Origin of the sequence: Streptacidiphilus sp. MAP12-33 (assembly GCF_041261265.1) — a bacterium.
In the GTDB taxonomy this organism is placed as follows: Bacteria; Actinomycetota; Actinomycetes; order Streptomycetales; family Streptomycetaceae; genus Streptacidiphilus.
Map to the genome: position 1 here is coordinate 1 of NZ_JBGCCA010000051.1, position 55470 is coordinate 55470.

Genomic DNA, 55470 nt, shown 5'->3' on the forward strand with positions numbered 1-55470 from the left:
CGCTCGGCAGCCAGCCGAGGCGAGGGACGAGACAGCGTGCGGCCTGGCAGGCGCGGCCCGGGCCTGAGCCGGGACACCCGCCCGCGTGGGCGGGCATACGGGCACGCGGGGCCTTCGGCCCGGCGGGGCACGTCGGCGCAGCCGCGCGTGAGGCGGCTGCGAGGCGGCCCTGCGCGCTGCCGCGCCTCACGCCCCGCCGCGCCAGCGGAGGACTGCCAGGGCCGCGGCCACCTCCGGGACGCCCTCGCCCAGCGGGCGTGGGAGCAGGGCCTCGGCACGGGAGAGGCGGCGCAGGAGCGTGTTGCGGTGGATCCAGAGGCGGTCAGCGGCGTGCGAGGCGTTGCACTGGCAGGCGATGAACATCCGTACCGCGTCGACGAGTTCGGTCTCGGCCAGGGCGAGTCCGCCGAGGACCCTGCGGACGAAGCGGTCCGCCGCCTCGGGGTCGGCCGTCAGCAGGGCGACCAGTTCGACCTCGTCGTGGGTGGCCACCTGGTGGGGTGAGTCGAGGCGGGCGAGCATCCGCTGCACGGTCAGCGCGTCCAGATGGCTGCGGCGGAAGCCGTCGACGCCCGCGCCCGTCGAGCCGACGGCGACGCGGACGCCGGGGTACGCGTCGGCGCCCGCGCGCAGCGGTTCCGGGTCGGGGCGGCCGTGCGCCCAGACCCAGCGGGTGGCGACCCCGGCCTGGACGGTGAGCGGGCGCGGGTCGCCCGTGGCGCCGGCGAGCAGCTCCGCGGCGCGGTCCAGCGCGCCGAGGCCCGTCTCGGGGGTGTCGCTCCACACCACCGCCGCGGTGTGCTCACCGGTGAGGCGGTAGCCGAGACGCTGCTCGGCGCGGGCGCGGGTGATGGGCGCGCCGTCCAGCAGCAGGGTGGCGGTCTCCAGCCGTTCCGCGTTGCTGCCGCGGGTGAGCTCCTCACGTTCCCGGGCGATCTGCTCGGCGGTGGCGGCGATGGTGTCCTCGACGAACGCGGAAATGGAACGGCTGGAGATGTCCAGCAGTTCGCGCAGTTCCTCGCGGTCGGCGGTGAGGCCGAGGCAGATGTCGGTCCACAACCGCAGCGCCGCCATCTGACCGGAGCGGTAGGAGTCCAGGACGGAGTGGTCCAGGCCTCGCCGGACCAGGTCGCGGGCGATGAGCACCTGCGGCTCGGACACGTTGGCCGCGACCCGCTCGCCCGGGGCCTGGACGTTGGCGGCGGCCCAGAAGAGCAGGTTCGAGCGGTTGGCCCGGCGGGTGGCGGAGGCGAGCACCGGGTCGTCGGCGATCTCCTTGCGGTGCGAGCCGGAGAGCGTGGCCTCGTCGATCTGCTCCAGCCACTCCTCGGGCGCCCGCACGGAGAACTCCGCACCCTGGCGGATCAGCTCGCGTACGCGCGGCGACGGCGGTTCCCACGACATGCCGCCACCCTATCCAGCTGGTGCACTGTGCTGCTCGGCAGGGCGATCCCGGTGCATCCTGCCTATAGGCCCACGTCCGTCCAGCCGCGACGATGTGATCCACCCTGGAGCCCTCAGCGAGCACGGGAGCCGCCCGATGGCCATGTCCGACACCTCCGACACCACCACCACGTCGTTCGACGTCCTCGTCGTCGGGGCCGGCATCTCCGGTATCGGCGCCGGGTACTACCTGCAGCGCGAACACCCGGGCCGCAGCTTCGCGATCCTGGAGGCCCGGGAGGCCTCCGGCGGCACCTGGGACCTGTTCCGCTACCCCGGCATCCGCTCCGACTCGGACCTGCACACCTTCGGCTACGAGTTCAAGCCGTGGCGGGACGAGGACGCGATCGCGGGCGCCGACAAGATCCTCGCCTACCTGCGCGAGACCGCGGCCGAGCACGGCATCGACCACAGGATCCGCTACCGCACCCGGGTGACCGGCGCGAGCTGGAGCTCCGCCGACGCCCGCTGGAGCGTGACGACCGAGCGCACCGACACCGGCGAGCGCACCACGCTCACCTGCAACTGGCTCTTCGCCGCCGCCGGCTACTACCGGTACGAGGCGGGCTTCACCCCGGACTTCGCCGGACGCGAGAGCTACGACGGGCAGCTCGTCCACCCGCAGCTCTGGCCCGAGGACCTCGACGTGCGCGGCAAGCGGGTCGTGGTGGTCGGCAGCGGGGCGACCGCGGTGACGCTCGTGCCGGCGCTCGCGGGCACCGCCGCGCACGTCACCATGCTCCAGCGCACGCCGACCTACATCCTGCCGCTGCCCGCGCAGGACAAGGTCGCCAACCTGCTGCGCCGGCTGCTCGGCGAGGAACGCGCCTACCGGCTGACGCGCCGCAAGAACATCGCCCAGGCACAGGCGGTGTGGCGGCTGTGCCAGAAGTACCCGAAGGCCGCACGCCGGGTGATCCGCCGGACCAACGCGAGGCTGCTCCCGCCGGACTATCCCGTGGACGAACACTTCAACCCGCCCTACGACCCCTGGGACCAGCGGCTCTGCGTCGTCCCGGACGGCGACCTGTTCCACGCGATCCGGCGCGGCGAGGCCTCCGTGGTGACCGACAGGATCGCCCGGTTCACCGAGCGGGGCCTCGCGCTGGAGTCGGGCCGCGAGCTGGAGGCGGACGTGGTGGTGACCGCGACGGGCCTCGACGTGCAGGCCATGGGCGGCATCACGCTGTCCGTCGACGGGCGGGAGGTGCGGCTGGCCGAGACGGTCTCGTACAAGGGCATGATGCTCTCCGGCGTGCCGAACTTCGCCTACGCGATCGGCTACACCAACTCCTCCTGGACCCTCAAGGTCGGCCTGCTCTGCGAGCACTTCTGCCGCCTGCTGGCCCACATGGACGGGCGCGGATTCGACACCGCGGTGCCCGTGGTCGCCGATCCGGCCATGCCGACGCGGCCGCTGCTCGACTTCGGCGCCGGCTACATCCAGCGCGCGCTGGACCGGCTGCCCCGCCAGGGCGACCGCGCACCGTGGCTGACCTCGATGAACTACGCGGCCGACGTGAAGCTGCTGCGTCACCTGCCGGTGACCGACCCGGAGCTTCGGCTCGGCACAAGCCCGGGCGGGGCAGAATCGACCGACGCCACGACCGGCGCCACGGACGACACCGCCGCTGACGCCACGCCCGCCCCCCTGGAGGCCACCGCCTGATGGACCGCTACGACTTCTCCCGCGGCACCGCCGTCGTCACCGGCGCGGCCGGCGGCATCGGCGAGCAGCTCGCGCTCACGCTGGCCCGTCGCGGCAGCGCGCTGGCGCTCGTGGACCGCGACGCGGCGCGGCTCGACCAGGTGGCGGCACAGGCGGGCAAGCTCTCCGGCCGGCCGGTCGCGACCTACGTGGTGGACCTCTCCGACGACGACGCGACACACGCCCTCGGTGACCGGCTGGCGGCCGAGCACCCCGACGCGACGCTGCTGGTCAACAACGCGGGCGTGGCGCTCGGCGGCACCTTCGAGCAGGTCGGCGAGGCGGAGTTCGACTGGCTGATGGCGGTCAACTACCGGGCGGTGGTGACGCTGACCCGCGCGCTGCTGCCGGTGCTGCGGGCCAATCCGGGCTCGCACCTGGTCAACCTGTCCAGCCTCTTCGGGCTGATCGCACCGCCCGGCCAGGTCGCGTACGCCACCAGCAAGTTCGCGGTCCGCGGCTTCACCGAGGCGCTGCGGGCGGAGCTCGCGGGCAGCGTCGGGGTCACCGTCGTGCACCCCGGTGGCATCCGCACCGACATCGCGACCAACAGCCGGTTCGCGGCCGGAGTCCCGGCCGCCGAGCAGGAGGCGGGACGCAGGGGCTTCAACAAGCTGCTGACCTATCCGCCCGAGCGGGCGGCCGCCGAGATCGTCGCCGCCGTCGAGCGGCGCCGCCCCCGGCTGCTGATCGCGCTGAGCGCCCGCATCCCCGACGTGCTCGCCCGGCTCTTCCCGGCCCACTACTCCTCGCTGCTGGCGCTTGTCTCCAGGCGCGTCGGTCCGCGAAAGTGAACCCTGATCACATCCCCGGAGGGAGCCCCATGCACGAGCCCGACTGGCAGCCCGACATCCTCGGCGACGGCTACGCCCACCACGTCCTCGACCTGGGCACCGACCCGGACGGCGAGGGCTCGGTCCAGGCGGTGCTGGTGCGGCGCGAGCCGCGCGCGGACGAGGAGGTGACCGGCGCGCTCCTGTACGTGCACGGCTTCTCCGACTACTTCTTCCAGACCGAGCTGGCCGACTTCGCCGCCGCCAGGGGCCTCGCCTTCTACGGGCTCGACCTGCGCAAGTGCGGCCGTGCCCGGCGACCGGCACAGACCGCCCACTACGTCTCCGACCTCGCCCTGTACGACGCGGAGCTGGAGCGGGCGCTGGACCTCGTGGCCGCGGCGCACCCGGGCCTGCCCGTCGTCCTGTCGGCGCACTCGACCGGCGGCCTGATCCTGCCGCTCTGGCTGGACCGCCGCCGAGCGGCCGGACGCGTCGCCCCGGTGACCGGCCTGATCCTCAACAGCCCCTGGTTCGACCTCCAGGGCACCTCGGTGCAGCGCGGCCCGCTGACCCAGGCGCTGCGGGTGCTGGCCAAGGTGGCGCCGTTCCGGGCGCTGCCGCTGCCGTCCAGCCCCTACGGCGAGTCACTGCACGTCGGCGCGCGCGGCGAGTGGGAGTTCGACCTGGAGCTCAAGCCGCTGGCCGGCTTCCCGGTCACCCCCGGGTGGCTGAACGCCGTCCGCCGCGGCCACGCGCGCCTGCACCGCGGTCTCGACGTCGGCGTGCCGTCACTGGTGCTGCGCTCGGACCGGACGCACTTCTCCAGCACCTGGTCCGAGCTGTGCGACCGCGCGGACACGGTGCTGGATGTCGCCCAGATCGCCCGCTGGTCCGGCTGCCTCGGCGGCGAGACGACCGTCGTCCCGGTCCCGGGCGCCCGCCACGACGTGTTCCTCTCCACGACCGTGCCGCGCGCGCAGGCCTACGCGACGGTCGACGGCTGGCTCGACCGCCAGGGCTTCCCGCTGAGCTCGACCGCCGTGGGCGAGCCGCAGGCAGAGCACCGGGCGGAGGCCCGGACCGCGCCCGCCGCGCCCTGAGCCGCGCCCGCTCCTGGCCACGGTGCCGGAGGCGACCGCCCCGCCTCCGGCACCGTTCACCGCTGCCTCCGACCGGCGGTGCCAGGCCAGTGCTGAGCGCGCGTCACGCGGCGGAGAAGCCGAACGGCAGCAGGTACGCGGGCATGCCGGGGCGCAGTGCGGGGTCGGCGACCCGGGCGGCCTGGGCCGCGAGGTCCGCGACGGCCCGCTCCGCCTGCGGACCGGGCGCCTGCGCCGCGAGATGACGGGCCACCCGGACAGCCGCCTCGTGCATCGGCACCGGGTCGGCTACCGGCAGCACGCCCTGTGGCTCAGCCCGGCGGAACTGGACGAGCTCATCGGCGAGCTGCGCGCGGCCATCGTGCCCAGGATGGCCCACGGGCCGAGCCCGGAGCGGGCGCAGTACCTGCTCAGCCCGATCCACTTCCCCGTGGAGGCACCGGCACCCGTCGAGGCCCCGGCGCTGGAGTCGCCCGGAGAGAGCCGCGCGGCGGACACCGGACGCGAAACCGTCGCCTGACGGACCCGACTCGGTCACCTTCCACTCAGGAAGCACCCAGGAGCGTCGGCCATGCTGCCGCACGTACAGTGCTCGGGGGACGCAGAAGGAGGCCATCCATCACTGCCACCTCCGCGCGGACGTCCGACGCGGCCCAGGCGGCGCCGTCGCGCGCCCCTCGTCTCCGGCTGCCGGGCGGCACGTCGGTCTTCTGGCCTCTCCTGGTCGGCGCCCTGTACGCGCTCTCGCAGTTGCTGCTCGTCTCGCCCTCCATGGGCCTGGGCTGGGACGAGACGGTCTACGTCAGCCAGGTGTCCGCGCACGTGCCCGCCGAGTTCTTCAGCGCGCCGCGGTCGCGCGGCATCACCCTGCTGGTCGCACCCGTCGCCCTGCTCACCCACTCCACGGTCGCGCTGCGGGTCTACCTGTCGCTCCTGTCCGGCGCCGGCCTCGCGCTGGCACTGCTCGCCTGGCGCCGGGTGCGCGACAACCGGGTGCTCGCGCTGGCCGGGGCGCTCTTCGCGAGCCTGTGGACCACCGAGTACTACGGGCCGCAGGCCATGCCGAACCTGTGGATCGCGCTGTCCGGCCTCGCCGCCGTCGGCTGCCTCCTCGACGCACTGCGGCGCCCCGCCGCCCGGCTCCCGCTGGTGGGCCTGGCGACGGCGCTGGCCGTCGCCGCGTTGATGCGGCCCACCGACGCCGTGTTCCTGGCCGTGCCGCTGGTCGGCGCCGCCCTGTTCCGCCGACGCCCGCGACTGCTCGCGTTCACCTGCGGCGGGCTGCTGGCGGGCGCCGCCGAGTGGATCGCGGAGGCGTACGCCCGCTTCGGCGGCATCGGCGAGCGCCTGCACCTGTCGAGTCTCAACGAGGGCGGCATGGGCCTGCACTGGGCCGTGGGCGACGTGCTGCGCTCGGTCAACGGCCCGATCCTGTGCCGCCCCTGCGACGTCTCCTGGAACCACAAGCCGCTGGAGCTGGCCGCCTGGTGGCTGCTGCTGCCGCTGCTGGCCGCCGCCGGGGTCCTGGTCGAAAGCCGGGCGGGACGCCGCGGCGCGGCCCTGCTGCCGGCGCTGTGCGGTCTGTCCGTGGCGGTGCCGTACCTCTTCCTGATCGACTACTCGGCGCCGCGGTTCCTGCTGCCCGCCTACGCCCTGCTCCTCGTCCCGGCGGCGAGCCTGCTCGCCGGGCTGGTCGCCTCCGGGTCGCGACGGCGGCGTCGGCTGCTGCTGGCGGTGGTGGGCGTCGGCCTGGCCGCGCACCTGGTCGGCCAGTACCGGCAGCTCCACGAGGAGGTGGCCTACACCGTCTCCTCGCGCGCGGACCAGCCCTACGCGGTCCCGCAGTTCGCCCGCCTCGGCTTGACCGGTGACTGCCTCCTCACCGGTGAGGACGCCGAGCCGCTCGGCTACTACACCGGCTGCCGGGCGGTGGAGACCAGCGGCAACGACACCAACATCACCCTCACCGAGCTCCTGCGCGCGTCCACCCGCCAACCCACCGCCCTGCTCCTCTACCCGGGCGACCCCGTCCCCGCCTACGCCCGCGCCTGGCCCGTCCACACCGTCACCGGCCGCGACGGCCGCCCCAACTACCTGGTCCGCCTGGCACCCCGCTGAGCAGCGGCAGCGGCGACGCCCTCACCGCCGGATCCGGCGCAGTGCTGACGCTGCTGACCCGCCTGTTCCTCTCCGTCCTGCGCGACCTCGGTGAGGTCTGAGCCGGCTACCGCAGCACGACCAGGTCCGCACCCCACTGGGCCGTCGTGGCGCCGGTGGCGGCGCAGCGTCCGGACACGGAGGCGATCTGGTACTCCGTGGTGAGGATGTAGGAGGAGAGCTTCAGTACGGGGAGACTGGTCCAGCCGCGGACCATCGTCGGCCGGCTTCCGGTGTTCGTGCCGACCGCGGCGACCATCAGGTCTCCCACCTGGCAGTCCACGGGGTCAGCACCGGTGGAGAAGGCGACACCACCGCTCTCGCCGTGGGCGTGGGCCCGGCCGACGACCTCGCTGACGCCGCGGAACTCGTCCACCGCGATGTGGTACTTGCTCGCGTGCGGGTAGGCCACGTGGATCGCGTCCGCTGTCGTCAGCGGCTTGACCCCGAAGGCCACGAAGACCATGGTGCGGTGGCGGGCGGTGTCCGTGTCGTCGGCGGCCATGATGTAGCCGTCGCCCAGGGTGTCGGTGACCGTGACCGGTCCGGGGCAGACGCTGGTGAGCATCAGCGTGACCACGAGGGCGTCACCGGCGGTCACCTGAGTGGTGACCGGCAGCGCCACGGCCGTCTGAGTGAGGATCTGTGCGTCGGAGGCCGGACGGTCCACCCAGGCGGGCGTCCCGGCGGACGGCTTCGTCACACCCGCGTAGACGACGGCACCCTCCTGACCGGCCATGGGCTGCCGCGCCGCCGCCAGATCCGCGTCCGAGGTCGGGCAAACAGCGGGGCGCCCGGTTCCCGCGCCGAGCGCGGTGGTGATGCCGAAGGCGATCGCCGCGCCGACGACCGCTCCCACCACAACTCCGGCCAGGAACGTCGTCGCCCGCGACCGTCCGCTGAAGCGGCCGACCGGCGGCGGACCGACCCGGCGCGCCGGTTCGAGCAGCTCGACCGGTCCCGCGGGCCGACTCCACCCGGGGAGCGGTCCGGGGAGCGCCCCGGGCGCGGCCGGGGACGGTGCGTCAGACAGCGGTGCGTCAGACAGCGGGTCGTTGTCGCCCTCGAACTCCGGCTCCGGCCGGGCCACCTCCGCCGCGTCCAGCCAACGCCGGCGCCACTCGCCCAGATCGCCGCCGCACGCCTGGACGAAGGCCGCGACCGTCGGCCAGGTGGGCAGCCGCGAGCCGGAGAGCGCGTCGTGGAGGGTGGCGTGGGAGACCCTCCCCGACACCTTCGCCATGGTCCGGAACGCCGGTTGCCCTGCCGCGAGGCGGAGTCGACGCAGGCCGTCGACGAACTCCTCGATGACGGCCCGGCGTGCACGAAGGGCCTGTTCCGGCTCGCTGGCCTGTGTCACCGACTGCCCCCGCTGTCGTCTTTTGTCGTAAAGCTCTGTCAGGACCTACCGGACACCCGGCAGACGTGGATCATAGAGCCCTGACACCGACGCAGGACAGCACGCCCTCCGTCAACCAGCGGGAGGGTTCTTGATCTCCGGTATGGCCGCCATGGGGCCCGACCACGGGCAACTCGTCCCCGTCCGCCTCGTGGGCGGCCCGGCGGACGGCCGGACCGTGCTCCACCCGCATCGGCCGGGCACACCCCTGCCCGACGTCGTCCGCTACGGGCCCGGCCCCGCGACGGGCGTCTACCGGCGTCAGACGTCCCGGACGGCGGACGACCGGGACAGCCGCAGCCCGGACAGCCCGGTTCCCACGTACGTGTGGGAGGACCCGGCGGGCGAGCGCCCGCACTGAACCGAAGAGCTTTTTCGCGGCGAGACCGGCAGGCCTGCCGACGACCGGGGAGCCGGTGGGACCGAACCGGCCCGGTCTCGCGCGACGGCGGCACGCATCTCACCCTGTGCGTGCCGCCGTCGCCCACCTCCGCGCCGCGGAGGGTCAGTCGGTGCCGAGCTCCATCGCGGCACGGTCCAGCAGCGCGTCGTCGCCGACGCTCTCGCCGCGCGAGGCGATCGCCTGGGCGCCGCCCTCGGAGAGGCCGCCGATCAGGCCGGTCGCCGCGGCCTGGGCCGCGCCGATCGCCGGGTTGCCGGCGCCGATCAGGCCGAGGCCCGCGTACTGCTCCAGCTTGGCGCGCGAGTCGGCGATGTCGAGGTTGCGCATGGTCAGCTGGCCGATCCGGTCCACCGGGCCGAAGGCCGAGTCCTCGGTGCGCTCCATGGAGAGCTTGTCCGGGTGGTAGCTGAACGCCGGGCCGCGGGTGTCGAGGATCGAGTAGTCCTCGCCGCGCCGCAGCCGCAGCGTCACCTCGCCGGTGATCGCGGAGCCGACCCAGCGCTGCAACGACTCACGGACCATCAGCGCCTGCGGGTCCAGCCAGCGGCCCTCGTACATCAGACGGCCGAGGCGACGGCCCTCGTTGTGGTACTGGGCGACGGTGTCCTCGTTGTGGATCGCGTTGACCAGCCGCTCGTAGGCGGCGAAGAGCAGCGCCATGCCGGGGGCCTCGTAGATGCCGCGGCTCTTGGCCTCGATGATCCGGTTCTCGATCTGGTCGGACATGCCGAGCCCGTGCCGGCCGCCGATCGCGTTGGCCTCCATGACCAGGTCGACGGCGGTGGGGAAGGCCTTGCCGTTGATGGTGACCGGGCGGCCCTGCTCGAAGCCGATGGTCACGTCCTCGGCGGCGATCTCCACGGCCGGGTCCCAGAACCGGACGCCCATGATCGGCTCGACGGTCTCGACACTGGTGTCCAGGTGCTCCAGGGTCTTCGCCTCGTGGGTGGCACCCCAGATGTTGGCGTCGGTCGAGTACGCCTTCTCGGTGCTGTCGCGGTAGGGCAGGCCGTGGGCGACCAGCCACTCGGACATCTCCTTGCGGCCGCCGAGCTCGGTGACGAAGTCGGCGTCGAGCCACGGCTTGTAGATGCGCAGGTGCGGGTTGGCGAGCAGGCCGTAGCGGTAGAACCGCTCGATGTCGTTGCCCTTGTAGGTCGAGCCGTCGCCCCAGATCTGGACGTCGTCCTCGAGCATGGCGCGGACCAGCAGCGTGCCGGTGACGGCGCGGCCCAGCGGCGTGGTGTTGAAATAGGAGCGGCCACCGGAGCGGATGTGGAACGCGCCGCAGGCGAGCGCGGCCAGCCCCTCCTCGACCAGCGCGGCGCGGCAGTCGACCAGGCGGGCGACCTCGGCACCGTAGCTCTTCGCGCGGCCGGGCACCGAGGCGATGTCGGGCTCGTCGTACTGGCCGATGTCGGCCGTGTAGGTGCAGGGGACGGCGCCCTTGTCACGCATCCAGGCGACCGCGACGGAGGTGTCGAGGCCACCGGAGAAGGCGATGCCGACACGCTCGCCGGCCGGAAGGGAGGTGAGGACCTTGGACATAGGAAGATTATGCAGCACCTCGCATGATCATGCAAAGCCACCCGGGCCTGCGACCTGCACGCGTCCCTGGAGCGGGTCCTTGCGACCGGCGAGCGCGGCTCAACGGGGACATCGACCGGGGCCCGGGGCTGCTCGCCGACTCGCTGAGCCGTCATCGCGCCGCCGACCCGGAGGCGCCGGCCGACGCACTGCTGCTCGACCTGCTGCCCGCAGGCGGCGTCACGGACGACACCGCCCTGGTGGTCGTGGACCTCTGAGGATTCAGCGAATACCGCGGATCTCCACAGAACGGGCACCAGCGTGCCGATGCGTGAAGGTCCCTCACAGAAGCGCACACATGGGCCGCCTTCGGATGGCCGTACCCATATCCGGCACTAGGGTGAGCGGAGCCCCGACATCCACATGCCCGGCACTCTCCTCATCAGGTGCTTGGCATGCGCATGCCCATGCCGCACGAAGGATCAGGCCGTTCGTGAACGACTCAGAGCCTGCACCGGCCGGGCCGCTCAGCGCGGACGAGATCGCGCTGCTCCGCGCCAGCGTCCAGGTGGTCAGCCCGCTCGCCGACGACATGACCGTGTACTTCTACGCGATCCTGTTCCAACGCCACCCGGAGGTCCGTCAGCTCTTCCCCGCGAACCTCGACGTCCAGCGGGACCGGCTGCTGCGCGGCCTGCTGCGGATCGTCGACCTGGTCGACGACCCCGACAACCTGGTGCGCTTCTGCCAGCGCCTCGGCCGCGACCACCGCAAGTTCGGCGCGCTGAACGCCCACTTCCCGGCCGTCGGCGCCGCGTTGCTCGACTCGCTCGCCCGGTTCGCCGACCTGGCCTGGACGCCGCTCCTGGCGGAGGTGTGGACCAAGGCCTACGGCGTGGTGTCCGCCGTGATGATCCAGGCCGCCGAGGAGGACGCGGCGGTGCGCCCGGCCGTCTGGAACGCCCGGATCATCGACCACCGGCTGCGCGGACCCGGCATCGCCGAGATCACGCTCCTGCCCGACGCACCCTTCCCCTTCGTGGCCGGCCAGTACGCGAGCGTCGAGACGCCCTGGCAGCCGCGGATGTGGCGCCACTACTCGCTCTCCCACGCGCCGCGCGACGAGGGCACGCTCACGTTCCACGTGCGGGCCGCCCAGCACGGCCAGGTCAGCGCCGCCCTGGTGCACCAGGCCCGGCCGGGCGACCTGCTCCGGCTGGGGGCGGCACAGGGCGACATGGTGCTGGACCCGCGCATGGAGCGCGACGTGCTGTGCGTCGCGGGCGGCACCGGCCTGGCACCCATCCGGGCCTTGGTCGAACAGGCCGTCCGGGAGAACGCGGGGCGCTTCGTCTCCGTCTTCGTCGGCGCCCGGACCGCCGACGAGCTCTACGGGTTCGAGGAGCTGCTCCGGCTGGCGCAGCGCAACCACTGGCTCTCCGTCCGGGCGGCCATCTCCCACGAGCGCATCCCCGGTCTGAACGGCTCGCTTCCCGAGGTGCTGCGCGAGTTCGGGCCGTTCTACCGCCACGAGGCCTACGTGTCCGGCCCGGTCGAGATGGTCACCAGCGCGGTGCGGACACTGCTGCGCCAGGGCGTCCCGCAGGAGCGGATCCATCACGACCCCTTCGACGTCCCCGTGCTGGAGGCGGCGCTGCTGCCCCGGCAGCTCCGCCGGGAGGCCCGCGCATGACCACCACGGCACGGACCCGGGCGGCACTGCTCTGGGCAGCCGAGTCCTTCGTGCGTCGGTTCGCCCGCGAGGACCCCTCCTGCGGTGATCCGGAGGCGCGGGTCCACGAGATCGCCGCCGCCATCGCCGCGCACGGCACCTACGAGCACACCCCGGAGGAACTCGCCTACGGGGCGCGCGTCGCCTGGCGCAACTCCGCCCGCTGCATCGGGCGGCTGTACTGGCAGAGCCTGACGGTCCGTGACCTGCGGCACGTCACCCAGCCCGACGACATCGCCCGCGAGTGCTTCGAGCACCTGCGCCTGGCCACCAACGGCGGCCGGATCCGTCCGATGATCAGCATCTTCGCCCCCGACCGGCCGGACCGGCCCGCCGCCCGGCTGCTGGGCGAGCAGCTGGTCCGCTACGCGGACGACCCGCGCAGCGCGCAGCGCGTCGCCGTGTTGCGGGAGCTCGGCTGGAAGGGCGGCGAGGAGCGGTTCGAGGTGCTGCCGCTGACGGTGCAGACCAGGCCGCACGGCACGCCCGAGTTCTACGAGATCCCCGAGGACGCCGTGCTGGAGGTACCGCTGACGCACCCGCAGCACGGCGGCTTCGCCGCGCTGGGCCTGCGCTGGTACGCCGTGCCCGCCGTGTCCGACATGACGCTGGAGATCGGCGGCATCAGCTACCCTGCCGCCCCCTTCAACGGCTGGTACATGGGCACCGAGATCGGGTCCCGCAACCTCGCCGACACCGACCGGTACAACCTGCTGCCCGCCGTCGCCGAGCTCTTCGGGCTCGACCGCGGCGACGAGCGTTCACTGTGGCGCGACCGGGCCCTGGTGGAGCTCAACCTCGCCGTGCTGCACTCCTTCACCCTGGCCGGGGTGACGGTCGCGGACCACCACACCGAGTCGCGCCGCTTCCTGGCCCACGTCGAGCGGGAGGAGCGCCACGGCCGGACCGTGCCGGCCGACTGGAGCTGGATCGTGCCGCCCCTCTCCGGCTCCGCGACGGCCGTCTTCCACCGCTACTACACCCCGCCCGACCCGTTCGCCACGCCCGCCTTCCGGCACCGGCCCACGCCGTGGGGCGAGCCGCAGTCGGACGGGTGCCCTTTCCTCACCGGGAGCAGCGTGCACTGAGCCGAGCGGGTGTCATCCGATACGACCAGCGCACAGCGTGGCGCCGCCGTCCGGGTTCCGGTGGGGGCGGTCATGGAGGGGACGCCGACGACCGTCGGCGCCTCGCCGCACGAGGGGAAACCCGTTCGATGACCTCACTGCTCTCCCGTTCCGCCGTCGCCGCCTCGCTCACCGCCGTCGCACTGGTCGGCGGGATGGCCACCGCCGGCGCGGCCGGCGGCGGCTTCGGCCCCGCACCCTCCGGCTCCAAGGCCGTCCAGCCGCTGGCGCACCCGTGCATGACGGGCCTGCCGAAGGACCTGTGCCAGAACATCGGCACCACGGAGGGCTGGTACGAGGGGCATACCATCCGCTTCCTGTACACCCAGAACTACTGGTGCGACCCGTCGGTCCCCGCGTCCTCCAGCAACGGCTGCGAGGTCGGCGCCAAGTACAGGCACGTCCCGCCCGGCCTCGTCTCCGACGCGTTCACCGACGCGCTCTACATCCCGGTGCCGCTCTTCTCGCCCGAGCCCGGGCACCTCCAGTGCCCCACCGGTCCGTGCGTCGACCACCCGATGACCATCGACCTGACCCGCCTCTCGGCCGCCCTCGGCGTCCCTGCGAGCAAGCTGAAGAACGTCCCGCTGCCCGGCCACGACCACCTGATCACCGACCGCAACTCCAACCGGCCGGAGTGGTGGCCCGTCTCCGTCATCGGCGTCTTCAACAAGGCGTCCTTCGAGAAGATCGAGAAGGCGAAGAGCTTCACCGAGGCGCAGAAGCTGGCCAAGGACCCGAAGAACGGGGTGACCACCCCGATCCCGACCAACGTCTTCCTGTGGTTCCAGACCCTCCAGGGCAACCTCGACCACAAGGCACACTGAAGCCGCGGGTGCCCCGGCCGCCCGGAAGGGCAGGCGGCCGGGGCACCCGAGTGCCGGGCTCAGACCAGGTGGGCGGTGGACGCCGACACGGCGCCCGGCCCTCCCGACACCAACTCGTGGTGAAGCACCACGGCGAGACAGACCAGCACCGCCCACGGCAGGGCACGGGCGGCGCGGACGGTCATGCCGTCGCCCTACCCCCTCCGGGTATCCGATCTGACGCCTCCGTCGGTCCCTCCGGGCGCAGGCCCACCAGCGGCCCGGCGACCAGCGCCGCCACCAGGACGCCGCCGAACCCCCACCAGAGCGTCGAGGTGTAGCGGTCCGCGAACGACGCCAGGCCCGGTCCCGCGAACAGGGCGGCACTGAGGCCCGTGCCCGCGCTCAGGGCCGCGCCGACCCCGGCCGACATCGCTCCCGCGTGGTTCGACGAGGCCCCAGAGGTGGCCGCGGCCAGCAGGGGCACCAGTGCCAGGCCCGTGCCGACGCCCACCAGCACCAGTCCGGGCAGGACATGGACCGGGTAACCGCTCCAGGGCGTCGCGCCGACCAGCAGGCCCAGTCCGAGAGCGGCCACCCCCAGGCCGGCGACGATCAGGACGCGGGCGGCCACACGCTCCAGGAGCCGGGCGGCTACGAGCGCCGCGACGGCCAGCGCGGCGACCAGCGGCACGAAGGCGAGCCCGGTCGCGGACGGGGCGAAGCCGCCGGTCGCCTCCAGGAGGAAACTGAGCGCGCTGTAGAGCCCCCCGAGTCCGCCACCGACGAGGACCAGCGCGAACAGGGCACCGAGACGGTTCAGGTCCAGGCCGCCCGGCGACGGCGGCCCGGGTACCTCGATGAGGGACTGTCGCCACAGGAAGGCGGCGAACAGCGGCAGGCCCACCACGAGCGGGAGCAGCGCCGACACGGAGGTCCACCCGTCCTGTTCGGCCCCGAAGCACCCGAACGTGAGGAGGAGCATCGACGCCGTGCCGAGGGCGACGCGCGCCGCGTCGAACCGGACCGGGCCGACCCGAGGCGCTCCGTCACGCAGCAGGGCGAGTGCCCCCGCCACGGCGATCGCCGCCAGCGGCACCACGACGAACTGCGCCATCCGCCAGCTCACCAGTTCCAGGAGCGTGCCGCCCGCGGCGACGCCGAGAGCGACTCCGCCCCCGGCGACCACGGCGTAGATCCCGAGCGCGGTGCGACGCTCCCTGGCGGCGGTGAAGTTGGTCAGCACCAGCCCGAGGGTGGACGCCGTCACCAGCGCGGCCGAGAGCCCGTACAGCACGCGCGCTGCCAGCAGGATGCCGCTGTTCGGGGACATCCCGGCGAGGACGGCGGCCGCCGCGAAGCCCCCCAGCCCCGCGACCAGGACGGGGCGTCGTCCCACCGCGTCCGCGACGTGGCCCGCGAGCACCACCAGGGCGGCGAGGGCCAGTACGTAGCCGTTGACGATCCAGGACGGGCCCAGCAGGCGGGTGTGCAGCGCAGCCATGAGCTCGGGCAGCGAGACGCTGAACGTCCCGGTCTGGAAGCCCACCAGCAGCTGCGCCAGCACGAGCGCCACCAGGCCCGCCCAACGCCGGGGGTTCGGTGGGGCGTTGTCCTGCACGGGAGCGGCCACCGGCGCACCCGCGGCCCACCCGCCCGGCACCATCTGCGGCGGCGGCCCGAAACCGGGCGGCGCCGCGCCCGCCGGGGTGGTCGGGGTGTAGGCCGGATACGGCGGGGGCGTCCCGGGCGGGTAGCCGGGCACGGGCGGCACCGGCGAAGGCGTCGGCGCGGGTGCGGGTGCGGACGCGGGTGCGGACGCCGGTGCGGACGCGGGTGCGGAGCCAGGTGCGGAGGTCGGCGCGTAGTCGAGCAACTCGGCTGCGTGACGCCCAAGTTGTGCCAGCACGGGCGCGGGCAGCCACTCCTCGGCCCGGTCGGTCGCCGTGAACTCCACGATCTGCTGCAACGCGGGCCGTTCCGCCGGGGTCTTGCGCAGGCAGGCGGCGACCAGGCCGAGGAGCGCCTCCGGCACCCCGCTGAGGTCCGGCTCCTCCTCCGCGATCCGGAACAGGTGCGCGTTCAGGCCGGAGCCGCCACCCGCGCCGAAGAGCAGACGCCCGGTGGCCGCGTACACGAGCACCGCGCCCAGGCAGAACACGTCGCTCGCGGGGGTCAGTTCGAGGCCGCGGACCTGCTCGGGCGACATGAAACCGGGTGAGCCGATCAACATCCCGGTACTCGTGAGCAGGCTGTCCCCGCCCAGGCCGTCGACGGCGCGAGCGATGCCGAAGTCGATGACGCGGGGGCCGTCGACGGTCACCAGCACGTTGGACGGCTTGAGGTCACGGTGGATCAGACCGGCGCCGTGGACGGCCTGCAGGGCGAGGGCGAGCCGGTTGGCGAGGACGCGCACCGAGTGCTCCGGCAGCGGACCGAAGTCCTTGCCGACCACGCCCTGAAGGTCCGGCCCGGGAATGTACTGCGTGGCCACCCACGGGACGGCGGCCTCCGGATCGCCGTCCAGCACGGCGGCGGTCCAACTCCCGCCCACCTGCCGGGCCGCGGCGACCTCGCGGGCGAACCGCCGGCGGAACTCGGGGTGTCCGGCGTACTCGGCCTGGACGACCTTCACGGCGACGGTGCGCCCCTGTTCGGAACGGCCCAGGTACACCAGGCCCATGCCGCCCGCGCCCAGCCGGGCGATCAGGCGGTACGGGCCTATGAAGGGCGGGTCTGCGGCGATCAACTGTTCCACGCGAGCACGATAGCGAAGTCGTCGGCCCGCCCAAGGGAAGCAGCTGAGGTGGAGTCAGACCCTCCGCCTGGCGCCGAAGGCAGCGACCCCCGCGGTCACGGTTCCACCAGGCCCGCGTCGTGGGCGAGCAGGCCGGCCTGGGTGCGGTTGACGCAGCCCAACTTGTCCAGCAGCCGCGAGACATAGCCCTTCACCGTCGCCTCGGACAGGTGCAGCCGTTCTCCGATCCTCGCGTTGGACAGCCCCTCGCCGAGGCAGGCGAGCACCTCCCGTTCCCGATCGGTCAGCCCCTCGGTCTGCCGCAGGGCGCGCTCGCGGGCGGCGGAGGCGTCGGAGGAGGCCGCGACGAGGCGGCGGGCCGCGCTCGGGGAGAGCACGGTGTGACCCTCCGCCGCCACCCGGACCAGCCCGATCAGGTCCTGCGGGGGCGTGGACTTGACGAGGAATCCGGTGGCGCCGGCGCGCAGCGCGCGCAGGACGTACTGGTCGGCGTCGAAGGTGGTGAGCACCACGACGCGCGGCGGGTCGGGCAGCCGGTTGATGTGCCCGATCGCCGTCAGGCCGTCCATGCCGGGCATCCGCAGGTCCATGAGGACCACGTCGGGACGCGTGGCGCGCACCGCCTCGACGCCCGCGGCGCCGTCGTGCGCCTCCGCGACGACCTCGATGTCCTTTGCCGAGCCCAGGATCGTGCGCAGGAACCCGCACACCATCGGCTCGTCGTCCACCACCACGACCCGTGCCACCATCCACCTATCTCCCCGTGTCGGCCGTCGGCACGTACGCCGGCAGCACCGCGTCGACCTCGAAACCGCCGTCGGGCGTGGCGCCCGTGTGCAGCGTGCCGTGGACCAGCTCGATGCGCTGCCGCAGCTGCGCGAGACCGAGCCCCGAGCCGGTCGCGGCGAGCGCGGCGGTGCCCGGCCCGGCGGGCCGGGTGTTGCGGACCCGGACGCGCACGCGCGTCTCGCCGTACTCCAGCCGGACGGTGACCCGCGCGCCCGGCGCGTGCTTGCGCACGTTGGTGAGGGCCTCGCGCACGACCCGGTAGGCGGTGCGGCCGACCACGGGCGAGGCGAGGGAGGCGGCGCCCGTCGCCTCCAGCGTGACCGGGACGCCCACCGCCGTCGACTCACTGACGAGCAGCGGGATGCCCTCGACCGAGGGGGTCGGATCGCCCTCCGGTTCGGCCCGCAGGATGCCGACGAGGTCGCGCAGTTCGTCGAGAGCCTGGCAGCCGGCGGCGCGCAGCTCCTGCGCCGCGCGCCGGGTGGGCGCGTCCACCGCCGTGACCTGCAGCGCGCCGGCCTGGAGCACCATCAGGCTGACCCGGTGGGTGACGATGTCGTGCATCTCGCCCGCAAGCCGGGCGCGTTCCTCGGCGCGCGCCTGCCGGGCGAGCAGGTGCTGCTCGCGCTCGGCGCGCTCGGCGCGCTCGGTCAGGGCGAGGACGAGCCGGTGGCGGGCGTCGACGTAGAGGGCGACCAGCGGGCCGACGGCGGTGCGCAGCAGCCCGACCGCGACGACGGTGAGGTCGCCCTCCCAGGGGCGGCAGACCACCACGGTCAGCGCGGCCAGCAGCAGCAGCGCGGTGCGGCGGTCACGCCGGTCGCGGCGGAAGAAGAACGGACCGTAGGCGGCCAGCACGGTGCCGTAGGGGGCCCAGACGTTGCCCGCGTGCGCGGGGGTCAGCGCCCCGGCCGGGGAGATCAGCAGCGTCAGGGCAAGCGTGAACGCGCCGAGGACGGCGACCTCCGCGACGGGCCAGACGCGCCGGAAGGCCAGCGAGGCGTCGACGAGACCCTGGACGGCGAGCACGGCCCAGGCGAGGCCGCTGGGATGGCCCGGCCACCAGCTGCCGCCGCCGAGGGTGTCGAGGGTGTCGATCGCGACGAAGCACAGGGCGAGGGCCACGTCCAGGGCGAACCAGTGCCGCCGGTGCCAGGGAGCCCTGTCAGTCATGCCGCCCACGGTAGGTCATGGCCGCGTGTCCGGGGTCCGCGCACACGCCAGGTCGCGACCTTCGGCGCGGGGCACCCTACGAAGGTCGTATCCGGCCGCCGCGAGCCCGCCTTTCGTCGCCCCGGAAGGCGACCGGCGGCTCTGCCGGGAGGGGTGCGCGCCGCCGTGCAATGGGAGCAGACCACACGGGAGAACACCACACGAGAGGGAACCTGCCATGACCACCACATCCGTGCAGTCGGCGCCGCGCCTGGGGCGTTACGCCATCGACCCGGCCGCCTCGTCCGTCGGCTTCACCACCCGGCACCTGTTCGGACTCGGGCGGGTGCGTGGCACCTTCGCGATCCGCGGTGGCAGCTTCGTGGTGACCGGTCCGTCGGCCGCCTCGGCCGTGCGGGCGGAGATCGACGCCGGGAGCTTCGCCACCGGTCACGCCGGGCGGGACGCGACCGTCCGCTCGGCCCGGCTGCTGGACACCGACCGGCACCCGCTCATCGTCTTCACCGCCGAGCGGGCCGCCGCGACGGAGCTGGCGGGCACGCTGACCGTGCGCGGCCAGGCGCGGCCCGTGCGGCTGACGGTCACCGGTACCACGACCGCCCCTGACGGCACCGCGTTCCACCTGCGGGCGACGACGCGGATCGACCGCACCGTGTTCGATGTGACGGCGATGCGCGGCCTGGCCGGGCGCCATCTGGACCTGGAGCTGGACGTCACCTGCGTCTGGACCGGCGCCCTCGACGAGGACCGGCCGGCCCGATGACGACCGCGCTCGAACTACGCAAGCGCGGTGCGGTGTTCGTCCTGGACGGCTCCCCCTCGGCGGCCTCGCTACGCCCGCACCGCGGCCTGCGCGGCGCGGAGATCACCGTGGACGGGCGCACCGTCGCGATCGGCCCGACCGACCACCGGCCGTGCGGCGTGGTGACCGCCGACGGGCTGTTGCGGCTGCACCCGCAGGACGGGCGGACCCCTGCGGGCGAGCCGGTCGCCTGGTCGCTCCGGCCCGAACGCGGCTCCTACCGGGCCGCGGTGGTGCGGGCCGGTCAGGGCGACGACGACCGGATCGACCTGCGGCTGCCCCGGCTCGGCGGCCGCGTGGTGGAGATCTCCGTCTCCGGGGCCTGGGCGGATCTGGAACTCCTGGTGCTCGCCGCCTCGTTCGCGCTGCTCGCCCGGCGGCGCGGGGACCGGGTGCGGGCCGCGATCGTCGCGGGCGCGATCGGGCACGGTCACTGAAAGCGGCTTGCGCGCTGTTGGCAAGGACCCGTCATCACTTGCGCGGAAACCAGGGGCCTACGCCATCGAATGCCCTGTTCTTGCGCAAGCCCGTGACTTTTTCTCAATTGCTGTTCTCCATATTGCGCTTGCACTTCGCGGAAGTTACGGTTCCAGCCGCCCGGCGGTGCGCCGGCGCGTCTTCGTCCCCACCCGCGAAGGAGCCCCCGTTGTCCGGAAGTCCCGCACGGAAGTTGAAACGAGCCGTCGCCCTCGCGGGCGGCGCGCTGCTGCTGGCGGCGGGGGCCGTGCCCGCCGCCACCGGTGCGGCCTACGCCGCGACGCCGCTCGCCACCGGCGGCAGCGGCGCGAGCCTGCCCTACGCGGAGGTGCAGGCGGAGAACTCCGCCACCAACGGCACCGTGATCGGCCCGAGTTACACCCAGGGCCAGCTCGCCGACGAGGCCTCGGGCCGCAAGGCGGTGACACTGTCGGGCAACGGCAGCGGACAGTACGTCACCTTCACCACACCGGTGGCCACCAACTCGATCGACTTCCGCTACTCGATCCCCGACACATCCGACGGTTCGGTCTACTCCGCGCCGCTCTCGCTCTACATCAACGGCGTCAAGCAGAGCGACTTCTCGCTCACCAACGCCTACAGCTGGTACTACGGCAGCTACCCGTTCACCAACACCCCGGGCAGCGGCAACCCGCACCACTTCTACGACGAGGTGCACCGGCTGTTCAGCACCACCTATCCGCAGGGCACCACCTTCAAGCTCCAGGTGGACTCGGGCGACAGCGCCTCCTCCTACACCGTGGACTTCGCCGACTTCGAGAACGTCGGCGCGGCCCTGACCCAGCCCTCCGGCTCCGTCTCGGTCACCAGCGAGGGCGCCGACCCGACCGGCGCCGCCGACTCCACCAGCGCGTTCAACTCCGCGATATCGGCCGCCGGTTCGGGCGGAACCGTGTGGATCCCGCCGGGCACCTACAACATCCCCGGCCACATCGCGGTCAACAACGTGACCGTCGCGGGCGCGGGCATGTGGTACTCCACCGTCACCGGTGCGGCGCCCGGCTTCTACGGCAACTCCGCGCCGAACGCCAGCACCGGCGTGCACCTGCAGAACTTCGCCATCTTCGGCAACGTCCAGCAGCGTGACGACAGCGCGCAGGTCAACGGCATCGGTGGCGCGATGTCCAACTCGACCGTCTCCAACGTGTGGATCGAGCACGACAAGGTCGGGGCCTGGATGGACGGCCCGATGGACTCGCTGACCTTCAGCGGCATGCGGATCCGCGACACCACCGCCGACGGCATCAACTTCCACGGCGGGGTCACCAACTCCAAGGTGACCAACAGCGACATCCGCAACACCGGTGACGACGGCATCGCCACCTGGGCCGACTCCGGCATCGGCGCGGACGCCAACGACACCATCTCCAACAACACCGTGCAGCTCCAGATGCTGGCCAACGGCATCGCCATCTACGGCGGCCACGACAACACGGTCACCGGCAACCTGGTCCAGGACACCGGCATCACCCAGGGCGGCGGCATCCACGTCGGCCAGCGCTTCACCTCGACACCGGTCGGCACCACGACCATCTCCAACAACACCCTGATCCGGAACGGCAGTCTCGACCCGAACTGGCAGTTCGGCGTCGGCTCGCTCTGGTTCGACGGTAGCCAGGGCAACATCACCGGCCCGATCAACGTCTCCAACACCCTGATCGAGCAGAGCCCCTACGAGGCGATCCAGTGGGTCGAGGGGACCATCAGCGGCGTCAACCTGAACACCGTCACCATCGCCGGGACCGGCACCTTCGCGCTCCAGGAGCAGACGGGCGGCGCGGCCTCCTTCACCAACGTCACCGCGACGGGCGTCAACGGGCCCGCGCCGGTGTACAACTGCGAGGGCGGCAACTTCGTCGTCACCGACAACGGCGGCAACTCCGGGATCAGCGGCACCCCGTACTGCAGCGGCTGGCCCACCCCGGTCTACCCACCGTACCCGGCCACCGGCGTCACCACGACGCCGAGCGCGCTGAACTTCGGCTCCGTGGCCACCGGCGCCACCAGTGCGGCGCAGACCGTCACCGTCTCCAACCCGACCTCCTCGGCCGCGGCGGTCTCCTCCATCGCCACCACCGGTGACTTCGCGCAGACCAACACCTGCGGCAGCTCCATCGCCGCGAACGGCTCCTGCACGGTCAGCGTCACCTTCTCGCCGACCGCCTCGGGCAGCCGCACCGGCAACCTGACGGTCAACGCGGGCGGGGTCACCAACACCACCACCCTGTCCGGCACCGGCACGGCCCCCGGCCCGGTGCTCGGCGCCAACCCGGGCAGCCTGAGCTTCGCCCGGACCGTCGTCGGCTCCAGCGCGGCGACGCAGACCGTCACCCTCACCAACTCCGGGACCAGCAGCGCGACGGTCTCGAACGTGGCGACCACGGGTGACTTCAGCCAGAGCAACACCTGCTCCACCCTCGCGGTCGGCGCCTCCTGCACCGTCACCGTCGGCTTCAAGCCCACCGCCGCCGGCAGCCGCACCGGGACGCTGACGGTCACCAGCAACGCCAACAACAGCCCCACCAGCGTGGGTCTGACCGGTACCGCGATCGACAGCACCACCAACATCGCGGCGGGCCAGCCGGCCTCGGCGAGCTCCAGCAACGGCTCCTACGTGGCCGCCAACCTGACCGACAGCGACCCGTCGACCTACTGGGAGAGCACCAACGGCTCCTTCCCGCAGTGGGCGCAGGTCGACCTCGGCCAGAGCTACAGCGTGGGCAAGGTCGTGTTGCGGCTGCCGCCGTCCACCGCGTGGGCCGCGCGCACCGAGACGCTCTCGGTGCTCGGTTCGACCGACGGCACCAACTTCTCCACCATCGTCGGCTCGGCGGGCTACAACTTCGACCCGAACGCCAACAACAACACCGTCACCATCCCGTTCAACGCGACGAACGCCCGCTACGTGCGGGTCAACATCACCGCGAACACCGGTTGGTCGGCGGGCCAGCTCTCCGACTTCGCGGTCTACCCGAGCACCGGCGGCTCCTCGTCGGCGACCCTCTCGGCGGCCCCGACCTCGCTCAGCTTCGCCGGGCAGACGGTGAACACGACCAGTTCCGCGCAGGCGGTCACGGTCACCAACACCGGCACGGCCACCGCGTCGATCTCCTCGGTCACCGCGACCGGCGACTTCGCGCAGACCAACACCTGCGGCAGCTCGCTGGCCGCGAACGCGTCCTGCACCGTCAACGTCACCTTCACGCCGACCGCGACGGGCACCCGCACCGGCAGCGTCACCGTCAACGGCAACGCCTCCGACAACCCGCTGACGGTCGCGCTCACCGGCACCGGCACCAGCAACGCCCCGACCAACCTGGCGCTGAACAAGTCGACGAGCGAGTCCAGCAACACCCAGAACTACGTCTCGGCCAACGTCACCGACGGCAACCAGGCCAGCTACTGGGAGAGCGACAACGGCAGCTTCCCGCAGTGGGTCCAGGTCGACCTCGGCGCCTCGCAGAGCGTGAGCCGCGTCGTCCTGGAGCTGCCGGCCAGCACCTCGTGGGGCGCGCGCAACCAGACGCTCTCACTGCTGGGCAGCACCGACGGCACCAACTTCTCCACCGTCGTCGGCTCCGCCACCTACACGTTCGACCCGAACGTCAACAGCAACACCGTCACCATCACCTTCCCGGCGAGCACGCAGCGGTACTGGCGGGTCAACATCACCGCCAACACCGGCTGGGCGGCGGGACAGCTGTCCGAGTTCCAGATCTACAACAGCTGACCTGACGTCATGACGACGGGCCGCCGCAGGGTGCCTCCTGCGGCGGCCCGTCCGTGCCTGCGCGCCTAGTTCTGCACGCTGTTGGAGGTGACCGCCCCCGTCGCGCCGTCGAGGGTGACCAGGTGGTGCACACCGTCCGGGCCGACGACGACCGCCTGCCAGGCGCTGCCGCCGCCCTGCTCCGGGACGTCGGTCAGCGACTCCACCTTGCCGCCGGTGACGGCGGCCTCGGCCTTCGCCACGGCCTGGTCGGCCGAGAGCGAGGGCAGCGGCGCGGGAGCGAGCGACGCCTCCCCCGTGACCGCCTGCTGGTCCGGCCCGCCCGGGACGACGCCGCCGACCGCGAGGCCGCCGGGCACCTGGACGACCTGACCGCCCTTGACGACCACGGCTCCCCCCATACCGCCCGGGCCCTGCGCCTGGGCGATCATGCGCTTCAGCCCGGGCAGCCCGCCCGGCCCGACCGCCACCGCGACGCGTCCGCCGTCGTGACCGTGCACGACCGCCGCCGTCACCGCCGCCGTGCCCCCCACCAGCACGACGGCGGCGAGGCCACCGACGACCCAGCGGGACCGGCGGCCGGTCACCACCTGGCGCACCGGGCCGCGCCGCGGCGCCGCCTCGGGCGCGGGCAGGCCCGCCAAGTCCTCGTTCTCTTCCTCGTACGCCTCGGATTCGCTCATCGCGGCCCCTTCGTGGGATTCGTCGTTCGTCGTTCGGGCCCTGAGAGTCCCGCACCGACGCTGAAGCCCCGCTGAAGATCATGAAGACCTCTTCAGCTTCCCTGCCACCGGGCCTGTCACCCTGGTCGCGTGCGCGTACTGATAGTGGAAGACGAACGGCGGCTCGCCGCCGCGCTGCAACGCGGCCTGGAGGCGGAGGGCTTCGCCGTCGACATCGCCCACGACGGCGTCACCGGGCTGCGGCAGGCCACCCGCAGCCCCTACGACGTGGTCGTGCTCGACATCATGCTGCCCGGCCTGAACGGCTACCGGGTCTGCTCGATGCTGCGCGCGAGCGGCTACCAGGCGGGCATCCTGATGCTGACCGCCAAGGACGGCGAGTGGGACGAGGCCGAGGCGCTGGACACCGGCGCCGACGACTTCCTGTCCAAGCCCTTCTCCTACGTCGTGCTCGTCGCCCGGCTGCGGGCGCTGGCCCGCCGCGTCGGCGGCCGACAACCGCGCCTGGTCAGCCTGGGCGACCTCGCGGTCGACCTCGGCGCCCGCACCTGCGCCCGGGCCGGCGCGCCGATCCGGCTCACCGCCCGCGAGTTCGCCGTCCTGGAACACCTCGCGCTGCGCGCGGGCGACGTGGTCTCCAAGCGCGACATCCTCGACGCGGTCTGGGACGAGCACTACGAGGGCGACGCGAACGTCGTCGAGGTCCACGTCAGCGCGCTGCGCCGGAAGATCGACGCCCCCTACGGGCGCGCGGCCGTGCAGACCGTGCGCGGCGTCGGATACCGGCTGGCGGCGGACGGTGGCTGAGCGGCGGCGCGCGCGCCGACTCCTGTCCTGGCTGCGGTCCCGCCTCACCCCCGGCTCGGTGCGGGCCCGCGCCACGCTCGCCGCCTGCACGGTCGTGGCCGTCGCGCTGGCCGTCGCCTCGCTGGCCATGCTGAGCCTGCTCCGGGCGGACCTGCGCGGCAAGCTCGAGGCGAGCGCACGAGGGCAGGCCGACGTCGTCGCCAAACTCGCGATGGGCGGAAGGCTCGGCAAGGTGGTGCCGCTCGGCGACGGTACCGACTTCGTCCAGGTCGTCAACGGCAAGGGCCAGGTGGTGGCGGCGAGCCAGAACGTGGTCGGTCGTCCCGCGCTGGGCGTGTCCGGGCCGCCCGTCATGGAGTTCGGCGGCCTGAAGCCGCTGGGCATCCTCAGCAGCCAGCAGGTCACCAACGTCGTCGTCGAGACGCCCGACGGTCCGGTGGTCATCCACTCCGGCGCCTCACTGCGGGCCGCCGACGACGCGGAGAGCAGCACCGCGCTGACCCTCCTGGTCGGCTGCCCGCTGCTGCTGCTCACCGTCGCGCTGGTCACCTGGCGCGTCACCGGCCGGGCGCTGCGGCCGGTGGAGGCGATCCGCAGCGAGGTCGCCGCGATCGGCGAGCAGGAGCTCCACCGGCGGGTGCCGATCCCGCGCGGCGACGACGAGATCACCCGGCTGGCTCGGACGATGAACGGCATGCTCGACCGGCTCGACCTCGCCGGACGCCGACAGCGCCAGTTCATCGCCGACGCCTCCCACGAGCTGCGCAGTCCGATCGCGGTGCTGCGCACCCAGCTGGAGGTCGCCGTCGGCCACCCGGACCCGACCGTGCGCGCCGAGCTCGTCGAGGGCGCTCTCCAGGACGCCGAGCGGCTCCAGGCGCTGGCGGCGGACCTGCTCTTCCTCGCCCGCCTCGACGCGGGCCCGCCGCAGCGCCCCACCGATCCGATCGACGTTGCGGAACTGGTGCGGGCGGCGGCGCGCGGCCGGGAGCTCACGCTCGCCCTGGCGCAGGAGGCGGTCGCGCCGGGCCACCGGCTGTGGCTGGCGCGCCTGGTGACGAACCTGCTGGACAACGCCGAGCGGCACGCCCGCTCGTCCGTCCGGGTCGCGGTCCGCACGGACACGGCGACGGACGAGGTGGTCCTCACCGTCCACAACGACGGCGAGGCCCTCGCCCCGGCGGACCGCGAGCGGATCTTCGAGCGCTTCACCCGCCTCGACGACGCCCGCAGCCGCGACGCCGGCGGCGCGGGCCTGGGCCTTCCCATCGCCCGCGACATCGCCCACCACCACGGGGGGACCCTGACGGTCGTCGACTCCCCGTCGGGCGCGACCTTCGAGGCCCGGCTGCCGCGCGACCCGCAGACCGCTCAGGAGCCGGCCGGCCCGGAAGGCTGAGCAGGCCCCGAGGGCGCGGAGGGCTGAGCAGGCCCGGACGGCGCGGCGGGCGCGGAGGGCTGAGCAGGCCCAGCGGGCGCGGAGGGCTCGCGGTAGGCGAGGGCGACGACCGCCACCAGGGCGGTGCTGAGCGCCAGCGCCCAGGCGGCGTTGCCGTGCAGGACCAGGGCCGCCCCGGGGGCCGCGCCCGCGATCATCGCCACGACGGCGACGACGCGGCGGCGCAGGCGGGGGTTGCCGCCACCCGCGAGGGAGGAGTCCGCGGCGATCCCGGTCAGCGTCATGGTGAGGACCGTCGTCGTCATGTCGGCGACGCCGAGCTTGCGGACGGTGCCGTTGCGCAGGCCCATGGCCAGGGCCAGCAGCGCGATCATCACCAACTGCGTGCCGTGCCGCAGCCCGGCGGTGAAGGCGAGGAGGGTGGCGACCGCGGTCAGCGCGACCTCCAGCAGCAGCGCGGTCCGGAACCAGGGGCCCCGTGGGCGGCCCCGGTGACGGGCCGCCAGGCGTCCGGCCCAGGCCGAACCGACCAGGAAGGCCGCCAGCGAGGTCAGCGACCCGGCGGCGGAGAAGCCGGGCGCCCCCGCGATCGCGAAGCCGACGACCACGACGTTGCCGGTCATGTTGGCGGTGAAGACGTGCCCGAGACCGAGGTAGCTGACCGCGTCGACCACACCGCTGACGGCGGTGAGCACCACGAGCGCGAGGACCAGCGGATGGCCGTCCCCGATCGTCTCGGTGGCCGACGGAGGACGACTGCGCGCAGGGGCCATCGCCCGATCATCCCAGCTCGTCGGAGGCCTCGCGGCCGGTCCCGCGCGACACGCCGCTCGGGGCCCCTCTCGACAACAAGTTGATGCATCAACTATAATGGGATCATCATCAGTGAGTGGAGGACCGATGGATCAGCGCGTCGTGAACAACCAGGCAGAGTCCCGCTTCGAGATCTTCTCCGGCGACGAGCTCGCCGGCTTCGCCCAGTACCACCGGTTCCGCGACGAGGTCGCCTTCATCCACACCGAGATCGACCCGCGCTTCGAGGGCAAGGGCCTGGGCAGCGCCCTGGCCCGCGCCGCGCTCGACACCGTGCGCGACGCCGGGCAGCACGTGCTCCCGTTCTGCCCGTTCATCCGCGGCTGGATCACCAAGCACCCCGAGTACGTCGACCTCGTCCCGCAGGACCAGCGCGCCCGGTTCGGTCTGTGAGCGCCCTGTCGGCCGTCCCGGACGTGGTGGGCCCGGACGGCTTCGCCCGGACCGGCGCCGCGGTGGCGACGCTCGCCGGGCCCGACTACCACGTCGACATCCGCGTCGGCCGCCATGCCGTCACCGCGGACGAGCCGCTCACCCGCGGCGGCGAGGACACCGCCCCGACCCCCTTCGGCCTCCTGCTCTCGGCCGTCGCCTCCTGCACGGCGGTGACGCTGCGGATGTACGCCGAGCGCAAGGGCTGGCCGTTGGAGTCGGTGCGGGTCCACACCGCGCACGAGGTCGCTCCCGACGGGACGGGCCGCATCACCCGACGCATCGACCTCACCGGCCCCCTCGACGACGCACAGCGCGCCCGCCTGCTCGACATCGCCGAACGCACCCCCGTCACCCGCGCCGTCCGCGAGGGCACCCCGATCGTCGCGGCGCAGCCCTGAGGCTGCCCTAAGGCCTTGGCAGGTCCGGCAGTCGGTCGAGGACGACGCCGAAGGAGTCGGCGTAGGTCCGCAGCAACTGGGCGCCGGTCAGCTCGCGTTCGGTGCGCTCGCCCGAGTCCTGCGACTCGACGAGGGTGCGGCCGCTGATCGTGGTCCGGCCTGCCGGCGTGCGCAGGGAGCAGAGGGTGTTCTGGGTGAAGTGGGACTTCGGCGAGGTCTGCTGCCACCAGCAGCAGACCTCGAAGTCCGCCAGGGTCCGCGGCCGCAGCTCCAGCAGGTACTGCGGCGCGCCCTCCCGCAGGACCACCACGTCGCCGGTGCCGTCCTCGCGGGCCTCGAGCCGGTAGGTGCCGGTGGGGTCGCGCTGGTCCGCGCCGAGGAGGAAGCGGAGCGGGTGGTCGGTGTGGCGCCCGAAGCCGACGTCCACCAGCCATTCGGCGCCGTCCGCGTCGGTGACGCGCAGCGCGAGGTGGTCGAAGAGCGGCCCGAAGCCCGCCTCCTCGCCGCCGTGGACGCGCGCCGCGAGGAGGGTGACGCCGTAGCCGAGCTCACCCAGCAACTCGGCGAAGAGACCGTTCAGTTCGTAGCAGAACCCACCGCGCCCGCGGCCGACGACCTTGTCGAACAGCGCGCCCGGCTCCAGCACGATCGGCTCGCCGAGGTGGATGCCGAGGTTCTCGAACGGCACCGCCCGCAGATGCGCCAGGTGGAGCCCGCGCAGCGCCGCCGCGTCCGGGCGCGCGGGCCGGTCGGCCCCGATCCGCGCGAGATAGGCCGTGACCTGGTCACCTGTGAGCGTCATGGGTCCATCAGACCACGGCCTGGGCGTCGATCTCCACGAGCATCGGCTCCTGCGGCAGTTCGACGAAGACGGTGGTCCGGCACGGCTTCACGCCGTCCGGGGCGATGTTCTCGGCGATGAACTCGGCGTAGGCCTCGTTCATCGCGGCGAAGTGCGCGCGGGTGGTGAGGTAGACGCGGAACATCACCACGTCCTCCACGCTCGCGCCGCCGGCCTCGACGATCGCCTTGACGTTCTCCAGCGTCCGCCGGGTCTGCGCCTTCACGTCGCCCGGGTACAGGTACTCGCCCGTGGCGGGGTCCTGCGGACCCTGGCCGGAGACCTGGAGGATCGGGCCCTTGCGGACGCCCTGGGAGAAGAGCCAGGCGGGCGCCGGCGCGCCGTCGGTGCGGATCTCGGTCTTGCGGTCGTGGTCGCGGTCGTGGTCGCTCATGTCAGTGCGGCTTTCCCTTTTCCCTGTCAGCTGTGCGGGGTACGGAACCCGGCGTCCTCGGAGATCGCGCGGGTGGTGGCCAGCAGCTGCGGAAGCAGCTCCAGGACCTGCTCGTAGGGCAGCACCACGTCCGGCACGGAGAGCGAGACGGCCGCGGCCACCCGGCCGGAGGCGTCGCGGACGGGCGCGGCGACGCAGTTGATGAAGGTCTCGTGCTCGGCGCGGTCCTGCGCCCACCCCTGCTCGGCCACGGTCTCCAGCTCGGCGAGGAGCGCCTGGGCGTCCGTCAGGGTGCGGGGGGTGGACGGCACGTAGCTGATCGACCGGGCCACCCGGCGCCGCGCGGCGAGCGGCAGATCGGCCAACAGCACCTTGGCGACGGCCGTGTTGTGCAGCCCGGCCCGCAGTCCGATGCGGGAGTACATCCGCACCGCGTGGCGCGAGTCGTACTTGTCGACGTAGACCACCTCACCCGCCTCCATGGCGGCGAGGTGGACGGTCTGGCCCGTCGCCGCGTTGAGCTCGGCCAGGTGCGGCGCGGCGACGCGCCGGATCGGCCGCTGCTCCAGCGCGAGCGAGGAGAGCGCGAACAGGCCCGCGCCGAGGTGGTAGCGGAAGGCCGAGTCCCGGTAGACGAAGCGGTCCTCCTCCAGACTCTGGAGCAGCCGCAGCGCGGTGGTCTTGTGGACCCCCAGCACCTCGGCGAGCTGGTCCAGCGAGCGGTCGCCCTCACCCAGCTCGGCGAGCAGGCGCAGCGCGCGGGACACGGTCTGGCTCACGGTTCCTCCCTCACGAGGCCTGCCGCTCCGGTCACGCCGCAGGCCGTGACCACGGTAGCCGCCCAGGCCGCCTCGCTCGCGGCGAGGAGCGCGTCGACGGTCTGCGGCCCGGGCGGACGGCCCTGGTCGCCCGGCGCGGTCAGCGCGCAGGCGGCCGCGAGATGGCCGAGGCGCAGCCGTCCGCGCGTGTCCAGCCCGCGCAGCAGGCCGGCCAGATAGCCGCCCGCGAAGGCGTCGCCCGCGCCGGTCGGTTCCACGACCTCGACGCGCAGCGCCGGTTGACGGACGACGGAGCCGTCCCGGTCCAGCGCGAGCGCCTGCCGCTCGGCGTCCTTGACGACGATCGTGCGGGGACGCGGCAGCAGGCGCCGCAGGGCGGCCGGGTCGCCGGTGCCGAGCGCGGCCTCGGCCTCGTCGGCGCCGAGCAGCACCACGTCGGCGGCGTCGAGCAGTTCGCGCAGCACACCGGGGTCGCGGCCGGGCTGCCGCCAGAGCGCGGGGCGCCAGTTGAGGTCGAAGGAGACGGTCAGCCCCGCGCGCGGCCGGGCGAGAAGCTCCTGGAGCAGCGCGAGGGCGCTGTCGGAGAGCGCGGCGGTGATCCCGCTCAGGTGCAGCAGCCGCGCCCCGGCGAGCAGCCGCCCGACAGCAGGCTCGGCCAGCAGGCCGGGAGCGAGCGCGGACGCGGCCGAGCCGGTCCGGTAGTAGTGCAGGCGGCTGCCGCCCGCGCCGAGGTCGTGCGGCTGCGCGCTGCCGCCGACCTCCTTGACGTAGAGGCCGGTGGGCCGGTGCGGGTCGACGACCACGCCGGAGACGTCCACCCCGCACGCGCCCAGCTCCCCCGTCAGCCGCCGCCCGAACCCGTCGGCGCCGACCCGGCTGATCCACGCGCTGCGCACGCCGAGGGCGGCCAGGACGCAGGCCGTGTTCGACTCCGCGCCGCCGACAGCGGCGCGGAACCCCCCGACCGTCTCGAGCGGCCCGGGCGCGTCCGGCAGCAGCACCGCCATCGACTCGCCCAGGCACACCGCGTCGGGCACCGCATCGGGCACCGCGTCCGGCACCGCGTCCGGCAGCGACATCGTTCCCCCTCGTTGACCGGTGGTGGCGGCGATGCTAGAACTCTGGGCGCATTCTTCGCAATGCTGGTTGCACATATTGCAATCCTGATCTTCGAAAGGGATCCCACCGCCGATGAGCAGCCTGCTGGCCCAGCTCGCCCACTCCCCCGTCATCGCCGTGGTCCGCGCCCCCGCGATAGCCGACGCGGCGCTGCTGTGCGCGGCGCTCGCGGCCGGGGGTGTCACCTGTACGGAACTCACCTTCACCACACCGGGCATGACGACCCATCTGCGGCGGGCCGCCGAGGCGGGCCACCACGTCGGCGCCGGGACGGTCCTCACCGCCGACCAGGCCCGCGCGGCGATCGACGCCGGTGCGTCGTTCCTGGTCACCCCCGGCCTGCGCGCCGAGGTCGCGGCCGTGGCCACGCGCCACTCCGTCCCCCTCGTCCTCGGCGCGCTCACCCCGACGGAGGTCGCCCGGGCCCTCGACCTGGGCGCCGAGGCGGTCAAGATCTTCCCCGCGAGGGCCTTCGGTCCCACCTACCTCCGCGACCTCCACGGCCCCTTCCCCGGCACCCCCCTCATCGCCTCGGGCGGCGTCAACGCGACCAACGCGTCGGACTTCCTCACCCACGGCGCGGCCGCCGTCTGCGCCGGCACGGACGTCGTCCCGGCGGGAGCGGTCGCGTCGGGCGAGTACCGCACTGTGACAACCCGCGCACTCGACTTCGCCACGACGGTGCTCCGGGGGCGCGAGGAACTGCGCGACAAGCCACCCACGTAGGCACCGAACGCGCAGGGCCATCCGCACGCCGGTGGTTTGTCGCGCAGTTCCTCGCGCCCCTGGAGAGTGCAACCGGCCCGGTTCCCCGGTCCGCAGGTCGTGAGCGTCACAGCCCGTTGGGACTTAGGTCCCGCCCCGTCTCCCCGCCCGCGCGGCGAGGATGGAGGTCCTGCCACCCCGACGCGCCCGGAAGGAGGTCCCCATGTCGGCACTCTCCCCGGCTCTCCCGACCCCGCAGACCCGCCGGCGCCTGCACTGGGCCCCGCTGCTGCTCCTGGCCGTCGACCTCGTGCTGGAGACCGCCGTCTCGCGCGTCGTCGCCGCAGGCTTCCTGCTCACCGTGCTGCCCGTGGTGACCGCGTTCACCCTCGGACCGCTCGTAGTCGGCGGCGCGACCGCCCTCGCCCTGGGGCTCCAGCTCGCGCTGGCCGCGCGCGTCGGGCACCTCGCCGAGCAGCACCACGTCTGGATCTACATCGCCACCGCCCTCGCCGGCGTCCTCGGCGCCGCGCTCTCCGCGCAGCGGCGCCGGCAGTCGCGGGACCTGGTGCGGGTGCGGACCGTCGCCGAGACGCTGCAGCGTGCGGTGCTGCGGCCGGTCCCCGCCCGCGCGGGTTCGCTGCGCGCCGCCGGTTTCTACCATCCCGCCGAAACCGACGCGGGCGTCGGCGGCGACCTGTACGAGGTCTGCCAGACGCGCTTCGGGACGCGGGTGCTCCTCGGCGACGTGCGCGGCAAGGGCCTCGACGCGGTCCGCACCGTGGCGGACGTCCTCGGCGCCTTCCGCGCCGCCGCCCACGAGACGCCGGACCTGACGGCCCTCGCCACGCAGCTCGACCGGCAGGTCGCCCGCCACGCGGCCGAGACGGGCGACGACGAGCTGTTCGTGACGGCCGTGCTCGTGGAGCACGACCCCGCCTCTGGCCGGATCTCCGTCGTCAACCGCGGCCATCTCGACCCTCTGCTGCTGTCCGACGCGGGCGTCACCGCGCTGCCGTGCCCGGAGGCGCTCCCCCTCGGCCTCGGCGCGCTCGGCGCCACGACCACGGCCGAGCCGCCGACGGTGCACCGGCTCGGCCCGGGCGACACCCTGCTGCTCTGTACCGACGGGGTGACCGAGGCGCGCGACGGCGCGGGCGTCTTCTACCCGCTGGCCGCCCGCCTCGCGGGCCTGGACACCGCGGACCCGCAGACCGTCATCGGTCACCTGCGCCGCGACGTGCCCGACTACGCGCACCAGCTGAACGACGACCTGACCGCGCTCGCGCTGAGCCCCCTGCCCTCGGACCACTGACCTGAGACCACTGACCTCAGGCCGCTGACCTCAGGCCGCTGAGCCTGCGAGCTCCAGGGCCGACTCGACCTCGGCCCGCGTCGGCGGGCCCGACGCGCGACGGACCACGCGGCCGTCGCGGTCGAGGACCAGCACGGTGGGCGTGCGCATCACCTCGGCCCGCCGGACCAGGTCGAGCCGATCCTCGGCGTCGATCTCGACGTGCCGGACCCCCTGCGTCCTCCCCGCGACATCGGTGAGCAGACGGCGGGTTCCGGGGCAGGTCGCGCAGAAGGACGTGGAGAACTGCACCAGCGTCGCCCGGTCGCCCAGCGACTGCCCGAGCTCCTCGGCGGAAAGACGCAGCACGTCGTCGCCGCGCCCGGCAGTCCGCAACCGCCCGTCGCGGGCGCGGCGGACCAGCCCGAAGACGGTGGCGGCGGCGAGCACGACCAGCGCGACGACCAGGCCGGTGGGGTCGGTCATGGCGCGCTCACCCGTGCCCGAGGCGGGCGCGGCCACGCACCGCGACGAGGTAGACCTCGCAGCCGAGGCAGTAGCCGAACGCGGCGTTGAGGAAGGCCGCCGCCAGGGCCAGGCCGGTCGCGGCGATGCCGAGCCAGGTGGCACCGGTGAGGTAGCCCAGCGCGCCGACGGCGGCGAAGGTGAACCCGACCGCCTGGGCGAAGCGCGGCGGCCGCTCGTCCTCCAGCTCGGCGGGCGGTCCCAGGCGCGGCCGGACGAAGCGCCGGAAGAGCCAGCCGTAGGGCGAGAAGCGCAGCCCGAGCCCCGCCGCGACGGCGAAGACCACGGCCTGCGCCGCGAGCAGCGCGCCGCTTGCGGTCACGAGGACGACCAACAGCACGAGAGTGGTGAGGACGGCGGCGAAGCGCGGTCCGCGCGGGTCGACGCGGACGGGCACCCCGGAGGTGGGGCTGGACATGGGAGGGCTCCGGAAGGGGACGACGGAAGGAACCTGGCGAGGGGCGGGCGCGCGCGTCAGCGACACGCGGCGGACCACACGCGACCGAAGTCGATGTGGGCCCGGGTGACCAGGTGGGTCGTCTCGGGGAGCATCTCTCCATTCCAGCAGCCGCCCCCGACCGGGTCAAACACCGGTCACCTGGCGGACGGCCCGGCCGTCAGCCCGGCGAGTGGGAGGGCCTTGATCCCGTTGATGAAGTTCGACACCAGCCGCCGGGGCGGGCCCGCGAGCTCCAGCGTCGGGACCCGGCGCGCCGTCTCCGCGTACAGCGTGGCGAGCTGGATCTGCGCGAACCGCGCGCCCAGGCAGCGGTGCGGGCCGGTGCCGAAGGAGAGGTGCGGGTTGGGGTCGCGGGCCAGGTCCAGGCGGTCGGGCTCGGCGAAGGCCCGCTCGTCGAAGTTGGCGGAGGCGTGGAAGACGACGACCTTCTCGCCCGCCCGGATCGGCACCCCCGCCAGTTCGGTGTCCCGCGCCGCCGTCCGGCGGAAGCTCAGCACCGGCGGGTGCCACCGCAGCAGCTCCTCGACGGCGGTCGTGAGCGGGACCGTCTCCTCGCGCAGCGCGCGGTACGCGTCCGGGTGTCCGGCCAGCGCGAGCAGCCCGCCCGGCGCGGCGCTGCGGACGGTGTCGTTGCCTGCCACGGTCAGCAGGAAGAAGAACATCTCCAGCTCCGCGTCGGCCAGCGCCGCGCCGGCACCGTGCTCGTCCGCGTGGGCCTGCGCGAGGGCGGTCATCAGGTCGTCGCCCGGGTGGCGCAGCTTGTGCCGGGCCAGCTCCCGCGCGTAGGCGAACATCTCGGCGAGCTGCTCGGGCGAGCGCGGGTTGACGGGGCGGCCCTGCGTGTCGAGGGCGGGTGCGGTCGGTGCCTCGTCCGGGTCCTGGTAGCCGATGACCTGCCGGGTCCAGCGCAGCAGCAGCCCGCGGTCCCCGGGCGGCACCCCGAGCAGGTCGGCGAGGTTGAGCAGCGCGTACTCGTCGGTGACGGCGGCCACCACGTCGACACCGCCGTCGCCGTCCGAGGCGGTCGCGCGGGCCGCGTCCAGCAGCGCGCCCGCGCGGGCACGGGCGGTGGCGGCGAAGCGCTCCATCCGGCTGGGCGCGAAGGCGGCCGAGACGAGCAGACGCAGGCGCGCGTGGGCGGGCGGGTCCTGGTTGAGCATCATCCGGCGGATGAACGGCAGGTCGTCCGGGTCGGGGTCCCGGATCTGGGTCGCGCCGAGGTGGGAGGAGAAGAGCGTGGCCTCCTTGAGCACCCGGCTCACGTCCCGGTGCCGGGTGACCGCCCAGAACCCGGTGCCACCGGGCCAGCCGAGCAGCGGTGGCTCCTCCTGCCAGGCGACGGGCCGCGCGTCGCGCAGCGCGCGGAACGCCGCGTGCGGGATCCCGTCCGCGTAGCGCCGCGGATCGAACACGTCGACGACGCCCGCCTCGCTCAAAGACACTCCGTTCCGAACGGCTCGTCAGGACCCTTGTGGGGCGTGCCCCACACACTGCCGCGCCCACACGCCGCCGACAAGGCGGCGCGTGCGCCTCTCCGCGCCGCGTTCGGGCCCGCTCAGACGTGCTCGATCAGGGGGAAGGCGCGGTGGCGTCGTGGCGGGACGAGGAAGTTCTGCCGCCGGGTCGCGGTCAGGAACCGCTCCAGGCCCCTCTCGTGGGGCGCGACCGCGTTCGCCGTGGCGAGGTCGACGGAGGCCTGGTTGCGCCGCATGGTGGCGAAGAAGTCGGCGCTGGGCACGAACGCGGTGAACTGGAGCTTGGGCTGGGCGCTGCCGTCCGGCACGTCCATCGTGTCGAAGCCCGGCCCGTCCATCCGCAGGTGCAGCGGCCGGCCGGAGCGGTCCCGGGAGGAGCGCTGAAGGGTGGAGATGTGCCCGAGGCGGTGCTCCCCGTCGGGGGTGCCGAGGCCGCGCGCGTTGCGCAGGGCGTCGTCGGTGCCCTCGAAGGTGTTGGCGAGGAAGGCCGGGCCGCCGCCGTTCGTGTACTGGTCCCGGTAGCCGGCGGAGGGCGGCGGCGTGGAGCGGAACATGTACTGGACCCGCTCGGTGTACCCGGCGTCGTCGCCGGGGGTGCCGTGGTCGTCCACGTCGTAGAACTGCTGGAGATCCATGATCACGTGGGAGAGGTGCTGGACCGAGCCGTTGTCGAAGTAGTCCCCGGCGGCGGCCGTGGCGGGCGCCGCGCCGTGGAAGGTCACCCGCGCGGCGGGGGCGCTGGCATCGACCTGCTGGTCGGCGAAGCCCATCCACATCGGCGAGTCGGGGTTCACCATGAACGCGTAGACGAGCCCGTTGGCGTCGGCGACCTTCCGCGGCAGCCCGCGCTGCTGGAACATCACCCGGCTGGAGGTGAACCGCAGCAACCCGTCGAAGGCCGGTGAGGGCTCGGGCCTCCCGGCCAGCCGCCCGCTGCCGCCGAGCCAGCCGAGCACGTCGCGGATGTTCCCGGCGCGGTCACTGCGGAAGGTGAAGAGCAGGTCGTTGTCCTCGATGGCGACGGGGACCTCGAAGCGGTCCTTGGTGACCCCGGGGTTCGCCGGCGACACGTCGGTGGGGCCGGGCACGGCCTCCTCCAGCACGTACCGTCCCGGGTCCTGCGCGAGACGCGGCAGATGGGCGGCGACCAGCGGCCCGTCCAGGCCGCCCGGCAGGCGCCGGAAGTAGGGCAGGCCGTAGGCGAGGAAGGTGAACACCCCGGTGGGGCTGAAGGGGTAGCGGTGCTCGATGGTCCCGAGCGCGTCACGCAGCAGCCGCTGGTCAGCGGCGGTGGGTGTGCGCGACAACGTCGCGGTCGCGAACACCGTGTGCACGGGGCCGAACCGCACCTCGACGCCCTCCACGGTCCGCGCGGGAGGCACGAACGCGGCGATGTCGAACTGCACGTCCCCGGGCTTGGCCCCCGGCGCCGCCCCGCCCACTCGCACCGGCACACTCGCCTGCCGCTGCAACGCGTCCAACGCGACGACAGCCGCCGCCAACCCGCCCCCGTAGAGCACCTGCCGCCTGCTCAACCCCTCCAGAGCGCTCTCACCGACCAGCCTCTCGCCCACGACTGCCCCCCTGAGCCCACGAGTTGACATGACGTCAGTCCCTCCCCGGCAACCTAGACGCGCCGCCCACCGCGCAGCAAGGGTGCGTCAGGCGAACACCTCACGCCGGTCCAGCGTCCGCGCCGGGCGGCTCGGTCAGAGGCGGGCGATGCGCTCGTTCAGCCAGGCTTCGTAGCGGGGGTGACTGTGGAGGAGGGCGGCCCAGGAGGGGTGGGCGTAGAGGAGGTCGCGGGCGGTCGGTATGTCGACGTGGTCCGGGCCCAGGATCTCGCGCAGGACCACGACGTCGAGTCCCGGCGCCAGCGGCTGCTCCGCGAGGCGGGCGAGGAAGGCCGGCAGGTCGGGCGCCGACTCCCGCAGCGCGCGGGCCGCGTGGATGTGGTGGGCCATCCAGCGCACGCGCAGCGGGTACTCCGGCTCGCCCTGCGCGGGCAGGCCCGCGAACGTGGGGGCGAGCGCGGTGAGGAGCCGGTACACCAGGGCGTCGAGGTCGCCCGGCAGGTCCGGGTACTCCCGGGTGAAGTGCGGCCACTCACCCGTCATCCGCCGCCCGAGGGCGGCGATGTCGTCCCACCGGGTGGGAGCGGTCGCCTCCCCGGGATCGGAGGAGACGAACGCCGCACCGAGGAGCTCGTAGTCGAGCGTGCAGCGCTCGCCGAGCAGCACGGCGTCGTAGAGGTCCTTGCCCTGCGGGTACAGGTCCCCCAGGAGCCACATCACCTTCCAGGCGAGGGACAGTTCGGGGGTCACCGCGAGCAGCCGGGCACCGGTCGAGCCCGAGGTGGGCGAGAACGCGGGCAGGTCCGTCGGAACCGGTGGCTGCGGCAGTACCTCGTTGAAGACGAAGTCCAGCTGCACCACCCCGCCCGGCAGCTCTCCCGCGCTCCAGGGCAGTACGAGGCGCCGGCCCGGGACCCGCTCGTAGGTCCAGATCTCGTCGCTGACCGCCCCGGCGACGTCGAACCGGACGAGCCCGTCCACCGCGTCGGCGGCCCGCTCGGCGGACCGGGCGACGCCGTCCAGCAGCGCCACGGCCTCCGGCCCGTCGAAGGGGTACGCGGGCGGCACCACGACGAAGTCGAGGTCGCCCGGCTCCCGGGCCGCCTCGCCGTACCAGGCGCGCAGCAGGACGCTGCCGCGCAGCACGAGCGAGTCGGCCCACGGGGAGGCGGCGATCCCGGCGAGCACCAGGTCCAGCGCGGCACGCCGTGCCTCGCCCCATGCTCGGGCGAGGTCGTGGTCCGCGAATGTCGGGTCCCCGGCCCGGAACGCGTGCAAGTACTGCTTCAACGCGGGCTCGAAGAGCGGACGTTGTCGTGCCCGCTCGTCCGTGACCGGACGCAGCGTGGCCGGCAGCTCGTGCTGCCGCCGAGCCGCGTCGGGCAACGGTGCCTGGGGCAGTTCGTCCCCGGCCCACCACCGTCTCCAAGCGTCGTGGATCTCGCGGTCCTCACTCATGCCGGCACCCCTTCCGTCGCGTCGGCGGCGATCCAGCCGTCGTCGACGCGCACATCGCTGTCGTGGACGACGAACTCCCGCTCCACCTCGTCCCAGTGGTGGCCCGCCGCACGCAGGGAGCCGAGCAGCGACTCCAGCAGGACGCCCGCCGTCCCGCTCCCGACCCCGTGGCAGCGCTGCGTCACAAAACGGCGTTCCAGGCCGTCAGCGGCCCCGATCCGCCGGGCGTTCCAGGACAGGTGCGCCCGGTGCGGCCCCACCAGACGGGCCAGCGCCCCGAGATCGGTCCCCGGAGCCAGCAACAGCCTGACGTGGTGCTCGAAGTAGAGCCCTGCCACGGCAAGGCGGCGCGCCTCGTCGCCGTCGACGACCGGCACGCCCGCCGCCCACGGCGGGACCTCCAGCTTGACGCGACGGACCGTGAACCCGTCCGCGCCCAGCGCCGCCGAGACCGCCTCCGCCTCCGCCAGCTGCGCGGCGAACGTGCCATGTCCGCGCAGCGTCAGCATCGGCTGCGAGGGCGTGGTCCCGCGCGCCAGCACGATGTGGGTGAGCTTGAGCCCGGCCCGGCGCGCCCAGGCGTCGAGGCGCGCGACGTCGGCCCCGCCCGGACAGGCCACGGTCAGGTGGGCCTCGAACGGTCCCGTGACCTGTGTGAAACCTCGGTCCAACTCGGCCTCCCTCCCCAGGTCAGCGGCGCGCGCCACCCTACGCGGCGGCGGGTCGCCGGTCGAGCGGGTATCGAGCGGACACGGAGAGGATGTCGGGAGTGTGTTGAGCGGCACGGGCGGCTCGGCAAGGATGGGGCGATGATCAAGGGTGTCCTGTTCGACTTCTCCGGCACGCTGTTCCGCAATGCCTCAACCCGGCTCTGGCTCGACGGCGCGCTCGACGCGCTGGGCGTGGAGCTGCCCGAGCCGGAGGCCGCCGCGCTGGCGGCACGACTGGAGCGCGCCGGGGCGCTGCCCGGCGGCGCGACGCCGGTAGAGGTGCCCGAGCGGCTGCGAGGGGTGTGGGAGGAGCGGGACCTCGATCCCGCCCGGCACCGGGCCGCGTTCACGGGCCTGACGCAGCTGGCCGCACCGCTGCCGGACCCGCGCCTCGCCGACACGCTCTACGACCGGCACATGCACCCCGAGTCCTGGCAGCCCTACCCCGACACCGAGACGGTCCTGAAGGAGCTGCGGCGTCGCGGCGTGCCCGTGGCCGTGCTCAGCAACATCGCCTGGGACCTGCGGACCGTCCTGCGCCACCACGGCGTCGAGCAGCTGGTCGACGCCGTCGTGCTCTCCTACGAGCACGACGCGAAGAAGCCGGACCCGCGGCTGTTCCGGGTCGCCTGCGACGCACTGGGCCTGCCGCCCCAGCAGGTGCTGATGGTCGGCGACGACCTCACCGCCGACGCCGGCGCCACCGCGCTCGGCTGCGCCTTCCTCCTGGTCGACCACCTGCCGGTCGAACAGCGACCGGACGCCCTGACGGCCGTTCTGGACCGGGTGAACGGCTGACCGGTGATCGGCTAGGGTCTGCGCCCATGGGATGGGGACCGTGGGGCAGGAAGAAGGCGGACCAGGCGCCGGAGCCGGATCCGGTGACGCTGATCGTGCTCCGGCAGCTCGCCGAGCGGCTCGACGCCAGGAGCGGTTCGCCCTGGCGGGTCCAGGGTGACCGGGTGCACGGACCGGGCCGCACGGCGATCATGGTCACCCACGAGCACGAGGGCACCGAGGGGCACGTCGACCTCCTCGTCGTCCTGGACACCGACCGTCCCGAGGCGACCTCGATACCCGACTGCGTCTCCGGCTTCGGCGCCACCCGCGAGGAGAAGCTCACCCGCGCGGTGGAGATGTGGGTCTCCACCAGCGGTGCCGCGCTCCTGGAGATGCTGGAGCAACGCGGTTGGCACGGATCCCGGTTCGCTCCGCAGGACCCGACCGGTTTCCCCGGCTGGCACGCGGTCCAGGGCGGTGTGGTCGGCTGGGGCGTGGGGCCGGAGCACGAGAGGGCCATGCGATGGGCGGCGGACCAGGACCTTCTCCCGCTGGTCGCCCCGGCGCTGCGGGCGGAGGGCCTGCCCCGGGACGAACTGGTCGGCGTCAAGCTGTTCTTCGGCTCGCTGAAGGGCAACGAGCGCGCCGAGGTCCGGGTCAACGGCCAGGAGTGCCCCGCCGCGTCGGCCGCACTCCTCGCCGCGGACTGGCCCCGCCCAGCCGAAGGCGGCTCCTACGCGCGCACCTACGCCATCCTCGTCCACCCCGCCTGACTCCGGCCCATATCCACAGAGAACCCACAAACCGCCCTGCTGCACTGCGTCCTGGAGCCGCCTTCCGGGCGGCGTGAGCGGGAGGTCAGCCGTGACGCGTCCACCCCACCGGCTCGCGACGGCCACGACCGTCGTCGCGCTGCTGCTCAGCCTGCTGGCCGCCTGCACCCACGGTGGCCCGGCGGCCGCGACGCCGACGGCACCACTCGCGGTCGGCAGCTCGACGGTGCACCTGAGTGTCGGCGGCGTGAGCCGCGACTACCGGGTCTACCGGCCGGCGGCGCTGCCGGCGCGGGCTCCCGTCGTGGTGATGCTGCACGGCGGGTTCGGCAGCGCCGCCGGGGCGGAGCAGTACTACGGCTGGGACCACCAGGCCGACACCGGCCGGTTCGTCGTGGTCTACCCGGACGGGATCGACCACGCCTGGAACACCGGCGGCGGCTGCTGCGGGACCCCCGCGAAGGACGGGACCGACGACGTCGCGTTCGTGACGGCGGCGGTGACCGACGTCGAGCGGCGGGTGCCGGTCGACCCGCACCGCGTCTACGCCACCGGCATCTCCAACGGCGGCATGCTGGCCTACCGACTGGCCTGCGACACCCGCCTGTTCGCGGCGATCGGGGTCGACTCGGGCACCCTGCTCGGCCCTTGCACCGACCCGGCGCCGCTCTCCGTCCTGCACATCCACGGGACCGCCGACCACAACATCCCCTACCAGGGCGGCCAGGGCCAGGGCTATGCCCGGATCGACGGGCCACCGGTGCCGCAGACGGTCGCCGGCTGGCGCGCGACGGACTCCTGCACGCCACCGACGACCACCACCGCCGGAGCGGTCACCACCACCCTCGCCACCTGCCCGGAGGGCCGGGCCGTGGAGCTGATCACGATCACGGGCGCGGGCCACCAGTGGCCGGGTTCCCCCGACCGACCGGTGATCCAGCACGTGCTCGGCCTCGACACACCCTCGAAGGCACTGAACGCCACCGCGGTGTTCTGGTCCTTCTTCGCCGCGCACCCGTCGCCCTGACGCCGCTCGACCCGCCTGGGCCGGCCGGCCCGGCTCAGCTCAGGGCGGCGAGCTCCTGGGCGATGTCCTCGTCCTCCGGTGCCTGCTCGGCGGCGCGGCGCAGCTCCGCGAGGGCCTCGGCGGGGCGGCCGGCGTCGCGGTGGACCAGGGCGAGGTTGTAGCGCAGGGCCGCGTCCTGGGGGTCGAGGGTGACGGCACGGGCGAGGTCCTCGGTGGCCAGGGCCAGGTCGCCCGCCGCGTAGGCGACACCCGCGCGGCCGGAGAGGGCGGTGACCAGGTCCGGGTCGGCCTTCAGGGCGCGGTCGAAACAGGCGCGGGCGGCGGGGAGGTCCTCCGCCTCGACGTGGTACTGGCCGAGGACGGCGTGCAGGTAGGGGTTCTCCGGGTCGTGGCGCAGGCCGGCCACCGCGTCCTCGCGGGCCGCCTCCGACTCGCCCGCGTCCAGCAGCAGTCCGGCCCGGTTGACGTAGGCGTCGACGAAGTCGGGCTGCAGGTCCAGGACGTAGCTGAAGTCGGCCAGCGCTCCCTCCACGTCGCCCTCGCCGAACCGCAGGTCGCCGCGATTGTAGTAGATCTCGGGGAAGGGCGGCGAGAGCCGCAGCGCGCGGGCGTAGTCGGCGAGCGCCTCCTCCGTGCGGCCGAGACGGCGCAGGATCGTGCCGCGTTCGAGGTGGTGCTCGGCGTGGTTGGGGTCCTCGCGGATCACCACCTCGTAGTCGGCGAGCGCGTCGTCGAGGCGGCCGAGGGCGAGGTAGACCCGGGCGCGGTTGTTCTTCAGCACGGAGCGGTGCAGCACGTGGGAGTCGTCGGGCAGCAGCCGGTCGAGCATCTCGATGCACTCGTCGACCAGGCGCAGCGCCTCCTGCGGCGCGCCGAGGTTGACCTCCACCAGCGCCAGGCCGTTGCGGTAGAAGGCGCTCTGGAACGCCCGCTCGTGCGGGTCCTCGATCAGCGAGGCGGTCGCGATGGCGGCGTTCAGCCAGGACTTGGCCTTGCGCTGGTCGCGGCGCTCGGGATCGTTGTGGCGGGTGTAGAGCATGGCCGTGTTGTAGGCCGCGTTCATGTGGACGCCGGGCTTGGTGGAGCGCAGCCGGGCCTGGTCGTCCATCAGCTCGGCCTCCTCCGTGCGCCCGAGGATGGAGAGAGCGAGCGTCGTCCCCTTGGCGAAGGACCACCACCGGTCGTGCCCGGCGCCGGCGCCGGCGGCCGGGTCGGCCCCGGCGATGCCGTCGACGAGTGCCAGACCGCGCTGCCCGTACTCGACGCAGGCCGCGTAGAAGCCGAGGCAGAGACAGTGGTCCATGGCGTGGAAGACGGCCCGCACGCCGGCCTCGGCCGGGTCGCCGCCGTGCTCGCGGTGGTGGGCGAGCGCGCCGACGCGCAGCGACTCCTGGTCCAGCGCCTCGATCTGCTCGGCGCGCCGGTCGTGCAGCGCCGCCCGGTCGGCGGGGTCGAGGGCGAGGTACGCGGCGAGGTCGGCCGGCTCGTCGCTGACGCAGTCGGCCATCACGTAGGCGACCGGGTCCAGCACCGTGGTCTCGGACGCGGCGGCGACCTCGACCAGGACGGCGTGTTCGCGCAGGACGTCGAGCAGGGCCGCGTCGTCGGGCGCCTGCTGCGGCATGCAGACCACGACCTGGAGCCGCGCGGGGTCGACCCGGCGGACCAGGTTGGCCACGAACTCCAGGTCGGTCGGGTCGGCCTGGTCCACCTGCTCGACCACCACGGTGCGCAGACCCTCGCCCGCCGCGGCATCGCGGACGAACTCGACCAGGCCGTTGCCGATCCGCACGGTCCGCAACCGGGCGTAGTAGCGGGTGCGTTCCGCCGGGATCGCCATCGAGGTGAGGGTCTCCCGGGAGTTGGGCACGAGGCTGTGCAACTCCGGTGCAGCCGACAACAGTTCGATGTCGTAACGCTCGACGAGGGCGCGGTCACGGGGCAGCACACCGGGGACCAGGGCGCGGGCGAGCGTGCCGGCCGCGGTGAACGGGCCGCGCAGTCGCCGGTGGGCGTCCACGACGAGGGTGTCGGGCGCGTCGAGCGAGATGCCGAGCCCGAGCAGCGCCCGGCTGCGGTCCCGGCGCAGCCCGCCCCGGAGCCAGTAGTGCGGACGCGGGGACTGGTTCATGCGAATCTCCCTGGGGGCGAGGGCGGCCGAGGATGCGCGGGTGGTGCGGTCAGACGGAGGCGGGTTCCGCGACGGAGGCGGCCTGGTCCGCGCCACGACGGCGTCGGCCGCGGAACGCGAGGTACCCCGCGAGGGCCAGCTCGCCGAAGTTCAGCACCAGGAACACGCACACGTCGGTGACGTTGAGGACCGAGGTGTCCCGCACCAGCTTGTGCAGCGCGAGCTCGGTGATGCGGATCGCGGCGGGCAGCATCACGGTGAAGGCCAGCACGGTCAGCAGCGTGTAGCCGCCCACCATCAGCCAGACGTACCAGCGGGCGACGCTGCGGTCCCGCGGGGTCCAGGTCTCCGGGTCGACCATGCCCTCGCGTCGGCCGAGCAGCGTCCGGACCCGGTTCTGCAGCAGTTGCCGCGAGACGGTCTGCAGGTCGTTGCAGCCGAGCACCGTGGTGGCCAGGAAGTACAGGTCGGTGCGGAGGAAGAAGTAGAACTGCCAGGCCAGCCGCATCAGCGTGCCGAAGGCCATGGCCAGCAGGAAACGCCCGGCCAGTCCCGCCGCCCCGGCGTGGGTCACCAGCGGCGCGGCGGCGAGGCTCAGCCCGCAGACCACGACGACGTCGACGCCCATGCCAGACAGCATCGGCAGGTACCGCTTGCGGCGCGGCACCGCGACGAGCCCGTCCAGGGAGGTGAGGAAGACCAGGTAGTAGAAGCGGCGGCCGATCCGCAGCGTGGAGTTGAGCCCGAGCCTGCGCCCGGCGAGCGCGTGCGCGCCCTCGTGCAGCAGGATCCACGGGAGCTGGCCGAGGACGTTCCCCGCCGTCAGCGCGACCAGCGAGGAGGTGGTGAAGAAGAGGTTCTGGTACTGCGGGGTGACGTGGGAGTCGAGCGACATGACCGCGACCCCGGCGATGGTCACCACCGCGTACAACGTCCAGGCGGGCCAGGAGAAGACCGCCTGGGCCAGACGCCGCCAGCGGATCACCGGCGCCTCGGCGACCTGCTCGCCCTCCGGCACCAGCAGCTCGAACTCCTCCAGGACTTCGAGGAACTCCAGCATGTCGACGCTCTCGCCGTACTGCGCCTCGTACCAGCGCGCGGCCTCGTTGGGGCTCTCCCCCGCCTCCAGCCGGCGCAGCAGCGCGGCGCCGTCCGCCGGGAAGAGGCCGTAGCTGTCGATGTCGGCCCGGCCGACGGTGACCTCCTCACCCTCCTCCAGGAAGGTCAGGGGGTAAAGTCTCAAGGGCCTGTCCAGATCCACCGCGGTTCCGTCCACGGACAACCACCTGCCACCTTGTCGAGGGTCGGCTCCAAGTGCCCCGGTCCGGGCCGCATTACGGGCGGCCCGGACCGGTCTCAGCTCTGGCTCACCTGGGATTGACGCAATGTCAGGCGAGGACGGGGCCGCCGCCGCAGTAGCAGGCGGACGCGGCCGAGGTCAGCCGAACGGTGCCGGCCTTGCGCACGGTGATCTTCTTCATGGTGGTCTCCTTAGAGCCGGTGACGCCGTCCCGGGCGCGGACGCGACCGGGCTCCCGGGCAGGTGCCCGGGAGATCGAGGCGGGGCGCGGTGGCCCCGGAACGCGGACAGGTCAGAAGTGAAGAAGGTGCAATGAACTCATGTGCTTCGCGGCGGAGTTGTGCGGACGCCGTCACATCGCCGATGAGATTTGCATGCACCTGACGGGGTGTCAACACCTCTCGCATTCCGTCGCACCGGCCACAGTTGTCATGTCCTGATCCTTCGGAAACGGACGGTGCCGTTTCCGTCGACCCCGAGTGGCCGGCGCCCCGCCGAACGAACGGTCAGTCGTCTACGCGCGCGGCGTAGGCGATTCGCTCCCCCTCAGCCGAGGCGGAAGGAGGCGTCGTCCACCAGGAAGGCCGTCCTGGCGCCGTCCGCCTCGTGCGCGGTGAACTTCACGATCACCGTGGAGCCGAACTCCGCCGCCACCGCCGGCGTCAGGTCGAAGCTCACCGGAACGTAGCCGCCCGAGGCGTCCAGGTTGGTCCAGGTGTGCAGGACGGCGATCGGACGACCGCTGTACTGGTCGTCCAACTCGAGCGTGAGCGTGTCCCGTTGCTGGATCGCGCCAGCGGTGTTGGTCGAGGCGACGTGGAGCCAGAAGGAGAACGAGGCGCGGGTGTAGCCGGGCGTCGTCTCGATCCCCTGGCTGAGGGTGTCGTCGGCGGCGGCGCTGTGGCCGAGCCATGCGTAACCCTTGCCGGAGCGCGGAGCGTAGGTGGTCGCCTGCGTGATGATGCCGGGCGCGGACTGGCTCCACCAGCCCGGGTAGTTGCCCTTGGCGTCCGTCGGCACCTCGAAGCCCGGGTCGACGGCCTGCTCGATCCCGGCGCAGCCCGTCGCCCCGTCGCGCGCCACCGTCAGCCGGACGCGGGTTGACGCCGTGTCACCGGCGCGGTCGCGCACCGTCACGGTGACCAGGTGCGTGCCGAGCGCCGAACTGCGGCCGCTGACACGGCCGGTGGTAGCGTCGACGACCAGCCCGCGCGGCAGGCCCTGGGCGCGGTAGCGCAGGCCGGGCCGGCCGATCCGGTCCGTCGCCAGGACCGGCACGGAGACGGCCTGTCCGGGGCGCACGGTGCGGTCGCACAGCGTGCTGACGACGAGCGGCTTGTTCGCGAGCACGGGGTGGTCGCCGGAGCAGGTGTGCTGGTCGTTCGACCAGGTCGTCTGCACGGCGAAGTCACCGGTGCCCAGGTGCAGGTCGAACAACCCGCCAGGCGTGCCCTCGGTGATCCAGGCGCACTTGTCGCCGTCCTCCTGGCCCGCCGGGTCGATCCAGCCGCCCATCGCGTTCTGGTCGGTGATCGTCTCGGCGTACTCGTGCCCGCCGAGCAGGCTCCAGCCGTCCAGGCGGCCGCGCGGGCCGGGGTTGATCCAGTTGGTGCCGCAGTACTTGTAGTCGGTCAGGTACGGCATGATCGTGTACGCGAGAGTGCCGTAGCTGGACCGCTCGAAGGTGTGCCAGGCGCACCAGCTGTTCAACTCGTGCCAGTGGTCCGGATCCACGCCCTGCGCGGTGGTGACGACGTACTGGACGTTCCGGTTGCTCGCCGCGGTCGTGTTGCCGAAGTGCTTGGCCGCGGCCGCGGCCTCGGCGGCGATCTGCGGCTCGGTGGCGGCCTGCGGGGAGGGCGCGGCGTTGTCGACCCAGACGCCCCCGAGCGCGTCCCCGTGCGGCATCCCGACCCGGGCGCCTCCGGCCGGGCAGCCGGCGGCGCCGACGTTGACGTTCTCGCAGTACTGCGTCATCACCCCGCTCCAGCTGTGCGGGCCGGCGTCGACGCCGGTGCCCAGGCCCTTGAAGAAGGCCTGCTGGTAGGGGGCGGCCTGGTCGGGGTCACGGGACAGGGTGGTGTACCCGTTCGCGTCCTTGGCGGCCTTGCCCCACTGGGAACCCCAGTAGACGATGAAGACCCTGGGCGGCCCGGAGGTGACCCCGACGGAGTCCTGACCGCCTCGGTAGACCAGGTTGGGCTGGTCGTTGTTGACGACCACAATCGGCCGCGTTCCCTGCGGGCGCGGCGTGGCTGACGCGGCGTCCGCTGCGGCCGTCCGCGCGTCCAGCGCGGCGTGCGGGCGGCCTGGCTGGATCTGTACCCAGTCGCCGTGGGTCTGGATCCAGCCATCGGCTGCGGGGTGGGCGTCGGCCGCCGGGGCTGCGGTGGCCACGGGGGCTGCGGCGCCGACCGTACCGGTCAGCGCGGTGGCGGCGAGGGCGACACCGACGAGCCGGGCGGCGAACCGCCCGAGTCCGTGCGAGATCAAGGTGAGTCCCTTCGATGTGGGCATGGGCAGGGGCTGAGCATCGAACGGCTCAGTACCATTGCACATGTCACGCATGAAGCCACTCACTTAGTCGGCCGTCCGCGCCCCCAACCCCCGCCCGGCGGGCCCACCCCTCCGAACGGCTGTGCGGCAAACCGCAGTTCAGCGCCGTGGAGCGACAGTCCGCCCGGCCGTCCACCCGTCGGTCGGCGGACAAGTCCAGCCGACCGGCTGTCACATAATGCGGTCATGGATCTTGAGAACCCCGAGAACTTCGTCCACGCCTGGCTCTCCGCCTGGAACGCCCACGACGTCGAGGCCGTGCTCGCCCACTTCGCGGAGGACGTCGTCTTCACCTCCCCCGTCGCCACGCGGGTCCTGGGCGGCGACGGCGTGGTCCGCGGCAAGGCCGCGCTGCGCGCGTACTGGACCGAGGCCCTGACACACGTCCCCGACCTGCGCTTCGAGCTCATCGGCAGCTACGTCGGAGTCGACTGCCTGGTCATCCACTACCGCAACCAGAAGGGCGGCCTCGTCAACGAGGTCCTCGTCTTCGACGGCCCCCTGGTCGTCCAGGGTCACGGCACCTACCTCACCGAGGCCTGAGACCGCGTTCTCCCGGCCGACCAGGAACACCTCGACCTCCGTCACCGCAGGTGCTCCTCCACCGGGCCCAGGTGCTCGTCGTCGTCCGCCACGACGATCTCGTCGCCGAGGTTGAGGACGCGGACGGTCCCGCTCTCGAACCGCAGGGCCACTCCGATGGCGAAGTCGAGGTGCTCGCTGCGGTACCGGATCTCCGGGGCGGAGAGGATCCGCTGCCCGACGAAACGGGTCATCGGAAACGCGGGGAGGTCGTCCTCGACCGTGGTGTGGCCGAATTCGTCCATGTCGTACGGGCCGTGAGGCTCGTCGAGCTCCATGGACAGCCCGCTGCCCGGCGTGTGGAAGCGGACCGGGCCAAGGCCGTCCACGTGCAGCCACATGTGCAGCAGGGAGGGCTCGATCTCCGGATAGTGGTGCCAGGAGGTCGTCACCTTCAGCAGGCGTCCGTCCACCAGGTCCTCAGACTCGATCATCCGTCGATGCTTTCACGACCCCCGCCGCGACGGAGACGGAAACGCCGCGCGCCCTCCGGTACGGGAACCGGAGGGCGCGCGGAGAGGTACGGGAACGCGGCGCCGATCAGACCTGGCCGGCCTTCTCCAGGGCGGAGCAGCAGGTGTTCACCAGCAGGCGGGTGACGACGTAGGGGTCGACGTTCGCGTTCGGGCGACGGTCCTCGATGTAGCCCTTCTTGTCGACCTCGACCTGCCACGGGATGCGGACCGAGGCGCCACGGTTGGACACACCGTAGGTGTAGACGTTCCACGGGGCGGTCTCGTGCTTGCCGGTGAGACGCTCCTCGACACCCGAGCCGTACTGGGTGACGTGCTCCATGACGATGTCCTGCGACGCGCCCAGCGACTCACAGGCGGTGATGATGGCGTCGTAGCCCTCACGCATGGCCTTGGTGGAGAAGTTGGTGTGCGCGCCCGCGCCGTTCCAGTCGCCCTTGGCCGGCTTGGCGTCCAGGGAGACGACGACGTTGTAGTCCTCGGCGATGCGGTGCAGCAGCCAGCGGGCGACCCACATGTGGTCGGAGACCTCGAGCGGGCCGACCGGGCCGATCTGGAACTCCCACTGACCGGGCATGACCTCGGCGTTGATGCCGCAGATGGCCAGACCGGCCTCCATGCAGGCGTCGAGGTGCTTCTCGACGATCTCGCGGCCGACGACCTTGCCGGCGCCGACGCCGCAGTAGTACGGGCCCTGCGGGGCCGGGAAGCCGCCCTCCGGGAAGCCCAGCGGACGGCCGTCCTCGGTCAGGAAGGTGTACTCCTGCTCGATGCCGAAGATCGACTCCTGCGCGTCGAAGCGCTCGGCGACCGTGCGCAGCGCGGCGCGGTGGTTGGTCTCGTGGGCGCTGCCGTCGATGTTCAGCACCTCGCACAGGACGAGGATGTTGTCGCCGCCGCGGATCGGGTCCGGACAGGTGAACACCGGCTGGAGCACGCGGTCCGAGGCGTGGCCCTCGGCCTGGTTGGTGGAGGAGCCGTCGAAGCCCCACACGCCCGGCTCGGCGCCGTCGGCGAGGACCTTCGTCTTCGAGCGGAGCTCGGCGGTCGGCTCGGTGCCGTCGATCCAGATGTACTCAGCCTTGAAGCTCACGGGCGTGTCCTCGCAGTGAAACGGGCGGGTGGGAACGATGCTGTGGCGCTCGGCGTCGCTCCGCTTCACTGGGGAGTTACGTCCTTCGCTTGGGTAGGAGATTCACAGGACGCAATTTCCCGGCTGTTGCCCGTTTGTGAACAGCAGGTTAACCGGGCCTCCGAGTGGTGCAGTTCACACGCCGGTGAGGACCAGGCTCACGTTGTGGCCGCCGAAACCGTAGGAGTTCGCCAGCCCCGCCCGCCACGTCCCGCGCCGCGGCGAGCCGCTGACCAGGTCGAGCTTCACCTCCGGGTCGACGCGCTCCAGGTTGCGGACCGGCGGCGTCACACCCTCGTGGAGGGCCAGCGCCGTCACCACCGCGCCCAGCGCGCCGGAGGCGCCGAGCAGGTGTCCGGTCATCGATTTCGTCGCGGTGACGACGGCGTGAAGTCCGATGGTCTCGGCGATCACGGCCGCCTCCACGACGTCGCCTGCGGGGGTGGAGGTGGCGTGCGCGTGGACCACTCCTACGTCCAGCGGGTCCACGTCGGCGTCGGCCAGCGCCTGGCGGATGGCGCGCTGCTGCCCGTCCGCGTCGGAGGCGGTGATGTGGAGCGCGCTGGAGGTGATGCCCGCCCCGGCGAGGTGCGCGTACACGCGGGCACCGCGTTCGCGCGCGCGGTCGGCACGCTCCAGCACCACGAGGGCCGCCCCCTCGCCGAGCACGAACCCGTCCCGGTCCGCGTCGAAGGGACGTGACGCCCCCTGCGGGTCGTCCTCCCGCTTGGACAGCGCCGTCATCTGCGCGAAACCCGCCATCGGCAGCGCCTCGACGCACGCCTCGGTGCCGCCCGCCACCACCACGTCCGCGCGGCCGAGACGGATCAGGTCCAGCCCCATCGCGATCGCCTCCGCTCCGGAACTGCAGGCGCTCACCGGCGTGCGGGCACCGCCGCGCGCCCCGAGGTCCATGCTGACCCAGGCCGCCGGACCGTTGGCCATCATCTGCGTCACCACGTACGGCGAGACCTTCCGCGCGCCGTGCCGCTCCAGCGCGTCGTCCTGCGCCAGCAGCGAACCGACGCCGCCCGTCCCGGTGCCGATCACCACCGCGAGCCGTTCCGGAGCCACCTCGGGACGCCCCGCGTCCGCCCACGCCTCACGGGCCGTCACCAGTGCCAATTGCTCGCACCGGTCGAGCTTGCGTGCCTCGACGCGCGGCAGCACCTGTGCCGGGTCCACGGCCAGCCGCGCCGCGAGCCGCACCGGCAGCTCCCGCGCCCACTCCTCCTGCAGCACGGCCACCCCCGACCGTCCTTCGAGCATCGCCGCCCACGTCGACGCGACATCGCCGCCGAGCGGCGTGCTGGCGCCCATCCCCGTGATCGCGACCTCGACCAGCTCCCGTGCCATGGCAGGTCTCCCTTCGTGCGGTTCTTTATGGGAAGCGCACGAGAAGATCATCGTCCGGCCGACTCCTCCGTATACGCCCAGGTGAAGCCTGGCACGGGCAGGGCAGGAGCAATGCCGGGGAAAGGCAGCGAGTCGAGCCGGTGATCCCTGGAGGGTTCCTACAACTCACGCGACCGGTCGGCCTCCGCCCACGGGTCCGTCAGCTCGCCCCGCTCGATGGCCAGCCGTGCCGCCCCGTCGTTGCGGTAACGCGGCGGGACGACCGACAGCGGCAGGTCCTCGCCGGTCGACCGGGCACGGGCCTTGACCGGCCGCAGCAGGGGACGCGGGCCGGGGCCGCGCTCCATCCAGTCGGCCAGCGTGGTCCAGGTGTCACCGAACGGGTGTGCCAGGAGGACCAGCACGTCCTCCGGCGGCGGTTGCGACGCCTCGCTGTCCATGGGGCACACGGTAGAACGCGGACCCGTGCGGGGACAGGCATCCGACGGGTTTTGTTCCGCCGCCCCTACGCCCTCAGGCCCTCAGGCCCTTGCGCCCTTGCGCCCTTGCGCCCTTGCGACAGCGGCACGTCGATCAGCGTGGTGCCGGTGCGCTCGGCCAGGGCCTCGCCCGCGGTCGTCTCCGCGAGCCACGCCTCGAACGCGTCGACGGACTCCTCCGGGACGCCCACCTCGACCACCACGCCGTGCGCCTCGTAGACGACGCCCCGCACGGAGTGACCCGCCGCGCGCAGGTCGTTCTCCAGACGCCCCGCGCGCACGTGGTCGGTATGGACGGACAGCAGTGTCACCGGGCGCCGCTCGACCAGGCCGACGGCGTCCAGCGCCTCCGCGACCGAGCCGCCGTAGGCGCGGACCAGCCCGCCGGCTCCCAGCAGCACACCGCCGAAGTAGCGGGTGACCACGGCGACGGTGTCGGTGACGCCACGTCGGCGCAGCACCTCCAGCATCGGGGCGCCCGCCGTACCCGCCGGCTCGCCGCCGTCGTTCGACCGCTCGCGGCGCGTGTCGCCGCCGACGACGAAAGCGGTGCAGTTGTGCCGGGCGTTCCAGTACTGCTTGCGGATCCCGGCGACGAAGGCCTGCGCCTCCGTCTCGTCGGCCACCCGGGCGAGGTGGCAGATGAACCGCGACTTCTTGATCTCGATCTCGTGGACACCCGGTCCGGCCACGGTCAGGTACGGCACGGACAGGCCTCCGACTTCGTCTGTTCTGCACGTCAGCCTACTCGGCGCCTCGGGCCGCCCGAGGGAACCGGGACGCTGCGCACCCGGCCGCCCGACCGATACGGTGGGCTCGCTCTTCGGGGCCGCGCTGCGTCGGGCGCCGGCGTCGAGGGTCAGGGATCAAGGATCAATGGTCAGAGATCGACTTCGGGGGGACCGAGGCGTGTTCGGAATCATCAGGCCGTGCCGGCACCGGCTGGGCGAGCGGCTCCTGGAAAGCTGGACGGCCCATCTGTGCGGGCTCTGCCTCGCGTTGCGCGACGGCCATGGTCAACTGGCCCGCACCGCCACCAACTACGACGGCCTGATCGTCTCGGTCCTCGTCGAGGCCCAGACGGGGAGCCTCCCGGAGGGACGCCGCAAGGCCGGTCCCTGCCCGCTTCGGGGCCTGCGGACCGCGACCGTCGCACGCGGCGAGGGGGCCCGGCTGGCCGCCGCGGTCTCACTCGCACTGGCCTCCGCGAAGATGCGCGACCACGTCGACGACGCCGACGGTCTCTTCGCGCGGCGCCCGATCGCCGTGGCCGCGGGCGGCGTCGCGGAGCGGTGGCGGCGCCACAGCGGGGCGGCGGGGGCCGCTCTGGGCTTCGATGCCGAGGGCCTGTTCGCCTCGCTGGCGCGGCAGACGGAGGTCGAGGCGGCGGCCGGACCCGGCTCGTCGGTCCTGCTGGTGACCGCCCCCACCGAGGAGGCGACCGCCCTGGCCCTGGAGCACACCGCCGTCCTCGCGGGCCGCCCCGCCAACCGCGCCCCGTTGCGGGAGGTGGGCCGCTACTTCGGCCGTCTGGCCCATCTCCTCGACTCGGTGGAGGACCTGAGCGAGGATCAGGCCACAGGCACCTGGAACCCGCTGGTCGCGACCGGCACCTCGCTGACGGAGGCGGAACGCCTGTGCCGCGACGCGGTCCACGGCATCCGGCTCGCCCTGGCAGAGGTCGAACTGACCGACCGCGCCCTGGTCCACCGTCTCCTCGCGCACGAGACGGACGCGGCCGTCCACCGCGTCTTCGCCCACGCGGGCGCGCCGGGCCGGACCGGCTCCTCCCGCCACTTTCACGGCGGCGAGGGCCACGACCAGCTCGCCCACAACGCCGCGTCCCTCACCCTCGACGGCCACACCACCGAAGCCCGCAACGGCCAGTGGACCCCGCCGCCGATGGGCCCGAACCCCTTCGGCACCCCGTTCCCGCCACCGCCCCCGCCCACCCGGCGCAACCCCCTCGCGGCCTGCGGCCTGTGGGCGGTGCTCTGCTGCACCTGCCAGGCCTGCTGCCGCGAGGAGTACGAGAACCCCTGCACCGGCCGCCGCGTGCACGGCCCGTGCAGCGACTTCGACTGCTGCGACGCGTGCGATTGCTGTGACTGCTGCGAGTGCGCCGACGGCTGTGAAGGGTGCGACGGGTGCGACTGCGGCTGCTGACGTCGCCCCTCGTGACCGGCCCTCGTGACCGGACGGCGCGCGCGGACGGCGCGAGAGAAGGCGTGTCCTACCCCGGCTTGCGGCGGTGGGCGGCGACCCGCTCGCGGGTCGCGCAGCGCCGTGAGCAGTAGCGCTGCACGACGCCGGTTCCCTGGGCGATGAACACCCGTCGGCAGGAGGACGAAGCACAGACCCCGCCGGGAGAGCACTGCCGCTGCCACAGCAGGACGGCCAGCGCCATGCACGACGTGGCGAGAAACCACTCGGGCCAGGGTGCGTCGTCACTGCCGTCCAGGTGGGGATGGATCGGGGCCGTCCCGTGGTGCGTCGTCAGGCGCAGCGGTCCGGTGTGGGCGGCGAGGAGACGGTTCAGCGACAGCGCAGCGGCCTCGACGTCGTCGGCGGCGAAGACCTCACGGAGCTGTCCGGCGGCGTCCCGCATGGCCAGGAGGTCCTCCTGGGTCAGCGTGATCGGCTCGACCTCGCCGAAGTCCCGCAGAATCGCCGCGAGTTCCGGAATTTCGGCAGCCTCACAGGTCAGGGCGTTCACGAGTGCTGCGGTGCGCCGCGCGTTCGCGGCAGGGCTGTGCCGCTCGGACCGGTCGTCGGCGTGGGCTGGCACCCGGCGAATGTAACGCATCTTTCAAGGTTTTGCGTTACCTGGGTAGCGTGCCGACGGTGGAACTGGAAGACGGCACGAGACGGTATCTGGCCGGGGCGGTAGCGGCTCGGACCGGCGACTCGATGGGCGGACCGGCCCTTCTGCTGGCCGGCCTCGCGATCACCCGTTCAGCCGCGTCCGCGTCAGCGTTGCTCGGCACCGTTCTGGTCTCGGCCATGATCGGCGCGCCGGTGTTCGGGATCCTGCTCGACCGCTCGCGGCGGCCCGGGCGGCTCCTGGCCGGAGCGCTGGCAGCC

Annotated in this window: 53 protein-coding genes and 1 pseudogene (1 of these 54 only partly in view); 25 read left to right on the plus strand and 29 right to left on the minus strand. The window is 73.3% G+C overall.

The genetic code is table 11. The features are described from left to right. Nucleotides 1-186 precede the first annotated feature (186 nt). Nucleotides 187-1404 (minus strand): PucR family transcriptional regulator, encoded by a 1218-nt coding sequence (locus ABH931_RS36145; RefSeq protein WP_370123315.1) that lies wholly within the window; start codon nt 1402-1404, stop codon nt 187-189. 142 nt (nt 1405-1546) lie between these two features. Here ABH931_RS36145 and ABH931_RS36150 point away from each other — a divergent pair, with 142 nt between their 5' ends. From ABH931_RS36150 to ABH931_RS36160, 3 genes are read left to right on the plus strand one after another with little or no spacing between them, the layout of a single operon-like run. Further along, complete coding sequence (locus tag ABH931_RS36150) at nt 1547-3112, plus strand: flavin-containing monooxygenase (RefSeq protein WP_370123466.1); 1566 nt, start codon at nt 1547-1549, stop codon at nt 3110-3112. After that, the gene (locus ABH931_RS36155) at nt 3112-3945 is read left to right on the plus strand and encodes an SDR family NAD(P)-dependent oxidoreductase (RefSeq protein ID WP_370123318.1); all 834 of its coding nucleotides are present in this window, start codon (nt 3112-3114) and stop codon (nt 3943-3945) included. Before ABH931_RS36150 ends, ABH931_RS36155 begins: the two co-directional genes overlap by 1 nt. A 29-nt stretch (nt 3946-3974) precedes the next feature. Beyond that, complete coding sequence (locus tag ABH931_RS36160) at nt 3975-5027, plus strand: alpha/beta hydrolase (protein WP_370123321.1); 1053 nt, start codon at nt 3975-3977, stop codon at nt 5025-5027. Between the two features lie 103 nt (nt 5028-5130). Here the strand turns inward: ABH931_RS36160 and ABH931_RS36165 are convergent, their stop codons facing one another. Continuing rightward, nucleotides 5131-5301 (minus strand): hypothetical protein, encoded by a 171-nt coding sequence (locus ABH931_RS36165; protein WP_370123324.1) that lies wholly within the window; start codon nt 5299-5301, stop codon nt 5131-5133. Here ABH931_RS36165 and ABH931_RS36170 point away from each other — a divergent pair. Both ABH931_RS36170 and ABH931_RS36175 read left to right on the plus strand, forming a co-directional pair. Beyond that, on the plus strand, nt 5296-5547 hold the full coding sequence (locus ABH931_RS36170) for a hypothetical protein (RefSeq protein ID WP_370123327.1): 252 nt from the start codon (nt 5296-5298) through the stop codon (nt 5545-5547). The two genes, ABH931_RS36165 and ABH931_RS36170, sit on opposite strands and share 6 nt — an antisense overlap. Before the next feature lie 230 nt (nt 5548-5777). Next, entirely contained in the window at nt 5778-7145 is a 1368-nt protein-coding gene (locus ABH931_RS36175) for a hypothetical protein (protein WP_370123330.1), read from the plus strand. A 106-nt stretch (nt 7146-7251) separates the two neighbouring features. Here the strand turns inward: ABH931_RS36175 and ABH931_RS36180 are convergent, their stop codons facing one another. Continuing rightward, nucleotides 7252-8544, minus strand: a complete 1293-nt coding sequence (locus ABH931_RS36180) for a hypothetical protein (protein ID WP_370123333.1) — start codon at nt 8542-8544, stop codon at nt 7252-7254. Nucleotides 8545-8674: 130 nt separating this feature from the next. Between ABH931_RS36180 and ABH931_RS36185 the strand changes: the two genes are divergently transcribed. Further along, nucleotides 8675-8944 (plus strand): hypothetical protein, encoded by a 270-nt coding sequence (locus tag ABH931_RS36185; RefSeq protein ID WP_370123336.1) that lies wholly within the window; start codon nt 8675-8677, stop codon nt 8942-8944. A gap of 144 nt (nt 8945-9088) precedes the next feature. Here ABH931_RS36185 and argG read toward each other — a convergent pair whose 3' ends face one another. Next, nucleotides 9089-10534, minus strand: a complete 1446-nt coding sequence (argG, locus tag ABH931_RS36190) for an argininosuccinate synthase (RefSeq protein ID WP_370123339.1) — start codon at nt 10532-10534, stop codon at nt 9089-9091. Nucleotides 10535-10629: 95 nt separating this feature from the next. Here argG and ABH931_RS36195 point away from each other — a divergent pair. The 4 genes and pseudogenes from ABH931_RS36195 to ABH931_RS36210 all read left to right on the plus strand — a co-directional run. Beyond that, nucleotides 10630-10791 (plus strand): annotated as a pseudogene (locus ABH931_RS36195) (protein phosphatase); the annotation flags it as partial. A 215-nt stretch (nt 10792-11006) separates the two neighbouring features. Then, entirely contained in the window at nt 11007-12206 is a 1200-nt protein-coding gene (locus ABH931_RS36200; RefSeq protein WP_370123342.1) for a globin domain-containing protein, read from the plus strand. Next, nucleotides 12203-13333 (plus strand): nitric oxide synthase oxygenase, encoded by a 1131-nt coding sequence (locus ABH931_RS36205; RefSeq protein WP_370123345.1) that lies wholly within the window; start codon nt 12203-12205, stop codon nt 13331-13333. The genes ABH931_RS36200 and ABH931_RS36205 overlap by 4 nt, the downstream gene beginning before the upstream one ends. A gap of 128 nt (nt 13334-13461) precedes the next feature. Next, nucleotides 13462-14199, plus strand: a complete 738-nt coding sequence (locus ABH931_RS36210; RefSeq protein WP_370123347.1) for a hypothetical protein — start codon at nt 13462-13464, stop codon at nt 14197-14199. Nucleotides 14200-14258: 59 nt separating this feature from the next. Here the strand turns inward: ABH931_RS36210 and ABH931_RS36215 are convergent, their stop codons facing one another. The 4 genes from ABH931_RS36215 to ABH931_RS36230 form a co-directional block, all read right to left on the minus strand. Further along, a complete protein-coding gene (locus ABH931_RS36215) occupies nt 14259-14384 on the minus strand; it encodes a hypothetical protein (protein ID WP_370123349.1) in 126 nt (41 codons plus the stop codon). Then, nucleotides 14381-16936, minus strand: coding sequence for a bifunctional serine/threonine protein kinase/MFS transporter (locus ABH931_RS36220; protein ID WP_370123352.1), 2556 nt, complete (start codon nt 16934-16936; stop codon nt 14381-14383). Before ABH931_RS36220 ends, ABH931_RS36215 begins: the two co-directional genes overlap by 4 nt. Nucleotides 16937-17031: 95 nt before the next feature. Further along, nucleotides 17032-17685, minus strand: coding sequence for a response regulator (locus ABH931_RS36225; protein WP_370123355.1), 654 nt, complete (start codon nt 17683-17685; stop codon nt 17032-17034). A gap of 4 nt (nt 17686-17689) precedes the next feature. Continuing rightward, a complete protein-coding gene (locus ABH931_RS36230) occupies nt 17690-18898 on the minus strand; it encodes a sensor histidine kinase (RefSeq protein WP_370123357.1) in 1209 nt (402 codons plus the stop codon). Between the two features lie 217 nt (nt 18899-19115). Between ABH931_RS36230 and ABH931_RS36235 the strand changes: the two genes are divergently transcribed. From ABH931_RS36235 to ABH931_RS36245, 3 genes are all read left to right on the plus strand, one after another. Continuing rightward, complete coding sequence (locus ABH931_RS36235) at nt 19116-19661, plus strand: YceI family protein (RefSeq protein ID WP_370123359.1); 546 nt, start codon at nt 19116-19118, stop codon at nt 19659-19661. After that, a complete protein-coding gene (locus ABH931_RS36240) occupies nt 19658-20137 on the plus strand; it encodes a hypothetical protein (protein ID WP_370123362.1) in 480 nt (159 codons plus the stop codon). The genes ABH931_RS36235 and ABH931_RS36240 overlap by 4 nt, the downstream gene beginning before the upstream one ends. A 209-nt stretch (nt 20138-20346) precedes the next feature. Continuing rightward, the gene (locus ABH931_RS36245; RefSeq protein WP_370123365.1) at nt 20347-23928 is read left to right on the plus strand and encodes a choice-of-anchor D domain-containing protein; all 3582 of its coding nucleotides are present in this window, start codon (nt 20347-20349) and stop codon (nt 23926-23928) included. 65 nt (nt 23929-23993) lie between these two features. Here ABH931_RS36245 and ABH931_RS36250 read toward each other — a convergent pair whose 3' ends face one another. Then, nucleotides 23994-24611, minus strand: coding sequence for a PepSY domain-containing protein (locus ABH931_RS36250; protein WP_370123368.1), 618 nt, complete (start codon nt 24609-24611; stop codon nt 23994-23996). Nucleotides 24612-24740: 129 nt separating this feature from the next. Here ABH931_RS36250 and ABH931_RS36255 point away from each other — a divergent pair, with 129 nt between their 5' ends. After that, on the plus strand, nt 24741-25418 hold the full coding sequence (locus ABH931_RS36255; RefSeq protein ID WP_370123370.1) for a response regulator transcription factor: 678 nt from the start codon (nt 24741-24743) through the stop codon (nt 25416-25418). Next, complete coding sequence (locus ABH931_RS36260; RefSeq protein ID WP_370123373.1) at nt 25411-26817, plus strand: sensor histidine kinase; 1407 nt, start codon at nt 25411-25413, stop codon at nt 26815-26817. Before ABH931_RS36255 ends, ABH931_RS36260 begins: the two co-directional genes overlap by 8 nt. On the opposite strand, the gene ABH931_RS36265 is transcribed toward ABH931_RS36260, so the two are convergent. Continuing rightward, complete coding sequence (locus tag ABH931_RS36265) at nt 26790-27590, minus strand: YoaK family protein (RefSeq protein WP_370123376.1); 801 nt, start codon at nt 27588-27590, stop codon at nt 26790-26792. The genes ABH931_RS36260 and ABH931_RS36265 overlap by 28 nt on opposite strands. 127 nt (nt 27591-27717) lie before the next feature. Between ABH931_RS36265 and ABH931_RS36270 the strand changes: the two genes are divergently transcribed. Both ABH931_RS36270 and ABH931_RS36275 read left to right on the plus strand, forming a co-directional pair. Then, the gene (locus ABH931_RS36270) at nt 27718-28023 is read left to right on the plus strand and encodes a GNAT family N-acetyltransferase (protein ID WP_370123379.1); all 306 of its coding nucleotides are present in this window, start codon (nt 27718-27720) and stop codon (nt 28021-28023) included. Beyond that, on the plus strand, nt 28020-28463 hold the full coding sequence (locus ABH931_RS36275; protein WP_370123382.1) for an OsmC family protein: 444 nt from the start codon (nt 28020-28022) through the stop codon (nt 28461-28463). Before ABH931_RS36270 ends, ABH931_RS36275 begins: the two co-directional genes overlap by 4 nt. Nucleotides 28464-28470: 7 nt before the next feature. On the opposite strand, the gene ABH931_RS36280 is transcribed toward ABH931_RS36275, so the two are convergent. From ABH931_RS36280 to ABH931_RS36295, 4 genes are read right to left on the minus strand one after another with little or no spacing between them, the layout of a single operon-like run. Then, the gene (locus tag ABH931_RS36280; protein ID WP_370123385.1) at nt 28471-29265 is read right to left on the minus strand and encodes an arylamine N-acetyltransferase; all 795 of its coding nucleotides are present in this window, start codon (nt 29263-29265) and stop codon (nt 28471-28473) included. Nucleotides 29266-29272: 7 nt separating this feature from the next. Continuing rightward, nucleotides 29273-29698, minus strand: a complete 426-nt coding sequence (locus ABH931_RS36285) for a RidA family protein (protein ID WP_370123388.1) — start codon at nt 29696-29698, stop codon at nt 29273-29275. Nucleotides 29699-29724: 26 nt separating this feature from the next. Continuing rightward, nucleotides 29725-30477, minus strand: a complete 753-nt coding sequence (locus ABH931_RS36290; RefSeq protein ID WP_370123391.1) for an IclR family transcriptional regulator — start codon at nt 30475-30477, stop codon at nt 29725-29727. Continuing rightward, a complete protein-coding gene (locus ABH931_RS36295; protein WP_370123394.1) occupies nt 30474-31556 on the minus strand; it encodes a sugar kinase in 1083 nt (360 codons plus the stop codon). The genes ABH931_RS36290 and ABH931_RS36295 overlap by 4 nt, the downstream gene beginning before the upstream one ends. Nucleotides 31557-31668: 112 nt before the next feature. On the opposite strand from ABH931_RS36295, the gene ABH931_RS36300 reads away from it, so the two are divergent. Then, nucleotides 31669-32322 carry a bifunctional 4-hydroxy-2-oxoglutarate aldolase/2-dehydro-3-deoxy-phosphogluconate aldolase gene (locus ABH931_RS36300; RefSeq protein ID WP_370123397.1) on the plus strand — a complete coding sequence of 218 codons (654 nt, stop codon included), beginning with the start codon at nt 31669-31671 and terminating at the stop codon, nt 32320-32322. 202 nt (nt 32323-32524) lie between these two features. Then, nucleotides 32525-33616 (plus strand): PP2C family protein-serine/threonine phosphatase, encoded by a 1092-nt coding sequence (locus ABH931_RS36305; RefSeq protein ID WP_370123399.1) that lies wholly within the window; start codon nt 32525-32527, stop codon nt 33614-33616. A 30-nt stretch (nt 33617-33646) separates the two neighbouring features. On the opposite strand, the gene ABH931_RS36310 is transcribed toward ABH931_RS36305, so the two are convergent. The 6 genes from ABH931_RS36310 to ABH931_RS36335 all read right to left on the minus strand — a co-directional run bounded on the left by ABH931_RS36310 (nt 33647) and on the right by ABH931_RS36335 (nt 39758). Next, the gene (locus ABH931_RS36310) at nt 33647-34081 is read right to left on the minus strand and encodes a TlpA family protein disulfide reductase (protein WP_370123401.1); all 435 of its coding nucleotides are present in this window, start codon (nt 34079-34081) and stop codon (nt 33647-33649) included. A gap of 7 nt (nt 34082-34088) precedes the next feature. Beyond that, nucleotides 34089-34538 carry a DUF4395 domain-containing protein gene (locus tag ABH931_RS36315; RefSeq protein ID WP_370123404.1) on the minus strand — a complete coding sequence of 150 codons (450 nt, stop codon included), beginning with the start codon at nt 34536-34538 and terminating at the stop codon, nt 34089-34091. A gap of 176 nt (nt 34539-34714) precedes the next feature. Then, nucleotides 34715-36022 carry a cytochrome P450 gene (locus tag ABH931_RS36320; protein ID WP_370123407.1) on the minus strand — a complete coding sequence of 436 codons (1308 nt, stop codon included), beginning with the start codon at nt 36020-36022 and terminating at the stop codon, nt 34715-34717. A 113-nt stretch (nt 36023-36135) separates the two neighbouring features. Next, on the minus strand, nt 36136-37629 hold the full coding sequence (locus ABH931_RS36325) for a hypothetical protein (RefSeq protein ID WP_370123410.1): 1494 nt from the start codon (nt 37627-37629) through the stop codon (nt 36136-36138). Between the two features lie 135 nt (nt 37630-37764). Further along, on the minus strand, nt 37765-39087 hold the full coding sequence (locus ABH931_RS36330; RefSeq protein WP_370123412.1) for a nucleotidyl transferase AbiEii/AbiGii toxin family protein: 1323 nt from the start codon (nt 39085-39087) through the stop codon (nt 37765-37767). After that, a complete protein-coding gene (locus ABH931_RS36335; RefSeq protein WP_370123415.1) occupies nt 39084-39758 on the minus strand; it encodes a hypothetical protein in 675 nt (224 codons plus the stop codon). Before ABH931_RS36335 ends, ABH931_RS36330 begins: the two co-directional genes overlap by 4 nt. A gap of 141 nt (nt 39759-39899) precedes the next feature. On the opposite strand from ABH931_RS36335, the gene ABH931_RS36340 reads away from it, so the two are divergent. From ABH931_RS36340 to ABH931_RS36350, 3 genes are all read left to right on the plus strand, one after another. Then, entirely contained in the window at nt 39900-40595 is a 696-nt protein-coding gene (locus ABH931_RS36340) for an HAD family hydrolase (RefSeq protein ID WP_370123469.1), read from the plus strand. A gap of 26 nt (nt 40596-40621) precedes the next feature. Continuing rightward, the gene (locus ABH931_RS36345) at nt 40622-41350 is read left to right on the plus strand and encodes a DUF6348 family protein (RefSeq protein WP_370123417.1); all 729 of its coding nucleotides are present in this window, start codon (nt 40622-40624) and stop codon (nt 41348-41350) included. Nucleotides 41351-41441: 91 nt separating this feature from the next. Next, the gene (locus ABH931_RS36350; protein ID WP_370123420.1) at nt 41442-42377 is read left to right on the plus strand and encodes a PHB depolymerase family esterase; all 936 of its coding nucleotides are present in this window, start codon (nt 41442-41444) and stop codon (nt 42375-42377) included. Nucleotides 42378-42411: 34 nt separating this feature from the next. Here the strand turns inward: ABH931_RS36350 and ABH931_RS36355 are convergent, their stop codons facing one another. From ABH931_RS36355 to ABH931_RS36365, 3 genes are all read right to left on the minus strand, one after another. Then, complete coding sequence (locus ABH931_RS36355) at nt 42412-44508, minus strand: tetratricopeptide repeat protein (protein WP_370123423.1); 2097 nt, start codon at nt 44506-44508, stop codon at nt 42412-42414. A gap of 49 nt (nt 44509-44557) precedes the next feature. Next, nucleotides 44558-45751, minus strand: coding sequence for a hypothetical protein (locus tag ABH931_RS36360; protein WP_370123425.1), 1194 nt, complete (start codon nt 45749-45751; stop codon nt 44558-44560). Between the two features lie 603 nt (nt 45752-46354). Then, nucleotides 46355-48301 carry an Ig domain-containing protein gene (locus tag ABH931_RS36365; RefSeq protein ID WP_370123428.1) on the minus strand — a complete coding sequence of 649 codons (1947 nt, stop codon included), beginning with the start codon at nt 48299-48301 and terminating at the stop codon, nt 46355-46357. 249 nt (nt 48302-48550) lie between these two features. Between ABH931_RS36365 and ABH931_RS36370 the strand changes: the two genes are divergently transcribed. Then, a complete protein-coding gene (locus tag ABH931_RS36370) occupies nt 48551-48907 on the plus strand; it encodes a nuclear transport factor 2 family protein (protein ID WP_370123431.1) in 357 nt (118 codons plus the stop codon). A 41-nt stretch (nt 48908-48948) separates the two neighbouring features. Here the strand turns inward: ABH931_RS36370 and ABH931_RS36375 are convergent, their stop codons facing one another. From ABH931_RS36375 to ABH931_RS36395, 5 genes are all read right to left on the minus strand, one after another. Beyond that, entirely contained in the window at nt 48949-49380 is a 432-nt protein-coding gene (locus ABH931_RS36375; RefSeq protein WP_370123433.1) for a hypothetical protein, read from the minus strand. Between the two features lie 106 nt (nt 49381-49486). Continuing rightward, entirely contained in the window at nt 49487-50512 is a 1026-nt protein-coding gene (gene glnII / locus ABH931_RS36380; RefSeq protein WP_370123435.1) for a glutamine synthetase, read from the minus strand. A gap of 174 nt (nt 50513-50686) precedes the next feature. Continuing rightward, a complete protein-coding gene (locus tag ABH931_RS36385; RefSeq protein ID WP_370123438.1) occupies nt 50687-51907 on the minus strand; it encodes a beta-ketoacyl synthase in 1221 nt (406 codons plus the stop codon). A gap of 158 nt (nt 51908-52065) precedes the next feature. Then, nucleotides 52066-52347, minus strand: a complete 282-nt coding sequence (locus ABH931_RS36390) for a hypothetical protein (RefSeq protein WP_370123440.1) — start codon at nt 52345-52347, stop codon at nt 52066-52068. Nucleotides 52348-52412: 65 nt separating this feature from the next. After that, nucleotides 52413-53099 (minus strand): YigZ family protein, encoded by a 687-nt coding sequence (locus ABH931_RS36395; protein ID WP_370123472.1) that lies wholly within the window; start codon nt 53097-53099, stop codon nt 52413-52415. Nucleotides 53100-53295: 196 nt separating this feature from the next. Here ABH931_RS36395 and ABH931_RS36400 point away from each other — a divergent pair, with 196 nt between their 5' ends. Beyond that, nucleotides 53296-54552, plus strand: a complete 1257-nt coding sequence (locus tag ABH931_RS36400; protein WP_370123443.1) for a DUF5685 family protein — start codon at nt 53296-53298, stop codon at nt 54550-54552. A gap of 67 nt (nt 54553-54619) precedes the next feature. Here the strand turns inward: ABH931_RS36400 and ABH931_RS36405 are convergent, their stop codons facing one another. Continuing rightward, nucleotides 54620-55192 carry a CGNR zinc finger domain-containing protein gene (locus ABH931_RS36405; protein WP_370123446.1) on the minus strand — a complete coding sequence of 191 codons (573 nt, stop codon included), beginning with the start codon at nt 55190-55192 and terminating at the stop codon, nt 54620-54622. Between the two features lie 38 nt (nt 55193-55230). On the opposite strand from ABH931_RS36405, the gene ABH931_RS36410 reads away from it, so the two are divergent. Then, on the plus strand, nt 55231-55470 hold the start of the coding sequence (locus tag ABH931_RS36410; RefSeq protein ID WP_370123449.1) for an MFS transporter. The gene runs 855 nt beyond the window's last position; the window shows 240 of its 1095 coding nt (coding positions 1-240); it begins with the start codon at nt 55231-55233; its stop codon lies off the right edge, out of view.

Excerpts from the sequence above, each read along its gene's own strand:
- ABH931_RS36265 (WP_370123376.1), bottom strand. The coding sequence starts at position 27,590 with ATGGCCCCTGCGCGCAGTCGTCCTCCGTCGGCCACCGAGACGATCGGG.
- ABH931_RS36155 (WP_370123318.1), top strand. The coding sequence starts at position 3,112 with ATGGACCGCTACGACTTCTCCCGCGGCACCGCCGTCGTCACCGGCGCG.
- ABH931_RS36145 (WP_370123315.1), bottom strand. The coding sequence starts at position 1,404 with ATGTCGTGGGAACCGCCGTCGCCGCGCGTACGCGAGCTGATCCGCCAG.
- ABH931_RS36375 (WP_370123433.1), bottom strand. The coding sequence starts at position 49,380 with ATGATCGAGTCTGAGGACCTGGTGGACGGACGCCTGCTGAAGGTGACG.
- ABH931_RS36405 (WP_370123446.1), bottom strand. The coding sequence starts at position 55,192 with ATGCGTTACATTCGCCGGGTGCCAGCCCACGCCGACGACCGGTCCGAG.
- ABH931_RS36390 (WP_370123440.1), bottom strand. The coding sequence starts at position 52,347 with ATGGACAGCGAGGCGTCGCAACCGCCGCCGGAGGACGTGCTGGTCCTC.
- ABH931_RS36230 (WP_370123357.1), bottom strand. The coding sequence starts at position 18,898 with ATGACTGACAGGGCTCCCTGGCACCGGCGGCACTGGTTCGCCCTGGAC.
- ABH931_RS36305 (WP_370123399.1), top strand. The coding sequence starts at position 32,525 with ATGTCGGCACTCTCCCCGGCTCTCCCGACCCCGCAGACCCGCCGGCGC.
- ABH931_RS36240 (WP_370123362.1), top strand. The coding sequence starts at position 19,658 with ATGACGACCGCGCTCGAACTACGCAAGCGCGGTGCGGTGTTCGTCCTG.
- ABH931_RS36210 (WP_370123347.1), top strand. The coding sequence starts at position 13,462 with ATGACCTCACTGCTCTCCCGTTCCGCCGTCGCCGCCTCGCTCACCGCC.
- ABH931_RS36165 (WP_370123324.1), bottom strand. The coding sequence starts at position 5,301 with ATGCACGAGGCGGCTGTCCGGGTGGCCCGTCATCTCGCGGCGCAGGCG.
- ABH931_RS36385 (WP_370123438.1), bottom strand. The coding sequence starts at position 51,907 with ATGGCACGGGAGCTGGTCGAGGTCGCGATCACGGGGATGGGCGCCAGC.
- ABH931_RS36345 (WP_370123417.1), top strand. The coding sequence starts at position 40,622 with ATGGGATGGGGACCGTGGGGCAGGAAGAAGGCGGACCAGGCGCCGGAG.
- ABH931_RS36225 (WP_370123355.1), bottom strand. The coding sequence starts at position 17,685 with ATGGTGGCACGGGTCGTGGTGGTGGACGACGAGCCGATGGTGTGCGGG.
- ABH931_RS36370 (WP_370123431.1), top strand. The coding sequence starts at position 48,551 with ATGGATCTTGAGAACCCCGAGAACTTCGTCCACGCCTGGCTCTCCGCC.
- ABH931_RS36300 (WP_370123397.1), top strand. The coding sequence starts at position 31,669 with ATGAGCAGCCTGCTGGCCCAGCTCGCCCACTCCCCCGTCATCGCCGTG.
- ABH931_RS36250 (WP_370123368.1), bottom strand. The coding sequence starts at position 24,611 with ATGAGCGAATCCGAGGCGTACGAGGAAGAGAACGAGGACTTGGCGGGC.
- ABH931_RS36150 (WP_370123466.1), top strand. The coding sequence starts at position 1,547 with ATGTCCGACACCTCCGACACCACCACCACGTCGTTCGACGTCCTCGTC.
- ABH931_RS36310 (WP_370123401.1), bottom strand. The coding sequence starts at position 34,081 with ATGACCGACCCCACCGGCCTGGTCGTCGCGCTGGTCGTGCTCGCCGCC.
- ABH931_RS36270 (WP_370123379.1), top strand. The coding sequence starts at position 27,718 with ATGGATCAGCGCGTCGTGAACAACCAGGCAGAGTCCCGCTTCGAGATC.
- ABH931_RS36295 (WP_370123394.1), bottom strand. The coding sequence starts at position 31,556 with ATGTCGCTGCCGGACGCGGTGCCGGACGCGGTGCCCGATGCGGTGCCC.
- ABH931_RS36205 (WP_370123345.1), top strand. The coding sequence starts at position 12,203 with ATGACCACCACGGCACGGACCCGGGCGGCACTGCTCTGGGCAGCCGAG.
- ABH931_RS36330 (WP_370123412.1), bottom strand. The coding sequence starts at position 39,087 with ATGAGTGAGGACCGCGAGATCCACGACGCTTGGAGACGGTGGTGGGCC.
- argG (WP_370123339.1), bottom strand. The coding sequence starts at position 10,534 with ATGTCCAAGGTCCTCACCTCCCTTCCGGCCGGCGAGCGTGTCGGCATC.
- ABH931_RS36280 (WP_370123385.1), bottom strand. The coding sequence starts at position 29,265 with ATGACGCTCACAGGTGACCAGGTCACGGCCTATCTCGCGCGGATCGGG.
- ABH931_RS36285 (WP_370123388.1), bottom strand. The coding sequence starts at position 29,698 with ATGAGCGACCACGACCGCGACCACGACCGCAAGACCGAGATCCGCACC.
- ABH931_RS36355 (WP_370123423.1), bottom strand. The coding sequence starts at position 44,508 with ATGAACCAGTCCCCGCGTCCGCACTACTGGCTCCGGGGCGGGCTGCGC.
- ABH931_RS36160 (WP_370123321.1), top strand. The coding sequence starts at position 3,975 with ATGCACGAGCCCGACTGGCAGCCCGACATCCTCGGCGACGGCTACGCC.
- ABH931_RS36315 (WP_370123404.1), bottom strand. The coding sequence starts at position 34,538 with ATGTCCAGCCCCACCTCCGGGGTGCCCGTCCGCGTCGACCCGCGCGGA.
- ABH931_RS36215 (WP_370123349.1), bottom strand. The coding sequence starts at position 14,384 with ATGACCGTCCGCGCCGCCCGTGCCCTGCCGTGGGCGGTGCTGGTCTGT.
- ABH931_RS36235 (WP_370123359.1), top strand. The coding sequence starts at position 19,116 with ATGACCACCACATCCGTGCAGTCGGCGCCGCGCCTGGGGCGTTACGCC.